The sequence below is a fragment of the Streptomyces sp. CA189 genome, assembly GCF_056428985.1.
This window is the reverse complement of sequence record NZ_JBWJVM010000073.1, coordinates 1-45123: the sequence shown is the minus strand read 5'-3', so window position 1 is coordinate 45123 and position 45123 is coordinate 1. Positions and strand designations below refer to the sequence as shown.

34 protein-coding genes and 2 pseudogenes are annotated in these 45123 nt (G+C 69.7%); 16 read left to right on the top strand and 20 right to left on the bottom strand.

The window, feature by feature from the left end; translation table 11 throughout:
• Positions 1–109 (top strand): annotated as a pseudogene (locus tag AC061S_RS35565) (IS5/IS1182 family transposase); the annotation flags it as partial.
• Between the two features lie 590 nt (positions 110–699).
• Here the strand turns inward: AC061S_RS35565 and AC061S_RS35560 are convergent.
• The gene (locus tag AC061S_RS35560) at positions 700–3723 is read right to left on the bottom strand and encodes a Tn3 family transposase (RefSeq protein WP_478690014.1); all 3024 of its coding nucleotides are present in this window, start codon (positions 3721–3723) and stop codon (positions 700–702) included.
• Between the two features lie 285 nt (positions 3724–4008).
• Here AC061S_RS35560 and AC061S_RS35555 point away from each other — a divergent pair, with 285 nt between their 5' ends.
• Positions 4009–5613 carry an ISL3 family transposase gene (locus AC061S_RS35555; protein ID WP_478690013.1) on the top strand — a complete coding sequence of 535 codons (1605 nt, stop codon included), beginning with the start codon at positions 4009–4011 and terminating at the stop codon, positions 5611–5613.
• Positions 5614–5706: 93 nt separating this feature from the next.
• On the opposite strand, the gene AC061S_RS35550 is transcribed toward AC061S_RS35555, so the two are convergent.
• Positions 5707–8745 (bottom strand): Tn3 family transposase, encoded by a 3039-nt coding sequence (locus AC061S_RS35550; RefSeq protein ID WP_478690012.1) that lies wholly within the window; start codon positions 8743–8745, stop codon positions 5707–5709.
• Between the two features lie 236 nt (positions 8746–8981).
• Positions 8982–10415 carry a beta-propeller fold lactonase family protein gene (locus AC061S_RS35545; RefSeq protein WP_478690011.1) on the bottom strand — a complete coding sequence of 478 codons (1434 nt, stop codon included), beginning with the start codon at positions 10413–10415 and terminating at the stop codon, positions 8982–8984.
• A gap of 351 nt (positions 10416–10766) precedes the next feature.
• Between AC061S_RS35545 and AC061S_RS35540 the strand changes: the two genes are divergently transcribed.
• From AC061S_RS35540 to AC061S_RS35525, 4 genes are all read left to right on the top strand, one after another.
• A complete protein-coding gene (locus AC061S_RS35540; RefSeq protein WP_478690010.1) occupies positions 10767–10964 on the top strand; it encodes a hypothetical protein in 198 nt (65 codons plus the stop codon).
• 351 nt (positions 10965–11315) lie between these two features.
• A complete protein-coding gene (locus AC061S_RS35535; protein ID WP_478690009.1) occupies positions 11316–12209 on the top strand; it encodes a lamin tail domain-containing protein in 894 nt (297 codons plus the stop codon).
• A gap of 153 nt (positions 12210–12362) precedes the next feature.
• The gene (locus AC061S_RS35530; protein ID WP_478690008.1) at positions 12363–13241 is read left to right on the top strand and encodes a hypothetical protein; all 879 of its coding nucleotides are present in this window, start codon (positions 12363–12365) and stop codon (positions 13239–13241) included.
• Positions 13242–13669: 428 nt separating this feature from the next.
• Entirely contained in the window at positions 13670–14272 is a 603-nt protein-coding gene (locus AC061S_RS35525; RefSeq protein WP_478690007.1) for a recombinase family protein, read from the top strand.
• Between the two features lie 164 nt (positions 14273–14436).
• On the opposite strand, the gene AC061S_RS35520 is transcribed toward AC061S_RS35525, so the two are convergent.
• The 5 genes from AC061S_RS35520 to AC061S_RS35500 form a co-directional block, all read right to left on the bottom strand.
• Positions 14437–15321: a YwqG family protein gene (locus tag AC061S_RS35520; RefSeq protein WP_478690006.1), complete on the bottom strand. Its 885-nt coding sequence runs from the start codon at positions 15319–15321 to the stop codon at positions 14437–14439.
• Positions 15322–15551: 230 nt separating this feature from the next.
• Complete coding sequence (locus AC061S_RS35515; RefSeq protein ID WP_478690005.1) at positions 15552–16688, bottom strand: pentapeptide repeat-containing protein; 1137 nt, start codon at positions 16686–16688, stop codon at positions 15552–15554.
• A gap of 242 nt (positions 16689–16930) precedes the next feature.
• Positions 16931–17797 (bottom strand): serine/threonine-protein kinase, encoded by an 867-nt coding sequence (locus tag AC061S_RS35510; protein WP_478690004.1) that lies wholly within the window; start codon positions 17795–17797, stop codon positions 16931–16933.
• Between the two features lie 474 nt (positions 17798–18271).
• Positions 18272–19006 carry a dienelactone hydrolase family protein gene (locus AC061S_RS35505; RefSeq protein ID WP_478690003.1) on the bottom strand — a complete coding sequence of 245 codons (735 nt, stop codon included), beginning with the start codon at positions 19004–19006 and terminating at the stop codon, positions 18272–18274.
• 453 nt (positions 19007–19459) lie between these two features.
• Positions 19460–19741, bottom strand: coding sequence for a hypothetical protein (locus tag AC061S_RS35500; RefSeq protein WP_478690002.1), 282 nt, complete (start codon positions 19739–19741; stop codon positions 19460–19462).
• A 151-nt stretch (positions 19742–19892) separates the two neighbouring features.
• Here AC061S_RS35500 and AC061S_RS35495 point away from each other — a divergent pair, with 151 nt between their 5' ends.
• The 3 genes from AC061S_RS35495 (at position 19893) to cutA (ending at position 24575) form a co-directional block, all read left to right on the top strand.
• On the top strand, positions 19893–23372 hold the full coding sequence (locus AC061S_RS35495; RefSeq protein ID WP_478690001.1) for an NACHT domain-containing protein: 3480 nt from the start codon (positions 19893–19895) through the stop codon (positions 23370–23372).
• Between the two features lie 528 nt (positions 23373–23900).
• The gene (locus AC061S_RS35490; protein WP_478690000.1) at positions 23901–24161 is read left to right on the top strand and encodes a hypothetical protein; all 261 of its coding nucleotides are present in this window, start codon (positions 23901–23903) and stop codon (positions 24159–24161) included.
• A 96-nt stretch (positions 24162–24257) separates the two neighbouring features.
• Positions 24258–24575 carry a divalent-cation tolerance protein CutA gene (gene cutA, locus AC061S_RS35485; protein WP_478689999.1) on the top strand — a complete coding sequence of 106 codons (318 nt, stop codon included), beginning with the start codon at positions 24258–24260 and terminating at the stop codon, positions 24573–24575.
• A 1-nt stretch (position 24576) separates the two neighbouring features.
• On the opposite strand, the gene AC061S_RS35480 is transcribed toward cutA, so the two are convergent.
• On the bottom strand, positions 24577–25854 hold the full coding sequence (locus AC061S_RS35480; protein ID WP_478689998.1) for a helix-turn-helix domain-containing protein: 1278 nt from the start codon (positions 25852–25854) through the stop codon (positions 24577–24579).
• Positions 25855–26104: 250 nt separating this feature from the next.
• On the opposite strand from AC061S_RS35480, the gene AC061S_RS35475 reads away from it, so the two are divergent.
• The 5 genes from AC061S_RS35475 to AC061S_RS35455 all read left to right on the top strand — a co-directional run bounded on the left by AC061S_RS35475 (position 26105) and on the right by AC061S_RS35455 (position 28170).
• Positions 26105–26275, top strand: a complete 171-nt coding sequence (locus AC061S_RS35475) for a hypothetical protein (protein ID WP_478689997.1) — start codon at positions 26105–26107, stop codon at positions 26273–26275.
• Positions 26272–26505 carry a hypothetical protein gene (locus AC061S_RS35470; protein ID WP_478689996.1) on the top strand — a complete coding sequence of 78 codons (234 nt, stop codon included), beginning with the start codon at positions 26272–26274 and terminating at the stop codon, positions 26503–26505. Before AC061S_RS35475 ends, AC061S_RS35470 begins: the two co-directional genes overlap by 4 nt.
• Before the next feature lie 175 nt (positions 26506–26680).
• Positions 26681–27250 carry a hypothetical protein gene (locus AC061S_RS35465; RefSeq protein WP_478689995.1) on the top strand — a complete coding sequence of 190 codons (570 nt, stop codon included), beginning with the start codon at positions 26681–26683 and terminating at the stop codon, positions 27248–27250.
• Between the two features lie 25 nt (positions 27251–27275).
• A complete protein-coding gene (locus tag AC061S_RS35460) occupies positions 27276–27563 on the top strand; it encodes a hypothetical protein (RefSeq protein WP_478689994.1) in 288 nt (95 codons plus the stop codon).
• 238 nt (positions 27564–27801) lie between these two features.
• Complete coding sequence (locus AC061S_RS35455; RefSeq protein ID WP_478689993.1) at positions 27802–28170, top strand: hypothetical protein; 369 nt, start codon at positions 27802–27804, stop codon at positions 28168–28170.
• A gap of 117 nt (positions 28171–28287) precedes the next feature.
• Here the strand turns inward: AC061S_RS35455 and AC061S_RS35450 are convergent, their stop codons facing one another.
• The 4 genes from AC061S_RS35450 to AC061S_RS35435 form a co-directional block, all read right to left on the bottom strand.
• Positions 28288–30081 (bottom strand): hypothetical protein, encoded by a 1794-nt coding sequence (locus AC061S_RS35450; protein ID WP_478689992.1) that lies wholly within the window; start codon positions 30079–30081, stop codon positions 28288–28290.
• Complete coding sequence (locus AC061S_RS35445) at positions 30078–31394, bottom strand: hypothetical protein (protein ID WP_478689991.1); 1317 nt, start codon at positions 31392–31394, stop codon at positions 30078–30080. The genes AC061S_RS35450 and AC061S_RS35445 overlap by 4 nt, the downstream gene beginning before the upstream one ends.
• A 659-nt stretch (positions 31395–32053) precedes the next feature.
• Entirely contained in the window at positions 32054–32500 is a 447-nt protein-coding gene (locus AC061S_RS35440; protein WP_478689990.1) for a nitroreductase/quinone reductase family protein, read from the bottom strand.
• A gap of 417 nt (positions 32501–32917) precedes the next feature.
• Positions 32918–34450, bottom strand: a complete 1533-nt coding sequence (locus AC061S_RS35435; protein ID WP_478689989.1) for a helix-turn-helix domain-containing protein — start codon at positions 34448–34450, stop codon at positions 32918–32920.
• 336 nt (positions 34451–34786) lie between these two features.
• On the opposite strand from AC061S_RS35435, the gene AC061S_RS35430 reads away from it, so the two are divergent.
• Positions 34787–35509, top strand: a complete 723-nt coding sequence (locus AC061S_RS35430) for a DUF4232 domain-containing protein (protein ID WP_478689988.1) — start codon at positions 34787–34789, stop codon at positions 35507–35509.
• 91 nt (positions 35510–35600) lie between these two features.
• Here AC061S_RS35430 and AC061S_RS35425 read toward each other — a convergent pair.
• The 7 genes and pseudogenes from AC061S_RS35425 to AC061S_RS35395 all read right to left on the bottom strand — a co-directional run.
• Positions 35601–35935, bottom strand: a pseudogene (locus AC061S_RS35425) (hypothetical protein); the annotation flags it as partial.
• Positions 35914–36489 (bottom strand): hypothetical protein, encoded by a 576-nt coding sequence (locus tag AC061S_RS35420; protein ID WP_478689987.1) that lies wholly within the window; start codon positions 36487–36489, stop codon positions 35914–35916. The pseudogene AC061S_RS35425 and the gene AC061S_RS35420, both read right to left, overlap by 22 nt.
• A 109-nt stretch (positions 36490–36598) precedes the next feature.
• Positions 36599–37363 carry a hypothetical protein gene (locus tag AC061S_RS35415; RefSeq protein ID WP_478689986.1) on the bottom strand — a complete coding sequence of 255 codons (765 nt, stop codon included), beginning with the start codon at positions 37361–37363 and terminating at the stop codon, positions 36599–36601.
• Positions 37364–37380: 17 nt separating this feature from the next.
• Positions 37381–39192 (bottom strand): putative T7SS-secreted protein, encoded by a 1812-nt coding sequence (locus tag AC061S_RS35410; RefSeq protein ID WP_478689985.1) that lies wholly within the window; start codon positions 39190–39192, stop codon positions 37381–37383.
• The gene (locus tag AC061S_RS35405; protein ID WP_478689984.1) at positions 39192–39824 is read right to left on the bottom strand and encodes a hypothetical protein; all 633 of its coding nucleotides are present in this window, start codon (positions 39822–39824) and stop codon (positions 39192–39194) included. Before AC061S_RS35405 ends, AC061S_RS35410 begins: the two co-directional genes overlap by 1 nt.
• Complete coding sequence (locus AC061S_RS35400) at positions 39821–40309, bottom strand: hypothetical protein (RefSeq protein WP_478689983.1); 489 nt, start codon at positions 40307–40309, stop codon at positions 39821–39823. Before AC061S_RS35400 ends, AC061S_RS35405 begins: the two co-directional genes overlap by 4 nt.
• Before the next feature lie 420 nt (positions 40310–40729).
• Positions 40730–44545 (bottom strand): hypothetical protein, encoded by a 3816-nt coding sequence (locus AC061S_RS35395; protein ID WP_478689982.1) that lies wholly within the window; start codon positions 44543–44545, stop codon positions 40730–40732.
• Positions 44546–44681: 136 nt separating this feature from the next.
• Between AC061S_RS35395 and AC061S_RS35390 the strand changes: the two genes are divergently transcribed.
• Positions 44682–44873 (top strand): hypothetical protein, encoded by a 192-nt coding sequence (locus tag AC061S_RS35390; protein ID WP_478689981.1) that lies wholly within the window; start codon positions 44682–44684, stop codon positions 44871–44873.
• The last annotated feature ends 250 nt before the right edge of the window (positions 44874–45123 follow it).

Genomic DNA, 45123 nt, shown 5'->3' with positions numbered 1-45123 from the left:
GTTCTTCATCGCTCTGGCCAGCACAGTCATCACTGTCCGCTGCCTGATCCGACGCGCCTGGACCCTCTACCGCTGGGACACCCGCCCTCGAAACCCCCGCATCCGATGACCTACTGGCGGACACCCTTAGTGCTGATCTCGACCTTCTCGTCGGTGGTTGGGTTCGTGGCGAGATCTTCGGGGGTGCTGTCTTCCTTCATGGGGCCGTCTCCTTTGAGGCTCGCGGTGAACATGCGTGAGCGCACGTCAACGATCAGCTTATGAGCGGAACAGTCCCTCGGGTGGGAGGATCTTCCACCACTCGCCCGAAAGTGGTAGAGGCGGTCCTGATCCTCACGTCAGCTGCCTCCTCCGTCAGGCCAGCCGCCCTTGTGTCTTCTCCGTACCCGCTCGATCGACGGCGTCCGCCGGGGTTCGGGGGTGGGGCACGTGGGCGATCGGCCCCAAGTCGAGGCGCATCGCCTGTTCGTTGTAGAGGGGCTGTACCCACGCATTTGCGGGTGCAGCCCCCGACCGACCGTGTGACGGCTGTCTGGCTACTGCACTGTGACGGTGAATGGGGCGTCGGCCAGGATGCCGTTGATGTAGAACGTCCACACCGTGATGGTGTTCGCCGCGTTGCCGCACTCGGGGCTCCAGTCTGCACTCCCGGCGCAGGTGCCCACGTACGTCGTGGGCGACGCCGGGGGCCGACTGCTGCTACAGCCCGGCTGCCGGGTCGTCCGCGGCCACGGTCCGCAGGGGCCGGTGGCCCTGCTCGTCGAGCTGGGCGAGCTCCGCGTCGTAGTCGACGGTGATGGAGCCGTAGTAGTTCACGGCCGAGCTGCGGGCCGGGGAGATGTGCGCCAGTACCTCGGCGTCGACCTCGCGGCCCGCGCCGCGCAGTTCCCCGACGGCCAGGCCCAGATACTCGGTGTGCCAGCAGATGACCGCGTTGGTCACCACCGTCAGGCACCAGGCCTGCTCGTTCTGCTGCTCGGGCTGGCGGCGGGTGACCTTGCCTTCGCGGGCGTAGTGCAGCTGGCGGCGCAGGGAGTGGATGGACTCACCCCGGTTCAGCTGCCGGGCGATCTTGCGCCGGTAGGCCGGGTCGGACAGATATTTCGCGGCGTAGATCGTTCTGCGGATCGCTCCGTACTCCTTGAGCGCGGCGGCCAGCGCGTTCTGCCGGGAGGACGCCGACAGCTTGCCCACGATCAGGGAGGCGGTGGCGTGCCCGTACTTCAGCGACCCCGCCAGACGGAGCAGGTCGTCCCAGTGATCGGCTACGAGGTCGAGGTTGGCCTTCTTCGTCAGCAGCGGCCCGGCGGTGGGGAACCGTTCCTCGTAATCTCCCTTGGCACCCATTCGGTAGAGGGTGATCTTGCCCAGGTCGCGGATACGCGGCGAGAGCTGCTTGCCCACCAGGTCGAACAGGGCGAAATTGACCAGGGTGACGCCGTGCGTGTCCGTGGCGTGCTCGGTGATCGGCAGGTCGGTGGCGTTGCCCAGGATCTCGTCCAGCACGTAGTGGGCCTCGCGGTGGGTGGCCACGATGACCTTCGTGCCGAACGTCGAGTGCTGGTCCGAGACGTGGGTGTAGGTCGAGATGCCCTCGGAGACGAAGTACTTGTTCAGGTGCCGGGCGGTGATCGACTTGCCCCGGGTGGGGAACCGCTGCCCGTCCGAGGAGGACAGGGTGCCTGACCCGAACGCCGAGGTCATCGGCAGCTTGTGGTGGTAGTTGACCAGCATGATGTTCGCCTCACGCAGCGTTTCCTCCCGGATGTACCACTCCGCGGTCCAGGCCAGCACGTCGTAGGGGATGCCGCACGAGGCGGCCATCCCGTGCAGCCCCAGATTGGTGGAGAGCCCGATCAGACAGGCGATCAGATTCCTCTTGAGCTGCGCCGAGCGGGCCTGCTTGCCGCCGGCATGGACGAAGCAGTCCAGGAAGCCGGTGTGCCGGTCCATCTCCACCAGCAGCGAGGCGATCGGCACGTTCGGCAGCATCCCCTCCAGCTCCGTATGGAGCTCCTCGGCCTCGGACGGGATGTCCTCCGCCGTCAGCGGCGAGATCACCAGCTCACCGTCGTCGTTCAACCGGACCGGCCCGTCGCCGGTCTTGAGCGTGTCCTCCAGGTCGCCCAGCGCCTCATCGAGTTCGTCCATCACCAGCGCCAGCGCCTCGGAAGCGTCGGGGCTCTTACCCACCAGGCGGCAGAACTCCATCCGGTGCGTCTGCCACTGGGCGGGCTTGAACAGGTAGGCGGCCGGGTTGTCGTAGCGACGCGAGCCCGGCACGTACACGTCCCCCGAGCGCAGGCCGTCGCGCAGCGCCAGGAGCGTGCACAGCTCCCAGTAGTGCCGGTACGCGGTCGCATCACCCTTGGCCGCGGCCTCGTCGAGGTAGCCCTGCCAGCGGGCCGGCACGAACAGCGTCGGGGCGCCGTCGGGGACGTTACGGGCGCCGGTGGCGTTCAGCTCCCGCAGGATCGAAAGCGCCTCGATGAGCGGTGTCGCCTCGGTACCGCCGGCGAACCGCACCGCCTCCAACACCTTCGGCGCGAACTGCCGGATGTAGGGGTAGGAGCCCTCCAGCAGCCGCAGATGCCCGTGATCCCTCGGCAGCCGCACCGTGGCCCCGGCATGCGCGGCACGCAGACGGTCCATGCCGATCTTCTCGCGCAGCAGCGTGCCGACGTCCTCGTCCGGGATACCGGCATCCGCGAGCACGGGCAGGATCTCCTCCAGCAGGGTGAGTCGGCCCTCGGAGAGCTTCGCCCGTTCGGCGAGCGCGTCACGCAGCTTGATCCGCGCCCGGGACTCCGAGCCCGACAGGGTCTGGTCGAAGAGCTGGACGACGGAGTCGAGGACGTCCACCGAGGACTGCGCGAGCAGTGTCAGCAGGATCGGATGGCGCCGGCCCGGCTCGCGCCGCACCAGGGCCTGCGCGGTCAGACGGCGCCCGATCTGGGCCAGGTAGCGGCGCCGTTCGGCGGGCAGCCCGGACAGGTCCAGGGCATCGGCGCCCAGTCCCCGCAGGAACCTGAGCTTCTCCACCTCGCCGTCCACGCTGTTGGGCGACGCCTGCACCGGGCCGGTCACCAGCCAGTGCAGCCGGGACGACTTCAGCTTCGGATCCACGACCAGCAGCCCGTCCAGCCCCTCCGCCCGCTCGGCATTGAGTAAGTGGGCCACCCGGGCGTGGGTCTCCCGCTCGGCGGCCTGGCGGGCAGTGCCCACGTGCCCCAGCAGCGCGACCACCCCCGGCCGGATCACCTTCGCCGACCGCAGGTACTCACAGCCCAGCCGGAACAGCAGACTCGGCGAGTCATGCTCCATCCCGCGGGCCAGCAAGAACTCGTCCAGCTCCTTGAGCTCAAGCGCCTTCGCCGGCTTCCACCCCAGGTACTTCGCCACCTGCCGCAAATGGTCCGTACGCGTCTGCTCCCGCGACGCCCCGTACCCACGCAGCACCTCGACCGGCAGGCCGAGCTGCCGGGCCAGCCGCCCTACCGCAGCCGGCGGAGCCGAGGGCACCTCATCCGGCACAAAGCCCAGCCACGGCAGAGTGCACAACTGCACAGCAGCGCCGAGGACCGTCTGCGGACGCAGGAACTTCCGCAGGAACGCCTCATCGGCAGCAGCGAGGGTGAAGTAGCGGATCAGCTCGTCCTTGCCGATCGCCGGGAACGAGCGCAGGGCCCCCAACTCCTCATCAGAGAACACCCGCAGTGCCATCAAAACCGCCCCCTCGCCACCGGACTCACTCATTCAGCCCAACGAGCCACCGGCTCAACGGCAACGGGCCAGGTCAGGGGCTACTCCGTTGTTTTCTCGGCGAGAACTACTGGGACCCCCAGATCTTGGGGAGCGGTCGCGGAGGGTCACCTCAGCGTTCGATTGCGAGGGGCCGGGCTCGCGTGAGACCGCGTACGCCTTGCCGTCCGATAGCGGATAGTGACGCTCCGTCAGGTTTTTCGTCGCCCCTGCCGCGGTTGGCTGAGGACGGTGATGGTGCTGGTCATGCAGACCGATGCACCGTTCTGGAACTCGCTGGTGTTCGACGGGATCGACGAGGTTGATGTTGAGGCCGTCACCGCCGCTTTCGGCTGGGTCGAGGTGGTGGCGAGAGGCCGCGCGGCCGGCTCTGCCTGTCCGGACTGCGGCCGCTTCTCGGACCGAGTCCACGACCGATACCAGCGCAGACTCAAGGACCTTCCGCTCGCTGAGCAGGGCTTTGGTATTCGGCTGACGGTCCGGCGCTTCATCTGCGGGGCTGCGGACTGCTCGCGCCGAACGTTCGCCGAGCCGTTCTCGCAGTTGGCCGCTCCGCACGCACGGTTCACCACGCGGCTCAACCACGCCCTGGAGCGAGTGGGGCTCGCTCTGGCCGGGCGGGCAGGCGCCCGGCTGGCAGCCCAGCTGGGATTCGGAGCCGGCCGGATGACCTTGCTGCGCAGGGTCATGGCCTTGCCCGATCCTCGGTTCAGCACCCCGCGCGTGCTGGGCGTGGACGACTTCGCGATCCGCCGCGGCCAGACCTACTCCACCGTCTTGACCAGCGTCGAAGACCACCGAGTGGTCGATGTGCTCCCGACGCGCGAGGCCGGACCGCTGGCCGCATGGCTGGTCCGCCACCCCGACGTGGAGATCATCTGCCGGGACCGGGCCGGCGCCTATGCCGAGGGCGCACGACGCGGCGCCCCCGACGCTCTGCAAGTCGCCGACCGGTTCCATCTGTGGCAGGGCCTCGGCCGGGCCGTGGAGACCTGCGTCGCCGCCCACCGCGACTGCCTGCGCAACCCGTCGCCCAACAGCATGTTGCCGGAGGCCCCCCGACCGGCTTCCGGTCGGCCGCAGGACGACTCGGAACCCGTCGGCCGACGCGCCGAGCGAAAGAAGGCGGCACACGCCCTGGTCCACGAGCTCCTGGCCCAAGGCCACTCACGCCGGGCGATCGCCCGGCATCTGGGCTGGGGCCTCAACACCGTGCTCAGATACGCGAACGCCGCACGCTGGCAGGAAACCTTCCGCGAGAACCGGCCCCGACCCAGCAGGCTGGACCCCTACAAGCTCTATCTGGAGCAACGCTTCGCCGAGGGATGCACCAGCGTCACCCACCTGCACAGCGAACTCGTTGCCAACAACGCACCCGTCACTTACCAGATGGTCCGCTCTCACATCGCCACCCTCCGCGGGGGTCGGGCCGGTGCACCGCCGCGGCCGCCGACGGTGCGGCAGGTGACCGGCTGGCTCACCCGACACCCCACCTCGCTGAGCGAGGACGACCGCGCCGGCCTGAAGGACGTCCTGGCACGCTGCCCCGAACTGGACACGGCCGCCGGGCATGTCCGCGACTTCGGCGAGATGCTCAGCGACCGTCAGGGTGCCAGGCTCCCTGCCTGGATCGACGCAGTCGCCGCCAGCCAACTACCCGGCCTCACCGGCTTCGCACTCCACCTACTCCGGGACCTGGACGCCGTAACCGCTGGACTCACCCTGCACTGGAGCTCCGGCAGCATCGAGGGCGCCGTCAACCGCATCAAAAAGATCAAGCGACAGCTCTACGGCCGAGCCGGATTCGAACTAGGGGTGCCGTTAACGAGCAGCGAACCAGGTGACAAGTAACCCGCCAGTAGCCTTCGGATCGAAGGCGCCCCATATGCGCATGTCAGAGGACCCCGGCCACGGCCGGGGTCCTCTGAGGTTCTGGGGGTCGGGCTACGCGGCGGCCGGCTCGGGGTCCGGCTCCTGCGGTACGGGCTGGGCGAGCTGAAGACGGCGGCCCATATTCAGCCGTACCTCGCCGTAGGGCTGGATGTGCATCCAGAACAGCGGGGTCAGGGCGCGTTTGTCCTCGTCTGTGAGGACGTCGGCCCATTCGGGGTCGGCGAGCATGTCTTGGATCATGAGGGTGTTCACGAAGACGAGCGCGGTTTGCAGGAGATGGAGCGCGAGGACGGAGAGTTCTTGCTGGTCGCGGCGGTTGCTGCTCAGTTCGCCGCACTTGCCGAAGAAGATGATGTCGTTGGCGCCGTTCCAGCCCTCGACGACGTTGAGGCCCTCCTGGATCTCGCGCTGGAGGTCGCGGTCGCGCAGGTAGCGGGCGACGAAGATGGTCTTCTGGGCTTTGCCGACTTCGAGCATGGCCTGGTAGACGGGGTGGGAGGCGGTGCGGGTGAAGCGGCGCAGGATGGCCTCGGTGGAGGCGGTGCCGACCCGGATGGCGGTGGCGTACTTGATGAGCTGGTCGTAGTTGTTCTCGATGACGTCCCAGCGGATCGGGCGGGTCATCGCGTCGGCCAGGCGCTCGTAGGTGTCCTCGTCCTCGCGGCCGGGCCGGTAGAGCTTGACCTTGTTGATCTGCTTGATGCGCGGCAGCAGGTCGTAACCCAGGAGCCTGGTCAGCCCGAACCCGATTTCCGACTGGCCGTGCGAATCGACGTAGTTGCCCTCGGCCTGCATGGTGGTGGCGTGGCGCATCATGCCCTCGATGGCGGCGGCGACCTCGGAGGCGGTGCAGTTCAGAAGCTGGCTGTGAATGGCCATCGAGCCTTTCTCGATGTGCCAGTACACGAGGACTCCGCGGCCCCCGTAGCGGGAGTGCCACTCGGTGAAGATGTTCCGGTCCCAGGCCTTGAAGTGCGTGGAATCGCTGGCCACGGTGGTGGTGCCCTGCCCCCAGACGGTCTCGGAGCGGGCGGCGAAGGTGGCGTTGGCGATCTCCACGCCGGCGGCTTTGAGGCCGGTGGCGGTCAGGTAGCGGCGGGCGGTGTAGCGCAGCTCTTCCTCGCTGTGCCCGTGCTCGCCGGCGGCGACCGAGCTGATCCCGGAGTTGGTGCCGTAGGCGTAGGCGATCAGGAGTAGGCGTTCCAGGAGCTTCGCCTCGTCGATCGCCTCCCGGGAGCCGATGGGCGAGAGGGCCTTGAGCATCCCGGTGCGCAGGGCGGCTTCCTTCAGGATGTCGATGAGGGCGACGGCGCCCCATTTCTTGCGGATCGCTTTCTTGAGCTTGCGCAGGTTGACGGGTTCTTTCTGCGGCTCGGGGTCGGTGAACTTGATGGCCCCGCCCCGGCGCTTGCCGCTGATGGTCACCCAGGGCAGCTTCGGCAGCTTGGTGTCCAGGGCGCCGAGCTCGGTACGCATCTCGCTCTTCAGCTGGGCGATGAACAGCTTGGCGTCGCGAGGCTTGTTCAGCTTCTCGTAGTACTCCGCCCGGCGGACCTCGAAGTCGTCCGGGAGGTCGTCGTCGGGGTTGCGCCATTTGTCGGCGCCGACCACCCAGATCTCCTTGCAGCGCAGCCGGTCGCGCAGGGACTGGAAGACGCAGGCCTCGTAGACCGTGCGCATGACGCGCTGGGGCCCCTTGTCGGGGGCGTGGATCGCGAACTCCATCCAGTCTTTGCGCACTACCCCGTCCAGGGGGATGGTCTCGCCGAGCGGCAGGTAGGTGGTGGAGGAGTCCTTGTGCCGCTCGATGAGTTTCAGCGCTTCCATGACGGGCTTGTGCTGGTCGTTGGAGGAGCGGAAGTCCAGCACGCCGAGGAGCTTCATCAGCCCGCTGCGGTAGTGGTTGGAGTAGGAGGACTTGAACACCTCCCGCTTGGAGCGGGCGAACTCGGCGTTGGTGGCCTTCATCTCGGCGACCAGGTCCTGGAGCGTCTTCTCCCCGCCGGCCGCCGGGTAGATGACGGAGCGGACCGAGCCCTCGGGGGCGCCGAGCGAGGCGGCGGCGATCTTCCCGAGCAGCCCGGACTTGCCGCGGACCTTGGTGAACTCGGCGACGAAAGCCTCGGTCACCTTCTTCTCCGCCCGCGCGTTGATGCGGTGCACCGTGGAGTTCAGCAGCTCCACCAGCGTGTCGGTGATCTCCCGCTCCCGCTGGAACAGCAGTGCGGCCAGGAGCACGTGGCGGACAGGGGTGTCGAAGCGCCGCAGATGACTCGGGGAGGCGGCCGACGCCCTGGCCCGCCACGCGTTGATGACCTGCACGCCGATCCCGGCGAACACCTTCGCCGGGACGCCGACCGCGCGGACCTGCCCCAGCTTGGAGATCTCATCCAGCAGCGAATTGAGGCTGACGTTGCCCGGATGGGCCTTGATGTCGGACAGCACCGACTCCACATCGTCTTCGCCGTCCTCACCGTCGCCGTCCACGGCTGCCCCCTCGCCCTGCTCGGCGCCGGCGCTGATCAGGTCGGTGGAGACCAGCGCGTCCAGCCAGCGGGGACACTCCTCGGCCCGCGCGAGCCGTGCGGCGACCTCGGCGACGGCCCGTTCGTCGGCCTGGTGCAGCGCGGAGCGGAGGATCGTGTTGACCTGGGCCGCGGTCGGCGGCTCGATCAGGTCCACGCGCATCTGCCGCACCAGCTCGGCCCGCACCTGCTCCTCGCGGCGCTCGTCGTGCCAGATCACGTCGACCAGGTGTGAGACGAGCTTCACGTGGTCGGTCTTGGTGCACTCGTGCCAGCCGGTCAGGTCCCGCAGCTCGCTGCGGTGCCGCTTCGCGGCGCGGGAGGTGAAGTCGTAGAAGCCCAGCTCGCAGGCGGCGGCGCCGACCTGCTTGGCGACGTGCTCGACGGCGTCGGGCGGTAGCTCCAGGCGCATCTTGGGGAACCGGCCGCGCCAGGTCAAAAACTTGAGCTGAACGGCGAAGCCCAGCCTGGTGGCGCCGGTCTTGTTGCGTAGCCAGCCCACCTCGTCGCTGTTCAGGGTGAAGTGTTCCACCACCCCGTCCAGGCCCAGATCCCGCCGCCCCATCCCCGGCGCCCCCTGCACTTGCTTCAGCCCGTCACCGGGACGCCGATGTTCACTCGTGCAGCCCAACGAGTTGTGCACGCCGCGGCAACGGTCGGGCGCCTTCGGCGCGGGGTCCGCAGGAGGCTGCCGGGGGTGGGGAAGGCCGACGGGCCGCCGGAGTGTGTGTCCGGCGGCCCGTCGGTGGTGGAGCCGGGCCGCCCGGTGGTGGCGGGGCGGTGGTCTCCGTGTGGCTGTGGTCAGTTGCAGTGGATGATCAGGGGGGTGGTGGCGGTGCAGGTCGTCGTGGCGGTGTCGTTGGTGGTGTTGGGGTCGGTGGGGGTGGAGGTGGTGCGGGTGGCGGTGGCCTTGTAGGGGGTGCCCAGGGCGAGGAGGGCGACGGGGAGGCTGAACTGCTTGGTCACGCTGGCGCCGGCGGCCAGGCCGGTGACGGTGCAGGTGGCCTTGCCCGCGGCGGTGGTGCAGTCGGTGCTGGTGGGCTCGGCGCCGGGGGTCAGTGTGGTGGTGACGGTGCCCGAAGAGGCGGGTGCGGGCCCGTTGTTGGTGACGGTCAGGGTGTAGTCGATGCGGCCCGCGAGGCCGGGCACGGGAGTGGCGGCGAGCTGGACCTGGAGGTCGGCCTCGTCGGGGACGGCCGGGCCCGGGGTGATGACCACGCTCTGCGGTGTGAAGCCCGCTTGCCTGGTGGCGGTCACCGTGTGGGTGGAGGTGTCCACGACCGAGACGGTGCTGGCGTTGAAGTTGGGCACGTACAGCTCGCGCCCGTTCGGGGTGAGCGCCACGTCGAAGGGGACGCGGCCGACGGGAACGGTCGCGGTGACCTGGTGGGAAGCGGTGTCGATGACGGAGACGCTGTCGCCTCCCGAGTTGGCCACGTACGCACGGGCGCTGTCCGGGGAGACCGTCACAGCGACGGGGGCCCCGCCGACGGGAAGGGTGGCGGTCTTGGTGTGGGTGGCGGTGTCGATCACCGACGTGGTGTCGGCCTGGGGGTCGGTGACGTAGACCTTCCGTCCGTCGGGTGACATGGCCAGGTCCCGGGCCGAGCCGCTCGGGGTGAGGGTGTGGGTGACGGTGTTGGTGGCGGTGTCGATGACCCGCACGGTGCCGCTGCCGGTGGCGATGCTCGCGACGTAGACCTCGCTGCCGTCCGGGCTGACGGCGACCGAGCCGGGGTTGCCGTCGGCCGGGATGGCGGCGGACTGGGTGTTCGTCGTGAGGTCCAGGACCTTGACCGACTGGCTGGTGTTGTCGGCGATGTAGGCGTGGAGGCCGTCGGGGGCGATCGCCATGTCGATGGGAAAGTCACCGAAGGGGAAGGTGGCGGTGACGGTATTGGTTGCGGTGTCGATGACCGAGATGGCGTGGTCGTCGCTGTGGAGGGCGTAGACGCGGCTGCCGTCGGGGGTCACGGCCACTTTGATGACCGCCTTGCCCAGCTCCACGGTGGTCACGGTGTCACCGGTGACCGTGTCGATGACCGTGACGTTCCGGTCGTAGAAGTTGGCGACGTACGCGGTCGGGTGCGCCGGGGCCGCCACCCGCGCAGCAGCTGCGGGCGCAACCGGGGCGGACACGGCCGCCGGGGCCGCGAGGCCCGCCGTCACCAGGGCGAGCGCGCCGATCACGGACCCGCTGACTGCCGCACGGCGCGGGCGGACCCCGGAGGTCATGGAGGAAGAACGGAAACGCACTGATACCTCGCCTTATACCCGTCGCACATCACGCCCCGGCGGGCAGCTACCGCCCACCCGGACGCTACGTTGTGCGGTGAATTGATGACTGTGCGTCGAAACGTTGCAGGTGGCGCCCACTGCCACAAGATCACTTTCCGCCAAGATTCACTCACTCTCCGTCATGGTCTCACCGCATGAAGGACAATCGCACTCACCGTGGCCCCCAGTGGCGGATCAACGTTGCAGGCCGGGTCGGCGGGCGGGCCGGCAGGTTCACGATCGGCAGCCGGACCCTGCCCCGGGTCGGCACTCCCCAGGCTGGATTCCCTTCTGCTCTTGGGGGTTGGTATGCGCGTCACGCACTCGAAGGTCCAGCCGTACACCACGATCCACCTCGGCGCCCGTGCTGAGGACCTGTCGACGCGCGCACTGGAGCACCGGTATGGGGTGACGTGGCCGGCGGTGCTTTTGCCGTCGGCCATGTATGCGCAGGTGACGGAGCGCTACCCGGGCGATCGGGACGTTCTGCGCCACCACCCACCGTGACCTCTCCTCGACCTCGGCCACGGGCCCGTGCCGGACCGAGACCGAGGAGCACGGCCGCCGGCTCGGTGGCCGTCCCAGCGACCGGCTTCCGGGCGGGAAGGGGTCGGCAAGCGCACATCTCGCAGGTGGTATCGGGGAGGCCGTCACTGTGCAGGCTGGCGACACAGCCGGTGGCCGGTTGTGGGCAGGGGAGTCTGGCCGGTTAGGCGTTTGCCAGGTGCTCGGCCGACAGCGAGAGTTACGGAGCGTATCTCCCCTGTCACCTGAGGGGCGTCCCTCCGGTGCAGTCCTGGCCGTCTGGGCGTGGCGTGTTCACCCTTGCTGGTCTCTGCTGCTCTGGAAGGCTCAGACGTGAGTACTGCGAAGATATCCGGCACGTGGAAGCTTGATGGACTCCGTCCCGACCAGGAGGGAGCGGGTACCGACACCATCACCTGGGGCACCCCGGAGACCGGTACCACGAGCTACCGTTTCGAGGGGGCGGCCGGCGAGGCACCTGTTGACGGGTCCGACATCTCCTTCGGCACTCTCGTCTGCACCAGCTCGCACACGAACGAGGAATTCGATCCCATCACCCTCAAACTGACGGTGACCGCGACGGTTCCCGGAATGGGCCCGCAGAACTTCAGTCTCGGACTGCAGCATGTGGAGACCCCCGACTCGGCGACAGTCCCCGTCGAGGACTACCTGTACCTCTTCAGCTGGGCGTCCCAGGAGACCGTGACGCTCGACGGATCGACCTACCGGCTGCTGTGCACCGGGTTCGTGCCGGAGCAGGCCGCGGGAACCGACACGCTGCCCCTACAGCGGCTGACCATGCCGGAGGGCGCCACGACGCGTGCTGCGATGACTGGTCTGCTCGCCCGGTCCGGGGCGGTCGTCCTGGTCATCAGCAAGGTCCAGTACAAGGGCACGGTCAAGGGCAGCCAGGCCGACGAGTACGTCGAGATCGCCAACCGCTGCATCGGCATGCTCGACCTGACCGGCTTCGTCATCGACGCCGGCGACGCTGCCCAGCAGTACACCTTCCCCGAGGGCACCGTCCTCTACCCGGGCCGGAAGGTGCGCGTCTACACCAACCAGGTCCATGCCGCCCGGGGCGGCCACTCCTTCGCCAGCAAGCGTGCGATCTGGAACGACAAGGGCGATACCGCCACCCTGCGCAACGCCGACGGCCAGGTCATCGACACCTACGGCTACGGCACTTCGCAGCTCAAGTCTGGTAGGCCGGGCGTCTGCGCGTGAGAGTTCCAGTGTCGGCGATCCGGCACAGTGGAGCCTCCTTGGCCGAACCCGGCTGGCGAGGTTTCACGGGGCCGCGGGCCGCTGTGTGCCGCCCTGATGCTTTGCCGGTCCGGCAGCCGCCGGACCGTTCGTATGATGATCAAGGAGACCCTGGTGTTCACCCTCCCTCGCAGAATCACCGCGCTGTGGACCGGGGCGCTCATGGCCGTCGGCCTGCTGGTGGCCGTGCCTGCCCCGGCGTACGCCTTCAGCTCTGCGGACCTTTCGTCCACGACCGTGCAGGCCGGCCAGACCTTCACCATCGAAGTCAATGCCACACCCGACAACTACACCCCGGACGAGCTGCGGCTTGAGCTGTCCACCCACACCTCGACCCTCGGCGAGTTCACCGCCTTCACCTCGATAGAGTCCTGCAGCCACGAGACGGCGGGCTGCTATGAAGCGCCCGGCGGGGGTCTGGTGATCCCGTTCCCCGGCCTGCACGAGCCGGGCTCCCAAGCCGGCGGTTTCGTCACCCTGCGCGTCGCCCCGAACACCCCAGCGGGAACCTTCCAGCTGGCCTACCGGCTGCGCAGCGACACCACCACCGACGCCGAGCAGCTCACCCCCACCATCACCGTCGTGCCCAACGCCCCGGCCGAGGCCGACGTGTCGGTCGGTGTCACCGCCACCGGCTCCCTGATCTCCGGCAAGCTCGGCGTCGACACCACCGCCACCGGCAACGGACCCGCCACCGCCACCGGCGTCACCACCACCACCCAACTCCCCGCCCACACCACCGCCGTGACCGGCCTGCCCGCCGACTGCACCTACAGCACCAGCACCGACAAGGTCACCTGCACCATCGGCTCCCTGGCCAGCGGGCAGACCGCGACCCGCTCCTACACCGCCCACCTGGCCCTCCTCACCGTCGGCGTGCCCCTGACCGTCACCACCACCCGCACCGCCTCCGCCCCCACCGACCCCACCCCGGGCAACGACACCGCCAGCGACCACTGCAACGTCATCACCGGCCTGATCATCCACTGCTGAACCCACAGACCGAGGGGCCGCCGCCCGTTCGAGCAGGGCGCAGCGGCCCCGACGTCGGCCCAGCCCACGGACGCCCCCCTCGCGCTCTCGATCGCTGGAGCACTTGTCCTGACGAGCGTGGTCGGGTTCGTTGCCAGCATGTGTTTTTTGTGGCTGTGAAAAGGCGCCGCTCCCGACGCAAGGGATAGCAGCAGCCCGGGCATGGCGCTGCCGCCCCCTGTACGGTGCCGGGCTCGATGGCATCGGACAACCGGCGACATCCTTCCCACGGCAGCGGGGCCCCGGGCCGACGACGGCAGCTAGCAGTGTCGGCAAACGACCGTCTGCCGACACTCACTGCCGTGATCACGAACCCACAGGTGGGCACTGTCGGCAACTCGCGCCGGGAATCAACGTCGGTGAACGGTCCGGCCGATAGATTCCGACACATGCTCATCGGCTACGCGCGGGTCTCCACCGCCGACCAGAACCCCAATCACCAGATCGACGCCCTGCTGCGGGCCGGCGTCGACCGCGACCACATCCACGTCGACACCGCGAGCGGCGCGAAGGCATCCCGCCCGAAACTCGACCTCGTCATGCAGCTGCTGCGCGAGGGCGACACGCTGAAGGTCACCCGGCTCGACCGGCTCTCCCGCTCCGTGCTCCATCTGGTGACCCTCGGCGCCGACCTGCGCGAGCGAGAGATCGGCCTGCACGTCATCGAGCAGGGCATCGACACCTCCACCATGGAAGGCCGCGCCATGTTCGGGATGCTGTCCGTACTCGCCGAGCTCCAGCGTGAGCTGATCGTGGCCAACACCAATGACGGGCTCGCCTCCGCACGGGCCCGCGGCCGGGTCGGCGGACGCCGGCCCCGCCTCACCCCCGACCAGGCCGAACTCGCCCAGCAGCTCTACGACGCCCGCGAGAAGACCGTCCAACAGATCGCCGACATGTTCAACGTCCCCCGCTCCACGGTCTACGGGCACCTCGACAAGACCAAGACCGTCCCCCGCCAGCCAAAGAAGGCCACAACCGCGAAGCTCTGAAAGCTACCGGCGGGTTACTTGTCACCTGGTTCGCCGCTCGTTAAAGGCACCCCAACTACTTCGCAAGATGATCCTGCTCCAGTAACGCTCCGCTACCACTCTTCAGAACCGAGTTCCGAGAGCGACGGATTGAGACGGGTGTGTCAGGCGGCTTTGCCTGCCGGTCATCGGTCCGACCAGTGTCCGACGGGACGGTCGGGACAAGCGCGGCACTCGAAGACATAAACACCGGTGCCGGCGAGGTCCAGACGGGCGGGATTGTACGCATCGGACTGCCATAGTTCGCGGGTCTCTTCCTCCTCGCCGGTCTGATCCTCCTCGGGAAGCCACGTGCGCCAGGACTCCATGTCGAATTCCCCCTCGACCACTGTCAGGAGGTGCTCCATCCGGCCGCCACATGTCTCGCAGTCCGGCCAGCAGGGCTCCTGGCGCCACCCCGGGTAGCCACCCAGCTTGATGCCCGGCGCGTCGGCAAGGTGGGACGAGTACCGCAGCCCTGTCTCGGCCAGCAGCAATTCGAAACGGTCCTTGAGTGCGTCACGGAGATCCCAGGACAGGTCATTCTTCGGGTACTCGGTCACTTGCTCCGGGTGAACGACACAGGGCGCGGGGTACCAGCCGCTGGGAAGCCCGGCCGCCGCCGGTGCAGGTGTCGGCCCGACCTTCCCGATGGCGAGGGAGTCCCGCCAGTACACCTGGGGCAGCGGGTAGCAGTAGGTCCCGTGTGCGTAGGGACACCACAAGATCTGGAGCAGATCCGTGCCTTCTGGGAAGGGCAGGCCCGGTACATCGACGCGGCGGACCTGCACGATGGGGGCCATGGGCGCGGCGGGTTCGAGGCGGCTCGTGGTGTCCGGGTCGTAGTGCTCCGCATCGCACACCGGCCACGGCTCGTCGGCGGGCCACAGCAGCGGGCCGCCGACAGAGCTATCCCGGCACGTCGGAGAACCGGGGCGCGGGTGCAGGCGGACTGACTCACGACGGAAGGAAAGCAGCTCGGGAAAGAGGCTCTCCACGTCGACCGGACGGGCAGGTGTGTTACGGGACATGTGCCGAACTCTAGAACCGGGGTACGACACCCAGGCCCACCGGCAATGCAGTGCCCTGGACCAGGACACTGCATTGCCACAAGAAGATCGGGAGCCAGCCCTACGGTCGAGCCGGATTCGAACTACTCCGCTCGATGGTCCTGCGTCAGTAACGCTCCGCAACGACTCCCCAAGATCTGTGCCAGAACCCGGAACTCGTGAACAGAACCACGCGAGAGTCCGTCTGAGGTTCAGCCCGTCTCGTCCTCGCCCGGCCGGAGGCGGCCCCATCGGACGTTGGCGCTGCTCAACTGTGTGTCGGCGAAGGTGACCCGGCCCGCGTTCACCTGGGCGCGGACGAAGGAGATCATGCCTCCGCTGAACCTGGCGTGGTCGAGCGAGACGGTGCCTCCGTTGAATCGCCCGTGGTGGAAGGTGACCGTGCTGTCGGTGAACTGCCCGTAGTCGAACGTGACGTTTCCACCGTCGAACTGCGCCGCGTAGAAGGTCACCGTGCCGCCCGTGAATTCCGCGTCGTCCATGGCGAGGGCACCACCAGTGAAGTGTGCGTGGTCGAAGCTCAACGTGCCTCCGGTGAACCGTGCGCTGCGGAAGGCGAGCGAACCATCGTCGAGTCGCGCCCGATTGAAGGTGACCGTAGCGTTGTCGAACTGTGCGTATTCGAAGCCGACCGTGCCGCCAACGAACCGTGCTTCGTCCCACGTGAGCGTCCCGCCGCTGAAGCTCGCACGGTGAAACGTGACGGCACCGGGACCGAGCAGCGCGCCGCGGAAGGAAACCGCGCTGTCGCTGAACCGCGCCTCGCTGAAGCTGACCGTGGCTCCGTGGAATTGCGCGTCGTTGAACGTGACCGCGCCGGCGCCGAATCTGGCGCCGCGGAAGGTGACTGCGCCGTCGAGGAACCCGGATCCGTCGAAGCTCATCAGGTCACCGACGAAGTCGGCATCGGCAAAGGAGACACTGCCGCGAAACCGGCAGCCGGAGAAGTCACCTCCGTCGAAGGTCGCGCGGGTGAAATCAAGAGCGCAGGTCGACCAGGAAGCCTCCTCCCGTGACTCCCGGAGGTGATCGCGGATGACCTGGATGATCGTCTGCCGTACCTCCCTTTCTCCCTTCCTGTACTGGTCGGACTCCGGCTTCCATTCGTAGGGCATGCGCAGATAGGCGCACAGGACGTCCACGCAGACCTGGCGTTGCTCCGCCCAGTCGTCGGCCAGCCGAGCCATCGCGTATACGCCGGCAAGGCGTACGGCCGGTCCCTCATGGCCGAGCTGGCCGGCTGCCGTGCTGTAGCGCTCGGCGAACTGGGTCGCGTCCGCCCGGTGGGCGTCCCCTTCGGCGATGCGCTGCTTGCGGTAGGCGTACACACCCGCGAGCACCGCGCCGAAGACCGTCAGGATGGTGATGCTGAGCCTGATGCCGTCGGGAACGCGCAGGGTCTCCGTGGGTTCCGTCAGCCGGCGGACGAGCCAGTACGCCACGACGCCGACGACGCAGACTGCGACCACAGCCAGACCGGCCACGATCCACACGGGCCAGAGGTCCGGCGCGTACCGACCGCTCGTGTGCCGCCACCGGCGCGGCCACCAGTGTCTCCGGGACATCGTTTCTAGCTCGGCCGACCGCCCGCGGCGGACATCAACTCCACCACGAACTCCCGGCATGAACCGTAACGATGCTCAGGGTCCTTGGCCAGCGCCTTGGCCATCACGCTGTCGATGGCCGGCGCGAGCCCCGGGCACCTCTCGGAGAGGTCCGGAGGCTCGTCGTATTGGTGCGCCCACAGCAGCGCCATGTCGTCGTCGCGCTGGAACACGGAGCTACCCGCAAGGCACTCATATACGACGCAGGCGAGGGCGTACAGATCGCCCCGACCGTCCACAGGGCGGCCGGAGATCTGCTCGGGGGACACGTAGTCCAAGGTGCCCACGAACTGACCCACCGTGGTGAAGGAAGCCTCCTCCAGCGATGGCTCAGCCAGCCCGAAGTCCATGAGATACGCAAAGTAGGAATCGTCGGCGACGTCGCTCCTGGCCAACAGGATGTTGCCCGGCTTTACGTCCCTGTGTACGAGACCGTACTCGTGCGCGGCGTCGAGCGCCGACGCCACCTGCGCAGCGATGCGCATCGCACCCGTCACCGGCAGCGGACCGTCCCGGTCCAGGAGAGCTCCCAAGTCCAGCCCGGCAACGTAACGCATGGCGATGTACAGGACTCCGTTGGCCTCTCCGGCTCCGAAGATCGGCAGGATGTGCGGATGATCGATCGCAGCGGCCATGCGCGACTCATGGATGAAACGCCGACGGAAAGCGTCCATGTGCGTCAATGCGGGGGCGAGCACTTTCAGGGCCACGACACGGTCCAGCCGCAGATCCTTCGCGAGGTAGACGACGCCCACTCCCCCGCGGCCGATCTCACGCTCCACCTGATAGCCCGCGATCTGCGAACCGAGCTGAATGGGCTGATTTCGGGCCACCTGCCGAAATTAGCATCCGGACGCCTCGGGCCGATGGATGTCGGTGAGACCGCTGTGGCGCGATGTCAGGCGTGGACGATGCCCTACGGCGCCCACAGATGTCGGTGCCCGTAGAGCATCCGGCCTGCGCGTGCCCCAGTCGGCAGTCAGCTGACCGGGTTCGAGTTCTGGTACACGGGTCCGCGCTTGCTTGCCGCGGGGCCGCCTATCTGGTCGGGAGGCCATGGGCAGGAAAGAACAGGGCCCGTCGCTGCGGACGGCAGCCCGCGGTGCGGCTGGTGACACAGTTCCTGCCGACACGCGAACGAGGGCCCACTGCTCAGGACGTGGACGCTGGTAGGGCAACTTGCTCCCGGCCGCCGGCGTTCGGTGGCCGGGCGGGCCAGCGGCCGGCCACGCCGGCATCGCTGCGGCCCGCCAGGCCGTCTGTTGGTCGCCGACGTGTACTTCAGGTTTGGTTTCCGATCCGGAACCTCAGCTGTTGGCCAGTGCGCGGTCGAGAAGGGGGAGCAGGCGGTCCCAGTGGCGCTGCAGCCCGGCGGGGTTGAAGGCGTCGGTGTCGGACATGGTGAACCCGTGGACAGTGCCGGGGTAGATCTCGGAGGTGTAGTCGACCTTCGCGGCGTCCAGTGCCCCGTTGAGCTCGCCCAGGGCCTCGGGTGTCAGGTCGCTTTCGGCGTGGCCGAAGTGGACTTGGGCGGTGATCTTGGCGAGGGCGTCGGGCCCGTCCGCGCCCACGGGACCGTGGAATGCGGCGACAGCGGCCACCTGGCCGGGGTAAGCCGCTGCGGTGCGCATCGCCAGGAGGCCGCCTATGCAGTAGCCGGTCACCGCGACCGGCCCGGCGGCGACCTCGGGCTGGGTGGTTAGGAGTCTGAGGTAGGCGTCGGCGTCGCTCAGGACGCGTTCGGCGGTGTGCGCCTCGATCAACGGCATCAACTGGGCCATGACCGCGGGCCGGACCTCTTCTCCGATGTGCTCGGGAAGGTCGATCACCGGTGCCGGGCCGTGCCGGTAGAAGATGTTGGGGACAAGCACGTAGTACCCGTGCCCGGCCAGTTCGCGGGCCATCTCCCTCAGCACGGGCCGGATGCCGAAGCCGTCCGCGTACATCAGTACACCTGGGTGCTGCTCGCCGTTGTCGGGGAAGGCGGCGAAGGCGTCGGCCTGACCGTCCGTGGTGGGAATCTGCAGCGTCTTGATGGGCATGAATTCTCCTGTCGTGGTTGATGTGTAGAGCCTGTGATCAACACGACGGAGGCGGAGCCCGCGCAGCAGCGCAAGATTCTCGATCGAACAGCGGGCCCGCACCGGCCCGTACGGCGCTCAGAAGAGCGCCGGGTCACCAATCCGTGTGTGGCGCAATGCCGTCCCGGTAGTCATGGCCACAGAGTATAGCCCACCGGGCAAAAACCGATGCCGGCATCCCAGTTCACAGCGCGGTCCAGCCATGACTCGAAGCCGACATGCCGGGCCGGTACCGAGCCATTCGGGCTGAGAGTCTAATTACTTGTAACAGACCTGGACCACCACTCCCCTGCCCGCGCTGTACCAAAGTCCGGTACCCAAAGGTGCGGCGCGAGGCGGCGCCCTGCGCCCTCGGGCGAGTGGGTGGGGCTGAGTCTGTTACACGTAACTTGCCGATGTGTAGTGCATGGGGCCTCAGCCTCCAGAGCCGCCGCCTGTGACGCGGATCCCGCCCGTTCCCCTCACCGCTCCCCCGCCGCCCGGCCCGAGCGCCGCGCACGCCTGGACGACGTCCGCCCGGTGGCTCGACTGCGTCCCGCCGACGGCCGCCAGTACCCGCCGCGTGTGTTCCGTCTCCCGGCACTCCACCGTCCGCAGGCGCAGCCAGCACCTGGCCAGTCCGCCCAGCACCAGCGCCGCCACCACCGGCCACACCTCCGGCCCGCCCAGGGACTCCAGCACAGTCAGCACCCTCATGTCACCGCTCCTCACCACTCGTTCGGCTGATGCGGCCAACGCTTCCCCAAGCGGCGAATTTCCCTCTAGCCTGCGGAAATACCGAGGAAACTCCCCGGTACCCGGGGGCTTTGTGGCAGCACGCCCCACCGGCCAGACGGAGGGGAGCCGCATGCCCGCGGGACGACCGAGGACGACCGACCGCCAGACCGTCCCGGAACTGCGCGAGCTGGCCGAGTGGTTCCACGCGCAGCTCAAGGCCGCCGGCCACGCCTCGCCCAACGCACTGCGCACCTCCCACCGGCGCACCGGGCCCCTCCCGGACAAGAACGCGCTCTACGCCATCTTCGGCGCCTTCGAGCTGCGCAGCCTGGAGACCACCCAGCTCCTCGCCCAGGCACTGGGCCGCCCTCCCGAAGACGTCACCGCAACCTGGCTGCGCGCCAGCCGCGCCCTGCAGCGCAAGGAGCTCGCCGAACGCCGCCGACCCCCGGGCACCGACCCCACGTGGGAATCCATCCCCCTGCCCGACCCCTGGCTCGAGGACCTGCTGCGCAGCCAGGCCGTCGCCGCCGAGCAGTTCCCGTACGACCTCCTCGGCGTACGCAAGCCCCCGCTGTCGGACATATACGTCGAGCAGGACTTCCAGCCCCTGGCGCAGACGGGCTCGCCCGCGGCCGCGCACCGCACCGCGAGCGCACCGCCGGCAGGCCCCTCGCCCACGCTCGCCGGCGTTCTCGCCTCCCACGACCACCTGCTCATCACCGGCGGCCCCGGCGCCGGAAAGACGACACTGGGCCGGCACCTGGTCCGCCAGATCGCCCGGTACTGGCTCCGGGCCGAGGACGCCGGACTGCCCTGGTGTCCGCAGGCCGTCACCGCGATCCGGATCACCTGCTCCGACCTCCTCACGCCCCACCCGTGGAGCCGCCAGCTCAGCGCCGCCGCCGCGCGAACCGGCACGCTCCGCAGCCCCGTCGACCACAGCCACTTCGAAGCGCGCCCGCACGGCGCCCGCTGGCTCGTCGTCGTCGACGGACTCGACGAGGTCTCCTCCCCCGACATCCGCCGCCAGCTGCTGGAAAAGCTGGCCGAACAGGCCCGACCCGGCAGCCCGTACCGCCTCGTCATCACCTCACGGCCCCTGCCCCAGGAGGAACTGAAGCCCTTCGCGAAGCTGTCCGGCATCGGGTTCTACACGCTCAAGGGCTTCGACACCGCTCAGCAGCGGGTCTTCGCCGAGCGCTGGTTCACCGCCCAGGGCGACCCCGACCCCGTCCGCCAAGCCGATGAGTTCCTCGCCGACATCGCCGACGCCTCCCTCGAGGAAGTACTCCAGGTCCCGCTCCTCGCGACCATCGCCGCGGCGTTCCGCAGCCGCAACCCCGGACGTCCCCTGCCCCGCGGACGCATCGACCTCTACGAGACCTTCCTGGGCGACCTCCGCAACGCGCGTGAGGGCAACACCGACGCCCTCGCCCGCTTCCGCGAACGGTGGACCGTACGGGGCTACGACGACCTGGCCCAGTGGCTCCTCGACCACCAGGACCGCCTGCTGACCCACCTGGCCTGGGAACGCGTCTCCCGCCATCCCACGGACTCGCTGCTCGACGCCGCCCTGCTCTGGCTGTCCCAGCACCTTCCGGCCGCCCTGCAGTGGCCGCCGGGAACCCGTGGCGAACTCGGCCAGTTCCTCGCACACACAGGTGTGGTCGCCTTCGACGGCCTCGACCTCTCCTTCCTCCACCAGTCCTTCGCCGAGTTCCTGACGGCCCGCGACGAGGCCGCCTCCATACCGGCCGACTTCCCCGACTTCGACAGCTGGTCCACGGCCATCGACAACGCGGCGAGCGGCAACAGGATCCTGTTCACCCTCGCCCTGTGGGCCAGGCGTCCGGGTCATGAGGTCACCCTGGTCGTCCGCCGCCTCCTCGCCGGCAAGCTGGACCACCGCATCATGGCCCTGCGCCTGGTCACCAGCGGAGTTCCCCTGGGAGAAGCACTGGAGGCCGCCGTCATCAACCGGCTCCTCGACTTCTCCCACCACGAGGACGCGAGCGTCTACTTCCCCACCTCCTCCCAGCACCAGATCCTCTCGGAGCTCGCCCAGCTCCGCGGCAACCGCAGGCTCGCCGGCCGGCTCCTGGCCATCGCCCGGAACGAAGGGGTGCGGACCTCGCTACGCGCCGAGGCCGCATGGGCCTACGCACGCACCACCGACCTGCCCGAAGGCATCCGCCTCTTGCGGGCCCTCACGGAGCAGAGCGACGACAGCCAGGACGTCCTGGCCTGCTGCAGTCACCTGGAGTCCCTGGACCCCGGCGACCCGGCGTACGTCGTGGACCGGCTGCGCACGGTCGTCGCCGACACCGGCGCAGACGTCCGGCAAAGGCTGACTGCGGCGCGCCGCCTGCTGGAACGAGGCAGCGTCGAGGGCCTCGTCCCCTTCGCCCGCTCGCTCCTCCGAGGGCCGGACCTGGACGGACGTCTCCTACAGGATGCGGGAGAGATCTGGTACGAGATCGCCGGACCCGCGGCGGCGACGGAAGTGGCCGAGGCGATCGCGGAGCGAGGCCCGATCCCCTCCTGGACGCTGGTCGGCCTGGCCTGCACTCTGTTCCGGTTCGGGGTTCCCGGTCAGGCGATACCGCTCGCGCGCAGGGCCTTCGAGGAGACGATCGACACCGGTGACCTCGGCGAGCTCATCACCGTGTGGCTGGAGGTCCGCGGAGCACAGGGAGCCGATGAGCTCGCGGCCATGACTCCGGGCCTGCAGAACTGGAACGACGACCACCGGTCCCTCGTCGTACTCGAACTGCTCGAGGACCACCCGCATCAGGCGGCCGAGATCGCACGAGGACTTCTCGAAGAGGGCTCGCGGCGCCGTCAGTCGTGGTCGTTCGAACTGGGCGCCCTGGCGCAGGACGGCGATGCCGAGGCGCTGGAAGAGGTGAACGCGTGGCTCGAACGCCTTGAGCCGGATCCCGGCACGTACGCGAAGCTGATGCAGTGGCTCATGGACGACGACGTGGCTCCCGAGGCCGTCCTTATGCTGGCCCGGAAGGCTCTGCACCACCCCGGCTGCGACGACTCCGGATTCACGAGAGCGGCCTCGGTGATCCTCGGCCACGGCGGCCCCGACGCCTGCGCGGAGGTCCTGGCCGCCCTGAAGGGCCGCCTGTACGACGGCATGCCCCTGCGGGCCCGCCTCCTGCCCGTCCTGGCGGACCACGACGAGGTCGCGGCCGTCATGGAACTGGGCGGCCGGCTGCTCGCCGACCCCGGCGTGACCGGACCCGAACTGGAGTCGGTCGTCCGCGCCTGGCTGCGCGTCGGGGGCCGGACTGCCGCGCACGAGGTCGCCAAACGTGTCGAAGCGGCCTGTGTCCTGACGGTCGACCAGTCGATCGCGCTCTCGTCACTGTTCGTGGAGCTCGGCCACGTGCCGGCCGCGACACCGCTCTGGTGCAAGGTGTGCACCACCCGCGGCACGGCCGTCGAGACGCGCTGGCAGACCCTGGAGAAGCTGATCGCCGCCGGAGCAGGCGAGAGCGCCGAGAACGCCCTGCGCGCGGCCCTGGCCTCCGAGGCCGACCCGGCGGAGACCCTCGTCCTGAAACGCCTTCTGGCCTGGCTCACCGCAGCCGCCTGAACCGGCGAGGCGCGCCGCCTCGTGGCCCCTGTCACGGCTCCGCACTTGGCCCCGGCGAGTCCGCGCGGGTGCTCGGCGGGTCACGTCACGTCGCCTCAACTTCAAGTGCATGTCGCAGGTGGGAACGACCGGCTCGTCGTGGCTCGCTGGCGTGGGCTGACGTTGGGGAGGGATCGAAGGAGGGGGCAGTCAGCGGGAGGATCGGGGCGGGCGTCACCTCGGTTCCGGGACGACTGAATCCGGACAGAATCCGAGCCGGGAAAGGGCTTCGTGAACTGTGCAGGCCTACAGCCCAGGTATCTCCGCAGGTCAGAGGCCATGCACCAGTGAAATATTGGACTAACAAGGCCCTTCTCGCACTACCGCTGACCTGCGAAAACGGGTCGTGGGTCTGGATAGCGATGGTGGCTGAGATGCGCTCCGGGGGACCGGGGTCTACTGATCACAGGCGAGTGCGGAGGGCCGCATGCAGGCGGCCCCCCGCTGTCCACCTCGTCGCCAAACCCAGTGACCAGGAGAGACCCGAACATGGTTCCACACGAGCCGAAGTGGCAGCCGGTGCAGATGGAGAAGCGCCGTCCCGAGGCGGCCGACCTGCTCTATGCCGCCCCCGCGTACCTGGCGGCGCTCGCCGCCAACGCCTACGTCGAGTTGGTCCCCGACCCTGTTGACGGGCTGCTTGGCCAGGCCGTCGCGCTCGGCTCCGCCGGGCTTGTCGTCCTCTATCGCTGTCTGCGCCGTGCCCCCGTCACGGGCACCGGCTCCGGCGGCGAGTTCAGCAGGCTGTGATCCGGCCTCGCCGGTAGCAGGACGGGAGCACCTCGCCGGCCGAGGTGCTCCCCGTCACCTGCCGCGGAGGCGTGCAACTCCCGTACGGTGCCCCGCATGGACGAGCATCTGATCGTGTTGACGACCGTGGACAGCAAGGAGGCCGCCGCGAAGCTATCGCGGTCGGCCGTGGAAGCCGCTCTCGCGGCCTCCGGACAGGTCAGCGGGCCGGTGGAGACGACGTACCGGCATCTTGGCCAGGTGTGCGACGGCACCGAGTGGCAGATCACCTTCCGTACCACCGGCGACCGCTACGAGGCTCTGCAGGAGCACCTGCGCTCCCAGCATCCGTACGACTCCCCCGAGGTCATCGCGCTGCCTGTCCAGACCGGGCTTCCGTCCTACCTGGAGTGGGTCACCCGCGCGACCAGGTGAGTCAGCGGCTGGCGCGTTCAAGGAGGGCGCCGACCGGTTCCAGGGAGCGGTGCGGTCGCAGTCGGTCCACCATCAGGCGGATTCGTCCGGCGGGCCGGTTGGAGGCCAGGCCGTCGGAGAGGTCCAGGACGCGCGCGGTGATCGTGGCCGCGCGCTCCACCTCTCCAGCGTCGAGGTAAGCCGAGGCCAGCCACGACAGGTACAGGGCCTTGTCGCGTGCGCGGGTGTCGTCGTAGCGGCTGAGGGCTTCCTCAAGCGCAGGGATTGCCCGCAGCGGGCGGTGGAGCTCCGCCCAGCACCGGCCGGTCATGATGGCGACTTCGTCGGTGTCGACCCAGTACGCCCAGTCAGGTTCGATCCGGTCGGAAATCTCGTGGATGGCGTCCGTCGCGATGGCCAGGGCACGGTCGGCTTCGCGGGCGTTGCCCGACGTGGCGTGCTGCCAGGCCAAGCGGTCGGCGAGCAGTGCCCGTACGGCCGGGGAGGCGTCGGGCCCGGCGGTGGCGTAGGCAGCGGCGGCCAGGTCGACGCCGCCGCTCTGCCCGGTGGACCATTCCAGGTACGCGAGGAATGCCAGGGAGTTCCCGGCCAGCGCGGTATCCTCGGCGGCCCGGGAGGCGGCCAGGGCGCTCATGTAGTGGCTGCGAGCCTGCGCGTAGTGCCCGGCGTCGTAGGCCGCCCACCCTGCGAGCTGTGCCTGTTCGGCGATGACCGCCCGCAGGGCGCGGCCGGTCGCCTCCGTGTACGCGCCCTGGTCGGTGATCCGTACGGTCTCGGCGAGTTCGCCCGCGAACATCGTGTAGGTGTCGCCGCCCCCCATGAAGTCGTCCAGGCGCCGTAAGCGGGCGGTGCGCTTGAGGAGCTGGCGAGGAACGTCGCCGCCGATCCGGCGGCCCGCGTCGAGGTAGGCGGCGGGCTGTATGACGGCGAGCCCTGTCCCGATCCCGGCGGCCAGCACCGTACGGCGGGTCATGTCCACGTCGGTCTCCTGCTGCTCATGGGCGCGGCGCTCTCGTCGCAGCCGTCGCGCGGCCGTGACGGCACGGGCGAGGAGGGAGAGCGGGATGGCGAACTCGGCGGCCAGGAGTTTTCGGGACTCGGGGTCCGGGAGTCGTTCCTCGGTCTCCCAGCGGGAGACGGTGCCTTGCTCCAGTACGTACCCGCGCCGTCTGCTCAGGTCGTCGGCCAGCTCCTGCTGTGTTCTCCCGCTTGCGGTCCGCAGCCGTTGGAGCAGCGGCCCGATCGTCTCCATCTCGTCGTACACGGGCATGATCGCCACCCTGCCCCCTCCACAGAAACCTTTGCCCAAGACTGGCCATAAATCCTGGCCATGTCCCGGGAATGGCCATGCCGCCTGGCCCATCTGTCCGAACGTCGGGGCCGGTTGACTGGTCACGGCCGTCCGGGGTGAGCCGCTACTCATCACATTGCCCCATGTCCCCGGGCGGCTGCCCGAACGCTGGCTTCAGGAGCGGGAGCACCTGCGCCGGCGCCGTGCTCGCCGTCACCTCCGAGAGGCAGGTCCTGCCGTGGCTCTTCCCGGCACCGAGGACGATTCCCCCGAACCGAGTCCGGCCTTGCGGGAGCGTGCCGACCACGGCCTGGCCGTGTTCCTCGCCCGCTGGGAAGACGACCAGTCCGGCGACGTCGCCGACGGCCAGGAGCAGCCCGCCGACGGCCGGGAAGGAGGTGCCGCGTGAGGAAGCCCAGTCGCCTGGCCGCGCGCCAAGACCTGCCCGCCTGGCTCCACGAGGGAGCCCGCGTCTTCGACCCCGGCCGCGACCGCGACGCCATCGTCCAGTTCATCGGCGAGTACGAAGACCCCGGCACTCGCCGGGTCATGCCCTGCGCCGTCTTTCTGCGGCCCGAGGGCGGCGGCGCCGAGTGGATCGTCGCCCCCGAGGTCCTTCGCCGCCCCGACGACCGCTGACGGCGCAGCACCCCGCCGGCGCAGGTGCTCGTCGTCACCTGCCGCGGCGGGCCTTGATTCCCGTACGCCCGGGGCGGATGCCTGTCCCCCGGGCGTACGGGGCACCGACCGCACCGGCCCACCCCGGGTCGTGCGGGGCACCGCCACGCACATCTCCTCGAAGGAGCATCCGAAGATGAGCACGAGCATGCCCACCCCCGAAGAAACCGCCCGCCGGGCGCAGGACATCCTGGCCGCGATCGTCGCCGACGAGGAGTTCGGCGCGTTCGAGGCCGCCACGCTGGAGTACTCCTCCGACTGGCAGTGCTTCACCGGCTTCCCGGTCATCGAGCGGTGGAGCCTTGACACGGACAAGGGCCCGCTATTCACAGAGGGCCTGCGCGCCCTCACGCTCAAGAGCAGTGTGTTCGACCTGACCGGCGACGAGCACCTGGCCGAGGTCGCCGTGGCGGTGCCGGTGGACGAGATGACGCACGCCATGATCGCCCAGCCGCAGCTGTTCGCGCGGATCGCGGCGCGGACCGGCTTCCAGCTCATCCACCAGACCGACCAGGAGCACACCGACTACGCCAGCGGCGACTTCACCCACCGGGCCTACCGGCTCGCCTGGGGCGAGCCGCCCGCCCGGTACTGGCTCACGAAGGACGAGGTGGACCGCCGGGTCGCGATCCTCACCGCAAGGTACGCGTCCATCGGCATGGACCGGGCCGGGCGCGAGCACGACATCACGTTCGCCGCCGCGTAGCGGCCTGTTGCGCTACCGTCCCGCCATGGAGACGCCGTTCGCGACCGGCCCCGACCATCCGGCGTGCGGGATCTGCCCGGCGACGAGACTGCCCCGCAACCGCTTCGTTGTCTACGACCGGCCGTCCCGGGAGTGCCCGTTCAATGCGGCCGACGGCCACCGGTACACCGCCGACGGCACCCCGGCCTGCGTCCACCCCCACAAGGTCGGACTCGAGCCGGACCGGATCGCCCCGCCGCCCGCTCTGCTCGACCTCGCCGAGGAACCGGCCCGGCGTCGGTGGTGGTGGTGGTGGTGGTGGGCGGGACGGTAGCGCACCCGGCCGGACCCGTACGACGAAGGGCTCCACCAGACCTGGTGGAGCCCTTCAACATGACAGGGAGCACGGGCGCCGGCGCCCGTGCTCTGCCTCACCTCCTGGAAGACCTGATGCCCAACATGCCCGCCAACGAGGCCGCCTACTGGGACCGCTACCCACCCCGCCGAATGGATGAGGAACGGCCTGCGCCGACAGCGGAGCGGTTCAGTTGGACGCAGGGCACCGACCCCCCGTGAGTGTTCCCGTACAGATCAAGCGCGGCCCCCGTCTGCGGATGCTCACCCCGGGCGAGATCGACGCGATGAAGGTCGAACTGACCGAGGTGATCGAGTACCGCAAGTCCGGGTTGTCGCTGAACCACATCGTCGGCTGCCCTCTGGAATGCAGCTACTGCGTCCGGCACCCCTTCGACAACTTCAGGATGAAGGTGCCCCGCGCCCTCATGTCGGACGCCGACGCCGTCGAGCTCCTCATCGACCACCCCTACTTCCGGCCGCACAAGACCCCGATCCAGCTGTTCAACCGGGCCACGGAACCCATGCTGCCCGGATCATCACCAACAGGGGGTAGTCATGCCGGACCCGGAGGCCGGAGACCGTAGGCCCCATTGCGGAGCCACGAAAAAGGTAAGGGCGGCGGCCTGAGGGTATCTCGACGGGAAAAGCCCCCGGTGCGGCCGTTCGGCCACCCCGGGGGCTTCTCCCGTCGAGCGGGCCGGTCAGCCGGCGACCGCCGCCGTGGCGAGGCTCGACGCGGTGCCGGACAGGTGACCGGTCCGGTGGGCCGTCACCCTCAAGGTGATCCGCTTCCCGAGCTGGGCACTGGTCAAGGTGAACGCGGGCCCGGTCGCACCGGTGATCAGTTTCCCGTCCGCGTACCACCCGTAGCCGTACGAGGTCGGTGCCGGAGTCCACGTCCCGGGGCTCGCCAGCAGCAGACGGCCGACCTTGGCCGTTCCCGAGATGGCCGGGGCGGTCGTCGCCTTGGGGGCGGCCCCCTTGACGAGCACGCCGGCGCTGGTGGCGCCCGCTGCCGGGTGACCGGCCTTGCGGGCGGTCACGACCAGGGTGAGCTGCTTGCCCTGAAGCGTCGACGGCAGCTTGTACGAGGCAGTCGTGGCACCCGCGATCACGGTCCCGTCCGCCTTCCACTGGTAGGTGTAGGAGTCGGCGACCGGCGACCAGGACCCGGTCGTCGCCGTAACAGTGCCGCCGACGACCGCGGTGCCGTTGACGGTGGGGGCGGCAGTGGAGCGGATAGGAGCGACGACGGTCACGGAGCCCTTGTCATACTCCACGCCGTGCGCGAACACGCTCACGGACAGCGGGCCGAGCGGGGCCTTCGTCAGGTCCAGGGCGACCGTCATGCGACGCCGGTCGGGGGCGATGGAGAGGCTCGTCGAGCGGACGCTGAAGCTGCCGCTCCTCAACTCGACCACGCTGTCCTCGCGCAGCGCGCTGCCCGTGACGGTCATGGTGACCTTGCCCCTGCCGACCGTGGACGGACCCACCGTGCCGACGGTCCGCTCGTCGGGACCGCAGAGGTACACGGCACACGTCCCCTCGACCCGTACCGCCGTGGAGGCCTGTGCGGGCTTCTCCGGCAGACCGATCACGAGGATGCTCGGCCGGGAGGCCTTCGGGGAGGCGTACGCGAGGGAGCACGTGTAGGTCTGGCCCTCGGTGGTGTACGACCCCCCGCAACCGTTCTTCAGGGTCGACCGGTCGTACATCCAGGGTGTCGGCGACTGCTCGAAGGTCCCGGCGGGTGTGAACCGCAGGGCGAAACGGTCGCCGGTGGCCGTCGGCAGCACGGCGCAGATCGCCGTCTTCTGCTCGCTCAGCGTGGCGGTCAATGGCCCGAACCCGTAGCTGACGTTCGGGACCTTGACGCACTCGGGGGCGGGCCCGGCCGCCGTGCCGATGCGCAGTGCGTCCAGCCGGTATGCGGGCGCCGCGGTCTTGCCCTCGGGGACCTGGACGAGGACCTGGTAGCGGGCGGAGCCGGTGACGGCGCAGCCCGCGGCGTAGTAGTCGCAGGCGCCGTCGCCGTTCGGCTTGTACACCAGGAGCCGGGCGGAGCCCTGCGCGTCACGGGCGTTCAAGTGCAGGGTGTCCGCAGCGTCGGCCGTGCTCACCTGGTGGCACAGGAACGTGCCGGGCTTGGCCGGTACGCCTCCGGTGGACGGGCCGCCCACCGCTGTGGCCGCGGTCGGGACGCAGCCGCGCGCGGTGGCGGTGACGTCGAGGCGGGTCAAGGCGAACTCGGCGGGCAGGTTCCGGCCCCGGACCAGGACGGTGTGCGCGGCGTTGGCCGTCAGGGCGCAGGTGGAGAAGGAGCCGTAGGACGTGCTGATGGAGCAGACCAGCTTGCCCTTCTCATCGAGGACGGTGGCCCCGGCGTTCGAGTCGCCCGAGACCCGCTGGATCTGGAAGATCTCGTGAGCGGAGTGGTTGTCCGCGGGAATGGTCAGGCAGCCGGCGAAGATCTCCGTGCTGGTCTTCACGCTCATCCGGGCCGGCTTCCCCGTGAAGTCGCCGGGCAGGAAGTGCGGCAGGCACTCGGCGCGTCGGTGCGGTGCACGACGAGACGGTAGACGTCACCCTCGTCGGACGACTTGGAGACGAGGGCACGGTACGGGGCGGTGCCGCCCAGGACGCAGGTGCCGTCCTGCAGCGCGTTCTCACAGAAGGCGGCCCCCTTGGCGTCGAGGACGGTGATTCCTGCGGCGCCATCGGACAGGACGGCGACGTGAGCACCTTGGGGTACCGGCAGGTTCAGGCAGTCGACCTCACCGGGACCGGTGAACGTGCCCTTGTAGTCGCGCGCGAGCGTGACCCCGCTCTGGCAGCCCACCGTCGCAGTACGGGACAGGATGCGTACGGCGACATCGGTGAGGAGCGTGTACGGGGCGCCGGCGGTGAGCGAGCAGTCCTGACCGTTCGCGCAGACGGTGGAGCCGTCCGCCGCGTACACCGCGGTGTGGGAGATCCCGCCCTGCGCGTCGATGCCGTGGATGTCGTAGGGGCCGGTCGCGGCCGGGGTGAATGTCCGGCATTCGGTCTGCGGGGCGGCCTGCGCGGGCGCGGAGCCGTACGCGGTCGCCGCCACGGGCACGCAGCCCGCGGGGTTCGACAGACGCCGGACCTTCAGGGTGTACGCGGCGGGGAAGGTTCCGCTGCGGCGGACCTCGGCGAGGACGCGGTAGCCGCCCACCCCGGCGGGCAGGACGCATTCAGCACTCTCACAGATGCGCTTGCCGCTGCCGTCCGTGATCCAGTGCCCGGAGTCTCCGTACTCGGGCAGGCGGAAATCGGAGGAGATCCGATCACCGGCGGTAGCGTCGAAGGTGTAGCAGAGGATGCGCACGCTGTCCGCGGCGACTCCCGTGGTCGGGGCGGAGTCGTAACGGGTGCCGGCGACGGCCGGGCATGCGGGAGCGGCGGCCATCAGCGGGACGAGGGTGACCCGGTTGGTGATGGCGGCCCAGCCGGTGTTGGAGACCGAGAGCGTGTACGTTCCGGCCGCGAGCTCGCACCAGGAACCCGGCGGTTCCCCGCAGGCGACCTGGTTCCCATCGGAGGTCAGCAAAGGGTAGGCGTACTGGTGGGAGACGAGCAGCCGGTGCATGCCCGGCTTCGTCACGACGACTGTGAAGCATGCTTTGCTCTGGGGCTCGATGGTGGCGCTGCCGACGGCGCCGCCCGGATCGCCGAGGGGCGCGAGCGCGAGCGGCGTGCAGGGTTCGGCGGCCGAACCTGCCGGGACCGGCCCCTGCTCGGCCGCCTTGTCCGCGCGGACCGGGCTCGCCGGGCGCTGCTGCACCGGTTCAGCCTGCGAGGCGGGTGCGGGGGCGGGTGCGGATTCGGATACGGATATGGCCGCAGGTGCCACGCTCGTCGGAGCGGCGGCCGACGGCGCCGCGGCGAACGCGTTCCCGGCCGGGATGACGGGCGCCAGCAGCGCCGCCAGCAGAGCGGGTATCAGCAGCCGTCTCGCGGATCTGGAGCTTGCGCGCGAACGCGCGGAGTTGAGCACTTTGTTCCCCCCAAAGCGATGTCTCCGATGTGGACGTCCACATGGGCGTCACACTGTACGGTCCGCCGCGGACAGGCCTGGCAGGGCCACCCCTCCCGGTTGACCAGGCGAAACGTCGAGATCCGGCCAAGCCGCGGCCGCTTACAGGAAGCCGAGGGTGCCCGGACGACGACGCGAGGAAATCAGCCGGCTGCGGACCTCGCACACGCCTGGACCTCGCACCCTCCGCCGGAAGCGTTCCGCTTCCTCTGTCGTGGAGGGTGTCTCCAGCCATGGCAACAACAGCGGAGCGGGGCTTCCCGCCGCTCGTCCTCGCCCGGGACGGCGGTCAGGCCGTCGGCGCGGACGGCGACCTCCGGGCTCGGACAGCCCCACGCTTCCGCCGGCTCACCGGGCAGTTCCCCCAGGAGTCGTTCCAACGGCGACGGCATGTCCTTCCCGGAAAGTCAGGCCCTGCTGATGCGGAGCACCGGGATATCCCTGTCCGTGCCCTTCTGGTACTGCTCGTAGCGGGGGAACACGGCGAGCAGGAGCGGCGAGACCCTGGCCTTCTCCTCCGGGGGCAGAACCTCGGCTCGCGCCCGGAAGCGTTCGCCCAGTACCCGTACGTGCACCTCGGGGTTGGCCTCGACGCTCGCGAACCACATCGGGTGGTTGTCTGAACCACTGTTGGACGCCACGATCAGATAGCGGTCATTGTCCTCCTTCGCATGGATGAGGACGGTGCGGCGCCATTCACCGCTGACGCGGCCCTGATAGTCCAGCAGAAGGCAGGGCGAGCCGTTCATGTCGGTGCCCTCCGTGCCGTCCGACTCCTCGTACCGAATGCCTTGGTCGCGCACGTGAGGATTGGGGCTCAACTTCACTGTGGCCGGGTCATAGGCAGTCGTCATGTGGATCCTCCGTGAGTACGTGAGCAGAAGGCGCGGGATCAGATCGTGCGCCGGGCGGCCATCGCCCAGGAGAAGACCCTGATGAGCATCAGACCGACGTCTACCGTAACCAGCCGCCAGGGCCCGGCCGGCCGGGCCGGGGCTGACCGCCCTGGTGCGGCTCACGGCGCTGGTGTGCCGGATCCCGGATCCCGGATCCCGGATCCCGGATCCCGGATCCCGGATCCCGGATCCCGGATGCCGCCGGAGATCCTGCTGGAGGCCGAAGAGGACCTCCTCGGCCTCTACGACACCTACAGTGTCGGCGCTCTGGCCGTCGGCCCAGAGGGAGGAACTCGTCACCCAGCGGTCGGGGCATCCCCCGCGTGCGCGGGGAGCAGGAGGGGTTCGCCTGCGTCTGGCAGGGCTGCGAGGGGGTCATTCCGTGTACGGCAGCCAGGCGTTGTTGTTCTCGTTGTACCAGTAGCTGTGGCCGGCGTTCCGGGCGACCGTGCGGAACGGGCGGCCGTGGTCGTCGATGCGGGTGGTGCCCTTGCGGTCGCCACTGCTCCAGGCCAGCTCCAGGTACCAGCTGACGTCCTGACCGAGTGTGGCGGCGTCGACGTTCAGCACCTGGGGGTCGGTGGCGGAGACCTTGTACGGGAAGTCGGTCGAGGCCGTCGGCCGCTCGCCCTCCTTGCCGGGTACGGGCCTGGCCCTCGGGGAGGCGTCGTCCAGGTTCACGGCGAAGGACGCCGGCACCAGCGTGCCGCCGCAACCCGAGCCCATGGTGTACGCGTTCCAGCCGGGAGCCTTGCGGCCGCTCACGACATGGACGTACAGCGCGTGCAGGACCGCGGCCTTGCCCTCGGTGCCCTGGACGGTCAGCTGCATGCGCAGGTGCCCCGCCGGGACGGCGTCCAGGGCCCGGGCCCACCCTTCGGTCGCCTGCCCGGCGGGGGGCGGGGGGACCGTGCCGGGTGCCTTGTCCAGGGCGAACCACTGGTCGCAGGGGCTGTCCCAGTTGTCGGGCAGGACGTTGACCGTGAACGGGGCGGTGGGAGAGGCCCCCTCCTTGGCGGTGGCCGGCGATGTGGACACGGACGTTGCCAAGGGGGACGTTGCCGAGGGGGACGACGGTCCGGGGCTGGACGGGGGTGCGGAATCGGCTGCGGGCGTGGGTGACGACGACCCGCCGGACGGCAAGGCCGGGCCCGCCGCCGCCCGCTCGCGCGAGGACGGCTGGGCGGCGCCGCGGCGCGTGTCCCCGTGACCCGTATCTCCCATGGCGGAAACGGCGGCGGCGGTACCCGCCACCGCGGCGGTGGCCACGGCGGCCGCAACGGCGAGCAGCAGCCGACGACGACGCCGGGCCCCCGGTACGGAGGCCCGGGCGCGGCCCGGCTCGATAAGAGCGGCGGGGGCATACGCGGGTGCCTCCGTTGCCGGCGCGGGGGCGAAGGCCTCCGCCGGGGCCGGCGCGGGAGCGGGGTTGGGCACCGGGGCGGGTGCCTCAGCAGCGGCAGGTCCGGGCGCCGGGTCGGACCCGGCCGCGGACGCCGGGGCCGGTGCGGGGTCGGTCTCCGCCTGCTGCCGGACCTCCGAAGCCTCCCCAGCCACCACCACCGCCGGTGCAGGCGGCACCTCCGGCGCGGCGTCAGCGCCCCGCGGCGCCGCGGAGTTCGCCGCCCCCGGCCTCGAGGCCTGCCCCTCCGTCACACCCCGCCGCCGCTCCACCAGCGCCAGCAGCCACTGCCGGTGCAGCGCGACCAGTTCGTCGGCAGAGGCACCGCAGACTCGGGCGAACCGCTCCACCGGGGCGTACTCCGTGGGCACCGCCGCGCCGCTGCAATAGCGGTGCAGCGTCGAGTTGCTGGAGTGCAGACGCTTCGCGAGCGTGCCGTAGCTGCGCCCCGAGCGCTCCTTGAACCCGCGCATCAGCTCGGCGAACCGCTCCGTCTCCGTGGCCATCCCACCCTCCCCCTCATCCCGGAAGCCCGTTCCAGGCTCGCCCGATCCCCCAGGTGAGAGGGGTCGGAAGCGTTACAGGGTTCCTACTATCCCGGCCCAGACGCCACTGGAACAAAACCGGCCCCACAGTTGCGTCATCAGCCCGTCGGTCCGCCCATCGGATCGGCGGTCGGATACGGCGGTCGCAACGGGAGGGTCCCCACCCGCCCCACCGGCCGCCCTCGGTCGCCTGCAGCAGCAGCCGACCGGAACAGCAGCCCCATGTCCCACCCAACGTCTCGTCAGGCGGAAGCGAAAGCCTCCGTCTGACGACAGCACCGACACGGAGAGTTCCCCATGCGCACCTACCGACTCCGCACCACCGCCCTGGCCACCGCCACCGCCGGCCTCGCTCTGGCCCTGACCGCCTGCGGCGGCGGCTCGGACAGCGCCGGCGGGCCGACCGCGAACCCCGCCGCGGCCAAGAGCGCGGACAAGCAGGTCTCGACCGGGACCGTGACGCCGTCCGGGGAGGGCGCCTCCGCCGCCCCGTCCGCCGGCAAGGTCACCGGAACCGGCACGGCCGCCGGCTCCCCGGCGAAGGCCGGCTCGGGCGGCAAGGGCACGGGGGACACCACCGGTGACTCCTACGCCTACACCCACCCCTGCTCGGCGCGGAACCTGACCGTCAAGGTCACTTCCCCGACGGGCACTCCGGCCACCGTCCGCGTCATCACCGTGACCAACAACGGTTCCACCTCCTGCGGTCTGGACTACTTCCCCACCGTCGGCTTCAGCGCCAAGGGCGCCGCGCTCGGTCTCCAGGCCACCGCCCCCGGTGGTCTGGGCGGCGCCCCGGCTTACCCGGTGCGCCCCGGCGCCACCGCGTACGCGGCCGTGAACCTCAACCCGTCGGGCGGCAATGGCCCCGTGGCCGACGAGATCAACGTCCTGGCCGACCAGGAGCACATGCCGAACGCGGACGGCGTCAGCCTCCAGCTGGCCAAGCCGGGCAGCGTCGCCAACCCGAAGGTCGGCCTGTACCGCACCAACACCCGCGACGCGCTGAGCGCCTTCTGAACGGAGTTCCGGGGCCGCGGCCCCGGCCGTGCCACGGGGTGCGTCGCCGGGCGGGCTCAACTGTCCTGTGCGAGGAAACGCCAGTTCGTGCCGCCGGCCGCCCCGCCGCGGGCTCCTCGACGCTGCGCTTGATGTGGTCGGCGGCCAGCAGCAGCCACTGCTGGATTTCGGTCTCGGGCAGGCCGATGTCCGGTACGGGGTAGAACTCGCCGAGACGCTGGCGCAGTCGGCCGGGCGGGTTCTGGGCGTAGGTGCGTAGCTGCTGTTCGGCGACCGGGCCCAGGGGCGGGTGTGCCAGGTGTGGCGCAGATAGGCGCTGAGGGCCTGACCGGGCCGCTCGGCAGTGTCGTCGGCGGTGAGGCCGGCGTACGCGCTGCCTTCCGGTCGGCGGGGGCGGGGCCGGGTCAGGTGGACAGGAAGTTCCAGAGCACGGCGACTTCCTCGTCGTTCACGGCGATCAACCCGGCGTCCCGGTCGTACTGACTGAAGGGGTCGAGACCCCGGACCCCCTGCTCGTAGAAGTCGGGCCGGTCGCCCTTCCAGCCGATGTTGGAGTAGAAGCGGGTGCCGTCCGGGAACCGAGAAAGGATCACGTCGGCCCGGCACTCCATCTGCTGTCTGCGTTCCTCCCAGCGCGGGGTCTTGCCGATGTCAAGGCCGAGCACTCCGAGCAGGACGACCAACGACCTCTCCGAGGACCGGGGAAGCTCCCTCACCCTTGGGCGGAAGCGTTCCGCATCCGCAAGGGTCGAAGGCGTCTCCAGCCACGGGAACAGCGGGTCTTCCCGCCGCTCGTCCTCGCCCTCGTAGGGGTCGATGGACTCCCACCCCCGGGGATCGCGCGTCTCCAGACGCATGATCGCCCCCACGTCGAGCCACCAGTCGTCGTGCTCACGTGGAGAGACGGCAACGAACGTGCAGAGCCACTCGTACAGCTTGAGCGCGTCGGACCATGCTTCCCCGGTCGCTTCTTCCCTCATCAGCTTCCGCTCCGGCCGGGTCAGATGGGCTCGAAGGCCCAGAACACGCCGACTTCGTCGTCGTTCACGGCGATCAGCCCGGCGTCCCAGTCGCAGCGGTTGAAGGGGTCTATGCCACGTCAGACAGCAGCGACCGTACGTGTGCGTTGCCGGTGGTGGACAAGTACTCCGCCAGCGCCTGTCCCGCCGGTCCCTTCGCCCGGCGTACCGCGGTGACCGCATGGGCCAGCGTCCGGTCGGCGGGTACGGCCTGGAGGATCCTCCTGACCAGTCCCACGGCCAGTTCTTCATCGACGGGAACGATCGAGTTGGCCAGATCGACGAGCTGGGTCGCCAGATCGAACCGGAAACGGGCACCCGATTCGATGGAACCGAGGCCGCGAATGACCACTTCGTGAATGTCGGGCAGGCATGCGCGCACCACGGCTTCTTCCAGGTAGTCGCCCAGCTTCTCCTCGAAGTATTCACGGTCCGCGATCCGAATGAGCGACCGAAATGTTTCCACGCGGAGATCTGAAGAATTCTTTTCCCCGGCGAGTTCCCGACTGTCCGCCGCAGCCTCCGAGAATTGTCCGTAACTGCTGTCCACCGAGAACTTGCGATCCATCACCAGGTCATACCAAGGAACAGCCCTCGGCTCCAGGGTCGCCTGCCGGACCGCTTCATACCCCGCAGGCTCACCCCAGGACACAAGAGCCAGGCAGGCGAGATACCTTTCGCGATCGGAAGCCGACGCATCTCCGAGCAAAGCCACGAGGCCAGGCACACGGTCGCGATGACTGGCGTGATCGTAGCCTCCGTAGATCACGTCATCGACGTCGTCGGTGCGATTTCCCTCGAAGTCGGTTCCGAGAAGATCTTCGAACTGGGTCATGCCACTACCCTGTCTTATTACGGTCCGGTGATGTAATCACTCGGCACAATACCCTTGATGAGCCATTCTTCGTCACGCTGGGTGTTCATCATGTCCACCATGCGCTGAACGATGCGCTTGGTCTTCGTGTTGCTGAGTCCCAGTTCCGCCGCCGCTTCCGCGATCACGGGCCTCGAGCTGCCCGGCGGCACGGTGAGATCGACGGGGCGACCGGCTATCTCGTCCGCGCTGGCCTGAATAGCGGCTTGGACTTCCTTCGGCGAATGGACCTCGACACCCTGGACACGGCCCGCGGCGATGTCCTCGTCCAGACGGGGCAGATCGATCTTGATCTTTCCGCCACCGAAGTCCTTGGCGTCGGCTCCGTCTCTGCTCAGGGATGTGTACGGGCTGTCCGACTTCGCCGGGTCCCGGCCGACGACGTGGTCGACGATGCTCGCCTGACCGTCAGGATTGGCCGGCACGAGGTCGCCGTCGGCATTGAGGTGGGCTTTCCGCTGCCCTCGGCTGTTGTACTCGGCGCTGAAGTCGTCGTCCTGGCGCATGAGAGGCGGGCGGTCTCCACCGGTGCCGGTGCCGGACGGCGCGTCCGGATCACCGTCCACCGGCCCGTCCTCGCCCTTCAGGCCGTTCCTGCCATGGGCCGCGGCCTCCCCCTCGGCCTGGGCGGCCTCCCGCGTGACCCCCTTGCGCGCCGCGCTCTCCACCGCCTCCTCAGCGACCCTTGCCCCGGTTCGGGCCGCTCCCAGTCCCTTCGTGCCGATGAGTTCGGGAATGAGCCGGCCGAAGCCCTCGCTCGGGTCGTCCTTGAAGGAGTCGATCAGGGCGACGGGGATACGTTCGGGATGGGCGGCGGTGGAGACGAGGCCGGCCAGGGTCATGCTGACGTGCTGCTGGTACTCGGCGGGATGGGTGAGGTTGTAGGGGTCCTGAGGATTGAGGCCACGGGCGAAGTTGAGGATTCCCGCGGTGCCCTTGACCACGCCCCCGACGACGTGGTTCAGCTCGACGGCCTGAGCGCCCTGGTAGTCGAGGAAGGTTCCGAGCGCGCGGTCCATGGGCGGCGGCTCGGCCGGCGCGTGTGCGAGGGCTGCCGTGAGGGCGCGCTCGGCCGTGGCGGCGGCTTCGTCGCGCTGGCGGCGGGCCTCGTTGAGGATGTCCCGCGCCCGGCCGCGGGCGGCCTCACCCGGATCGGCGCCCGGTGCCGGGCAGATCGCCGGGGCGCCGCCGGCCTTCACGGACGCCTCGTAGGCGGCGAACTTCTCCTTGTACGCGGCTTCGGCGTCCTTCGACGCCTTCACCCCCTGCTTGTACAGCTCGATGGCCTCCTGCGCCTGCCCCTGTGCCCACTCCACCGTGTCGGCGTAACGGTTCAGCGCGCCACCAGCGGATTCGCACGCGTCGGAAGCGTGGAACCAGTCGGCCGGGTGCATCGCGAACTTCTCGCGGAAGGCATCAGCCGCGGCCCCTCGCCAATGGCCGGAGTCCAGGGCTTTCATGCCCTGGCCGACCCGGTCGAACGCCGCCCGGAAGTCCGTCATGTGCTTGGCCGACTCCCGGATGGCCGAGGGCTTGCCATGGACGAGCTCGTTGGCCTGCTCGCTCTGTCCGAGCCCCTGTTCGCGCACCGTGGCGCCCAGGTCGGAGGCGATGTCGTCGCCCCAGTCCTCGACTTTGTCCGCCCAGTCGTCCGCGCCCACGTACTCCAGGGCGCCACCGAGCCCGTGGGCGGCCGTGTCCACGCCCTTGCCCACCACCTTGGTGGTGGCGTCCCAGCCGTCCTCCAGCTTGCCCAGACCCTGGTTGAGCAGCCCGCCCCAGTCCGGCATCAGCGCTCACCACCGGGCTGCGGCGCGGGCGCCGGTCCGACCATGTCGTCGACGGCCGCGTCCATCTCGTCGCCCAGACCGGCCGCGTCGATGAGCTGGTTGGGCAGGAGGATGTCGGAGCTGTTCAGGTCCCGGACGGTGCCCTTCCAGGCTTCCTTGCTGTTCTCGTCGGCCTGCTCGAAGGATTCCCGGCTGTAATCCGCGTCGCGGATCTGCGTGTACGGGTTGTCGGAGAGGACCTCGCCCCAGCCCTTGCCGATGACGTCCTCCTCGGAGGCGTACGGGTTGCCCATCGCCGAATTGGTCAGCACCTTGAAACTGCCCTGGATGTACTGGTCCTGCTCGTGCAGCGCACCCGCCGACAGCCCGACCTTCGCCGCGAAGGAGTTGCCCTGCTGGACCAGGGACCGCACACCCCATTCCCACCGCTCGCAGAAGGTCCCGAGCGCGGATGTCAGCCCGTCGTGCCCCGTCTCCATCCCGGACAGGGCCAGGTCGGAGAATCCCCGGCCCATACTGGCCGTGCCGACCATCCCGAGCTCCTTCAGCTCGGCCAGCGTCTGCGTGATCCCCTCGGCTATCTGTCCCAGTGCCGCCTTGGAGACATCGAGATCGCCCCCGTCCCCGCTCATGCCGCCTTCTCCCCGTCAACTGCCACCGCATCCGCGACGATCCCCCGAACCGGCGGAAACACCGCGCCATCGGGACCGGCCGCGTTCAGCGCGACTCCGCACGGGAAGTCCAGCGCCGGCATCACCTCGTCCAGCAACCGCGCACCGATCACCCGCCGGTACGGCCACCGGTCCCCCGATTCGCCCCGAGCCTCGGCGAAGCGGGCGAGTGCCGCTTCGCCGGAGAAGGCGCAGATCCAGTCCAGACCACCGAACACGGCGGTCCACAGGCCACCGCGCTGGTCCAGGGGCACCAGCACGGTGGCCTCGCGGAATTCCGTGAGCCGTTCCAGCCCCGCTACCGCCGCTTCTTCGACGGGCCCCGTCTCGACAACGGGAACAGCCGCTACGAGCACGGGCGCTACGGTCACCGGTGCCTCCGGAGATGAGGTCGAGCGCGCGGCCGCCTCCGCCCGCAACTGAGCCCACTCCTCGTCAAACCCCACCCAGAACTCCTCACACCGGTCCACTGGTCAGCCCCGGGCTGAACCCAGCCGGTCACCCCACCTGTTCGAGTCGAACATACCTCGACCGACTATGTCGTTTTAGGTCAAATTTGCTCTTCATTTATGCACACTCCACGCTTCGGGTCACCCTCCTTGCCGCCGCGTCACCCTGTGAGGACCCCGCTCGGCGAGCACTCCTTCTTGACCTTCGGCCTGGGCAACACACCAGGGTGAGGTGCGGAGCGTCCACAAGCCTGGTGCATTCGTGAACCTCGACGGCACGACGGCGAACCGAAAGGGGATGCCGGCTCGAACAAACCAGAGCGCAGGGACGACCAGCCTCTACCCAGACCGGGCGGCGTACAAGGATGGGCTACCGGCCGCCCTGGCTCGGTCCGCCGCGTAGCCGGGCACGGCAGGTCACACATCTCCACGCCCGCGGTGTCCACCACCGCCCTGCTTCGCGCCGCCAGCAGCACCGGCGTGGACGAGTGCGATGTCCCGGGCGCGGGTGACCGCTTCGGGCTCGACCCGGGCCAGGACCGGCAGGGCGTGGTACCAGCCCATGGTGATCAGGCTCATGTGGAGGAACCTCCTGGCCGCCTGATCGTCGGTCCGTACGTCCGGCGTGACGTCCAGGGCCAGGTGCTCGATGGTGCGGGTGAAAGGATCCAGCAGCGTGGCAGGGTCGGCCACAGCGAGAGGGCGGACCGGGATGCGGGCAAGGTGACCCGCCACCGCGGCGAGCACGGCCCCCCGGCTTCGCGGATCGGTGAGCCGCTCGGCCACCTCACGGGCCGCCTCGACATCACCTCGCGCCGCGTGGACCACCGCGAGCGCGGCCGTGGGGAAGTGCTCGGGTCCTCGGTTTGCCAAGTTGCGGGTCAGCCAGTCCAGCTGGCGGCCGGGGTCCTCATCCGCGCCGATGCGCAGGAGGGCATGTACCAGGACCGTTTCGGGCTGCCAGGTCTTCGGATCCTTCCGGTCCGCGTAGCCGAGCCCTACGTCCTGCACCTCTTGGAGGAGCGCGCCGTACGGGTGCCGGCCGTCGGCCCCCGTCGCGGGCAGGGCGGGGAGGAGGCCGGCAAGGCGGGCCAGCAGGGTGAACATCCCCTGTGGTGCGTCTTTGGCGGCGTGCAGGTTCTCGAGGAGCGGGAGGAGCAGTTCGTCCGCCCTCTCCCGATCGCGCTCCGCGAGGCCCGCAGCCACGGCGATGCGGGCCAGCCGGTCCGCCCGCCGCCATTCGGCCTTCTTGCTGCGGTCCGCGGGCACCACGTGCTGCCGCAGGAGGTCCTCCGCGGCCTCCCCCTCTCCCGCGCAGGCCAGCGCCTGTGCAACGTGTGCCCACGTGCCGCTGGGAACCGACCCGTCGGCGGTCTGCGCCGCACGCTGCGCGCTCCGACGCGCATCACCGACGAGGTCGAGGTCCACGTAGGCCAAGGCCGTTGCGGCGTACGCCCGTGCGCGATCGTCCTGGTCCTGCCACGGTTCGAGCAGTGCCTCGACGTCATCCGCCGCGTCGATCCGTACGAGCGCTGCGGCCAGGGCGGGAATCCACCGGGGTGCCCGCCCCGTCACCGTCCCCGGGCCCGCGATCCGTATGAGGCCGAGAGCCTCGTCCAAGCGGCTCCTCGCGTCGCGGTCGTTGCCGAGTTCCGCCAGCCCGAAGGCCTCCTCGGCCAGCCAGTTGCCCTCGGACTCGACTTCGCCTTCCTCCAGGCCGCCGAGGTCTTCGGACCAGTCTCCCGGCCCGCCGGGAAGTACCTGTTCCAGCGGTTCCAGAAGGCGGGCGACCTGATTCGCGGGCATCCCGACGTCGGAGAGGGCCGCCGCGAGACGGGTGACTGTCTGGCGGAAGCCGAACTCCAGGTGGAAGGCGTCCGCCGGCGACAGCGGCGCGGCGCCGGCCAGGAGCACCGCTGCGACGTGCCGGTGCGCCAGGGACGCGAGGCCTGTGGCCTCCTCCGGCCGGGCCTGCGCCAACGCCGAGGCCGCGCCCGCCAGTACGGAGACGTTCTCCAGCGTCGGCGCCGCATGCCACACCGCGTGGGCGTGCTCGGCAATCCGGTCGTGGAGGCGCTTCGTGCGGTCGGGGGCCGCGGTCGCGACGGTTTCCCAGATCTGGACGGCTACGGCGGCGCCTCCGTCCGCCGGCTCCTCGGCCAGGTCCGCGGCCTCATCCTCCAGTTCGTCCAGGAGTTCCGCGGCGGACTCGGGGTGGTCCGGCGCCAAGAAGACGGCCGCCTCCGCCCAGGCCTCGTACCGGGCCGTACTCGATCCACGGATCGCGCGGAGCAACTCCAAGCCCGCTGCCACCTGCTCCGTGGCCATCAGCGCGAGCGCGGCCCGGCCGGCAGCTTCCTGCGCCCATGCCTCGTCTCCGGCGTACCCGAAGGGTCCGGCCTGGCGAAGGGCCGTACGCGCCCACTCCCCCGCCTCCCGTGCGACGTCACCGGCATCCTTGTGTCCGGTCTCCGTCAGTACGCGGGCCACGTCGGCGAAGTGCACCGCCTTCGCCGGGGCCTGCGGGGAAGCGCCCGCCAGCGCCCGTGCCCGTCGAACGTCACCGAGCCGGGCGACCGCCCGCGCAATGGATCGCGGCAGGGGCCGGGTGTGCGGGAGGAGCCATTCCCGGGACATGGCCACCCCCGCCGCGGTGACCAGGCTCGGTGGCGTGCCGGCAGCATCCGGCTGGTCGACCAGGGCCAGATCGGCGAGGGCCACGTCCGGTCCGGAGCGCTGGATAAGGCGTAGCTGACGCCGCGGGTCGAGGACGAGGTCGGTGAGCCGATCGGCATCCGCGCTGTGCCGTACGAGTCGCGTGTACCCGGTGAGCAGGTAGTTCGGGGTGTCTTCGGGCCAGCCCCGGTCGCGGTAGTCGTCGGCCCAGGCGTGCAGGCACGCTTCGTACGCGGCCATTTCCCGCTTGCCGAGGGCTTCCTCGGCGGCCCGGTACAGCTCCTCGTGTGCCAGGACGAACGTCTGCCGGGCGGCATCGTCCTGAGCCGGTGATGCGCCCAGCAGGAGGTCATCGGTATCGGTCGGTGCCATGTTGCGGCCGACGACGCTGCGGAGCCTCTTCCCCACGTCGTGCGGCCTGACCTCGGCCAGCTCGGCCATGTCGGCGCCGGTGAGGGCCCCCTGGGCGACGACGAGCAGTCCGAGGAGCGGGGAGCCGACGCGCCCGTCCTCCAGCAGGGCGTCCAGCTCCTGCAGGGCGGTGTCCCGGATGACATGGGCGGCGGGCGATGCGGCCAGGCGGCGCACGATGCCGGGATCCCGCAGCGGGTGGCCTTCTGCCACGTCTTGCGGGACCAGCGGGTTGGCACGGCCGGACACGAGGACGCGCATGCCGTGCGGGGGCTGCTTGGGCAGGAGCGCGGCGATGCTCATCCCGCCCGGGGCGGCGTCCGCGTCCTCGTCGAGGCCGTCGACGATCAGCAGCAGGCGCCGGTGGCGTCCGGCGCTGGCCTTCGCGGCCTCTTCACAGAGGGGGAGCAGGGCCTCCGACCGGCCGCGTTCCGGCGCCCGTAGCTTCCGCCCGGCCACCGAAGCGAGCTGCTCGCCGACCGCCAGGAGAAAGTCTTCCCGGCGGTTGGTTCCCAGGCGCCGGGCGATGAAGTGGTGCACGGCATCGACGCCGACGGGAAGGCGGCGTGTGGCGAACCAGGCGAGCAGGGCGGTCTTCCCGGCCCAGGCGTCCGCCTGCCACCAGGCGTAGGCGGCACCGCCGTCCGGGGCGGCGGCGAAGGCCGCCAGCTCGTCGAGCTCCCCGTCCCGGCCGACGAACTCGTACGGCAGCACGTCTTGGAGGGCTTGCGACGGCATTCCGAACAGCCGGCCGGGCGAGGCCGCGCCGATGCGGGGGCCGCGGCCGCCCTGCCCGCTCTTCCGGACGGCCTGCGCCGCGACGAGCCGGGCCCGCCAGGTCTCCGTCCCCGCTCGCCGGTGGTCCTTGACTCGCTGGGCCGCCCGGCTTTCCAGGAAGGGGATCAGCAGGTGCAGCACGTAGCGGACGTGCCGCTCCTGGGTGGGAACCGAGGGTCCCGTGAGCCATCCGCTGAGGGTGGAGTCAGCGACCTTGAACCCGTGGGGCACACCGAGTTCGACGAGGTCTCTGAGCGTGAGCTCCTTGCCCCCGCCCGCGGCCGCGTGGAGTGCCGCCAGCTCCACCGAGAAGTCGGACACCTGACCGCCGGTCTCACCGCCCTCAGCGGAGAACTTCTCCGGAACCATTCTTATCCCCTCCCTGACCTGCACAGATCCATTGCCTCAAGCTCTCCGGACATCGCCGGAAGACCTTCACCCGGTGGATACCTGTGGAACCACGCCGGGCGGAGCAACCGCCGGGTACGAATCGAAGGAATCCCCCATGTCCGTTCTGCTGTCCGCCCTGCAGTCCGTGTTCCAGGACGCCGCCACCCTGACCGCGGCCACCGGCCTCGCCTTCACCGGCGCCGTCGTCACGGTGGCCGCCTCCTCCGTGCTCTCCCGCAACCCCCAGCGCCGCCGCGACGCCCGCGCGACGCTGACGATCCTGATGCGGCGGGGCGGGCGGAAGTGACTCCGCTTGAAGAACCGTGTCCGCCGAGTTGGCTGGTTCTCGGCCATGGTGGCGCGTGCTGGTCTCCCGCTCCGGCGGGAGTTAACCTCTGATCCGCAGCACTCCCCCCGCGATCGCGGGGATGACTCTCGTTACGAGCAGACTCACTCAAGACCCTGCGTGCGCGGGGATGTTCCTATGGGGCAACAGCAGCCTTTTGACCCCATTTCGACCCGTTTCCGTGGGCCGACTTTTGTCCGCGGACAAAAGT

What these genes read in the sequence shown, in the direction of transcription:
- AC061S_RS35560 (WP_478690014.1), bottom strand. Translation starts at nt 3,723, where the DNA reads ATGGCACTGCGGGTGTTCTCTGATGAGGAGTTGGGGGCCCTGCGCTCG.
- AC061S_RS35555 (WP_478690013.1), top strand. Translation starts at nt 4,009, where the DNA reads ATGCAGACCGATGCACCGTTCTGGAACTCGCTGGTGTTCGACGGGATC.
- AC061S_RS35550 (WP_478690012.1), bottom strand. Translation starts at nt 8,745, where the DNA reads ATGGGGCGGCGGGATCTGGGCCTGGACGGGGTGGTGGAACACTTCACC.
- AC061S_RS35545 (WP_478690011.1), bottom strand. Translation starts at nt 10,415, where the DNA reads ATGACCTCCGGGGTCCGCCCGCGCCGTGCGGCAGTCAGCGGGTCCGTG.
- AC061S_RS35540 (WP_478690010.1), top strand. Translation starts at nt 10,767, where the DNA reads ATGCGCGTCACGCACTCGAAGGTCCAGCCGTACACCACGATCCACCTC.
- AC061S_RS35525 (WP_478690007.1), top strand. Translation starts at nt 13,670, where the DNA reads ATGCTCATCGGCTACGCGCGGGTCTCCACCGCCGACCAGAACCCCAAT.
- AC061S_RS35520 (WP_478690006.1), bottom strand. Translation starts at nt 15,321, where the DNA reads ATGTCCCGTAACACACCTGCCCGTCCGGTCGACGTGGAGAGCCTCTTT.
- AC061S_RS35505 (WP_478690003.1), bottom strand. Translation starts at nt 19,006, where the DNA reads ATGCCCATCAAGACGCTGCAGATTCCCACCACGGACGGTCAGGCCGAC.
- AC061S_RS35500 (WP_478690002.1), bottom strand. Translation starts at nt 19,741, where the DNA reads ATGAGGGTGCTGACTGTGCTGGAGTCCCTGGGCGGGCCGGAGGTGTGG.
- AC061S_RS35495 (WP_478690001.1), top strand. Translation starts at nt 19,893, where the DNA reads ATGCCCGCGGGACGACCGAGGACGACCGACCGCCAGACCGTCCCGGAA.
- AC061S_RS35490 (WP_478690000.1), top strand. Translation starts at nt 23,901, where the DNA reads ATGGTTCCACACGAGCCGAAGTGGCAGCCGGTGCAGATGGAGAAGCGC.
- cutA (WP_478689999.1), top strand. Translation starts at nt 24,258, where the DNA reads ATGGACGAGCATCTGATCGTGTTGACGACCGTGGACAGCAAGGAGGCC.
- AC061S_RS35465 (WP_478689995.1), top strand. Translation starts at nt 26,681, where the DNA reads ATGAGCACGAGCATGCCCACCCCCGAAGAAACCGCCCGCCGGGCGCAG.
- AC061S_RS35460 (WP_478689994.1), top strand. Translation starts at nt 27,276, where the DNA reads ATGGAGACGCCGTTCGCGACCGGCCCCGACCATCCGGCGTGCGGGATC.
- AC061S_RS35450 (WP_478689992.1), bottom strand. Translation starts at nt 30,081, where the DNA reads ATGAGCGTGAAGACCAGCACGGAGATCTTCGCCGGCTGCCTGACCATT.
- AC061S_RS35440 (WP_478689990.1), bottom strand. Translation starts at nt 32,500, where the DNA reads ATGACGACTGCCTATGACCCGGCCACAGTGAAGTTGAGCCCCAATCCT.
- AC061S_RS35435 (WP_478689989.1), bottom strand. Translation starts at nt 34,450, where the DNA reads ATGGCCACGGAGACGGAGCGGTTCGCCGAGCTGATGCGCGGGTTCAAG.
- AC061S_RS35430 (WP_478689988.1), top strand. Translation starts at nt 34,787, where the DNA reads ATGCGCACCTACCGACTCCGCACCACCGCCCTGGCCACCGCCACCGCC.
- AC061S_RS35420 (WP_478689987.1), bottom strand. Translation starts at nt 36,489, where the DNA reads ATGAGGGAAGAAGCGACCGGGGAAGCATGGTCCGACGCGCTCAAGCTG.
- AC061S_RS35415 (WP_478689986.1), bottom strand. Translation starts at nt 37,363, where the DNA reads ATGACCCAGTTCGAAGATCTTCTCGGAACCGACTTCGAGGGAAATCGC.
- AC061S_RS35410 (WP_478689985.1), bottom strand. Translation starts at nt 39,192, where the DNA reads ATGCCGGACTGGGGCGGGCTGCTCAACCAGGGTCTGGGCAAGCTGGAG.
- AC061S_RS35405 (WP_478689984.1), bottom strand. Translation starts at nt 39,824, where the DNA reads ATGAGCGGGGACGGGGGCGATCTCGATGTCTCCAAGGCGGCACTGGGA.
- AC061S_RS35395 (WP_478689982.1), bottom strand. Translation starts at nt 44,545, where the DNA reads ATGGTTCCGGAGAAGTTCTCCGCTGAGGGCGGTGAGACCGGCGGTCAG.
- AC061S_RS35390 (WP_478689981.1), top strand. Translation starts at nt 44,682, where the DNA reads ATGTCCGTTCTGCTGTCCGCCCTGCAGTCCGTGTTCCAGGACGCCGCC.